General features: G+C 68.2%; 48 protein-coding genes and 1 pseudogene. 29 read left to right on the top strand and 20 right to left on the bottom strand.

Going from position 1 to position 49244, the window contains the following annotated elements; genetic code table 11:
- Window positions 1–312: 312 nt before the first annotated feature.
- Window positions 313–1953 carry a ribosomal protection-like ABC-F family protein gene (abc-f, locus tag QH196_RS32180; RefSeq protein WP_280419617.1) on the top strand — a complete coding sequence of 547 codons (1641 nt, stop codon included), beginning with the start codon at window positions 313–315 and terminating at the stop codon, window positions 1951–1953.
- A gap of 31 nt (window positions 1954–1984) precedes the next feature.
- On the opposite strand, the gene QH196_RS32175 is transcribed toward abc-f, so the two are convergent.
- The gene (locus QH196_RS32175; protein WP_280419616.1) at window positions 1985–2812 is read right to left on the bottom strand and encodes a Vgb family protein; all 828 of its coding nucleotides are present in this window, start codon (window positions 2810–2812) and stop codon (window positions 1985–1987) included.
- Entirely contained in the window at window positions 2809–3123 is a 315-nt protein-coding gene (locus QH196_RS32170) for a hypothetical protein (RefSeq protein ID WP_280419615.1), read from the bottom strand. Before QH196_RS32170 ends, QH196_RS32175 begins: the two co-directional genes overlap by 4 nt.
- A gap of 38 nt (window positions 3124–3161) precedes the next feature.
- On the opposite strand from QH196_RS32170, the gene QH196_RS32165 reads away from it, so the two are divergent.
- Window positions 3162–3752, top strand: coding sequence for a TetR/AcrR family transcriptional regulator (locus tag QH196_RS32165; protein WP_280419614.1), 591 nt, complete (start codon window positions 3162–3164; stop codon window positions 3750–3752).
- Window positions 3753–3819: 67 nt separating this feature from the next.
- Here QH196_RS32165 and QH196_RS32160 read toward each other — a convergent pair whose 3' ends face one another.
- Complete coding sequence (locus QH196_RS32160; protein WP_280419613.1) at window positions 3820–4299, bottom strand: Dps family protein; 480 nt, start codon at window positions 4297–4299, stop codon at window positions 3820–3822.
- Window positions 4300–4513: 214 nt separating this feature from the next.
- Here QH196_RS32160 and QH196_RS32155 point away from each other — a divergent pair, with 214 nt between their 5' ends.
- On the top strand, window positions 4514–5104 hold the full coding sequence (locus tag QH196_RS32155; protein WP_280419612.1) for a type 1 glutamine amidotransferase domain-containing protein: 591 nt from the start codon (window positions 4514–4516) through the stop codon (window positions 5102–5104).
- 259 nt (window positions 5105–5363) lie between these two features.
- Here the strand turns inward: QH196_RS32155 and QH196_RS32150 are convergent, their stop codons facing one another.
- The 3 genes from QH196_RS32150 to QH196_RS32140 all read right to left on the bottom strand — a co-directional run bounded on the left by QH196_RS32150 (window position 5364) and on the right by QH196_RS32140 (window position 9340).
- Entirely contained in the window at window positions 5364–6818 is a 1455-nt protein-coding gene (locus tag QH196_RS32150) for an aldehyde dehydrogenase family protein (RefSeq protein WP_280419611.1), read from the bottom strand.
- Window positions 6819–6926: 108 nt separating this feature from the next.
- Window positions 6927–8108: a 4-hydroxybenzoate 3-monooxygenase gene (locus QH196_RS32145; RefSeq protein ID WP_280419610.1), complete on the bottom strand. Its 1182-nt coding sequence runs from the start codon at window positions 8106–8108 to the stop codon at window positions 6927–6929.
- Window positions 8105–9340 (bottom strand): MFS transporter, encoded by a 1236-nt coding sequence (locus QH196_RS32140; RefSeq protein ID WP_280419609.1) that lies wholly within the window; start codon window positions 9338–9340, stop codon window positions 8105–8107. Before QH196_RS32140 ends, QH196_RS32145 begins: the two co-directional genes overlap by 4 nt.
- Window positions 9341–9462: 122 nt before the next feature.
- Here QH196_RS32140 and QH196_RS32135 point away from each other — a divergent pair, with 122 nt between their 5' ends.
- On the top strand, window positions 9463–10368 hold the full coding sequence (locus QH196_RS32135) for a LysR family transcriptional regulator (RefSeq protein WP_280419608.1): 906 nt from the start codon (window positions 9463–9465) through the stop codon (window positions 10366–10368).
- Between the two features lie 10 nt (window positions 10369–10378).
- Here the strand turns inward: QH196_RS32135 and QH196_RS32130 are convergent, their stop codons facing one another.
- Together QH196_RS32130 and QH196_RS32125 are read right to left on the bottom strand one after the other, a co-directional pair.
- On the bottom strand, window positions 10379–11035 hold the full coding sequence (locus tag QH196_RS32130) for a CoA transferase subunit B (RefSeq protein WP_280419607.1): 657 nt from the start codon (window positions 11033–11035) through the stop codon (window positions 10379–10381).
- Window positions 11032–11778 (bottom strand): CoA transferase subunit A, encoded by a 747-nt coding sequence (locus QH196_RS32125; RefSeq protein WP_280419606.1) that lies wholly within the window; start codon window positions 11776–11778, stop codon window positions 11032–11034. The genes QH196_RS32130 and QH196_RS32125 overlap by 4 nt, the downstream gene beginning before the upstream one ends.
- A 150-nt stretch (window positions 11779–11928) precedes the next feature.
- Here QH196_RS32125 and pcaH point away from each other — a divergent pair, with 150 nt between their 5' ends.
- The 6 genes from pcaH (at window position 11929) to QH196_RS32095 (ending at window position 16784) form a co-directional block, all read left to right on the top strand.
- Window positions 11929–12651 (top strand): protocatechuate 3,4-dioxygenase subunit beta, encoded by a 723-nt coding sequence (gene pcaH / locus QH196_RS32120; protein ID WP_280419605.1) that lies wholly within the window; start codon window positions 11929–11931, stop codon window positions 12649–12651.
- Window positions 12644–13270, top strand: a complete 627-nt coding sequence (gene pcaG / locus QH196_RS32115) for a protocatechuate 3,4-dioxygenase subunit alpha (protein WP_280419604.1) — start codon at window positions 12644–12646, stop codon at window positions 13268–13270. Before pcaH ends, pcaG begins: the two co-directional genes overlap by 8 nt.
- Window positions 13271–13278: 8 nt before the next feature.
- A complete protein-coding gene (locus QH196_RS32110) occupies window positions 13279–13704 on the top strand; it encodes an ABC transporter permease (RefSeq protein WP_280419603.1) in 426 nt (141 codons plus the stop codon).
- Window positions 13701–15401 (top strand): dipeptide/oligopeptide/nickel ABC transporter permease/ATP-binding protein, encoded by a 1701-nt coding sequence (locus QH196_RS32105; protein ID WP_280419602.1) that lies wholly within the window; start codon window positions 13701–13703, stop codon window positions 15399–15401. The genes QH196_RS32110 and QH196_RS32105 overlap by 4 nt, the downstream gene beginning before the upstream one ends.
- A gap of 2 nt (window positions 15402–15403) precedes the next feature.
- Complete coding sequence (locus QH196_RS32100; protein ID WP_280419601.1) at window positions 15404–16288, top strand: ABC transporter ATP-binding protein; 885 nt, start codon at window positions 15404–15406, stop codon at window positions 16286–16288.
- Between the two features lie 178 nt (window positions 16289–16466).
- Window positions 16467–16784: a hypothetical protein gene (locus QH196_RS32095; RefSeq protein WP_280419600.1), complete on the top strand. Its 318-nt coding sequence runs from the start codon at window positions 16467–16469 to the stop codon at window positions 16782–16784.
- Between the two features lie 199 nt (window positions 16785–16983).
- On the opposite strand, the gene QH196_RS32090 is transcribed toward QH196_RS32095, so the two are convergent.
- Entirely contained in the window at window positions 16984–17592 is a 609-nt protein-coding gene (locus QH196_RS32090; RefSeq protein WP_280419599.1) for a TetR/AcrR family transcriptional regulator, read from the bottom strand.
- Window positions 17593–17807: 215 nt separating this feature from the next.
- Between QH196_RS32090 and QH196_RS32085 the strand changes: the two genes are divergently transcribed.
- Complete coding sequence (locus tag QH196_RS32085) at window positions 17808–18029, top strand: hypothetical protein (protein ID WP_280419620.1); 222 nt, start codon at window positions 17808–17810, stop codon at window positions 18027–18029.
- 198 nt (window positions 18030–18227) lie between these two features.
- On the opposite strand, the gene QH196_RS32080 is transcribed toward QH196_RS32085, so the two are convergent.
- Complete coding sequence (locus tag QH196_RS32080) at window positions 18228–19421, bottom strand: DUF1684 domain-containing protein (RefSeq protein WP_280419598.1); 1194 nt, start codon at window positions 19419–19421, stop codon at window positions 18228–18230.
- A 146-nt stretch (window positions 19422–19567) separates the two neighbouring features.
- Here QH196_RS32080 and QH196_RS32075 point away from each other — a divergent pair, with 146 nt between their 5' ends.
- Window positions 19568–20158 carry a helix-turn-helix domain-containing protein gene (locus QH196_RS32075; RefSeq protein ID WP_280419597.1) on the top strand — a complete coding sequence of 197 codons (591 nt, stop codon included), beginning with the start codon at window positions 19568–19570 and terminating at the stop codon, window positions 20156–20158.
- A 110-nt stretch (window positions 20159–20268) separates the two neighbouring features.
- Window positions 20269–20403: pseudogene (locus QH196_RS32615) on the top strand (IS3 family transposase); the annotation flags it as partial.
- On the opposite strand, the gene ychF reads toward QH196_RS32615, so the two are convergent.
- On the bottom strand, window positions 20399–21478 hold the full coding sequence (gene ychF, locus QH196_RS32070) for a redox-regulated ATPase YchF (protein ID WP_280419596.1): 1080 nt from the start codon (window positions 21476–21478) through the stop codon (window positions 20399–20401). The pseudogene QH196_RS32615 and the gene ychF overlap by 5 nt on opposite strands.
- Window positions 21479–21582: 104 nt before the next feature.
- Here ychF and QH196_RS32065 point away from each other — a divergent pair, with 104 nt between their 5' ends.
- Genes QH196_RS32065 through QH196_RS32045 form a run of 5 tightly spaced genes read left to right on the top strand, consistent with a single transcriptional unit; the run spans window position 21583 to window position 24981 of the window.
- Window positions 21583–22425 (top strand): helix-turn-helix domain-containing protein, encoded by an 843-nt coding sequence (locus QH196_RS32065; RefSeq protein ID WP_280419595.1) that lies wholly within the window; start codon window positions 21583–21585, stop codon window positions 22423–22425.
- 4 nt (window positions 22426–22429) lie between these two features.
- Window positions 22430–22855, top strand: a complete 426-nt coding sequence (locus QH196_RS32060; RefSeq protein ID WP_280419594.1) for a VOC family protein — start codon at window positions 22430–22432, stop codon at window positions 22853–22855.
- A gap of 49 nt (window positions 22856–22904) precedes the next feature.
- Entirely contained in the window at window positions 22905–23333 is a 429-nt protein-coding gene (locus QH196_RS32055) for an ester cyclase (RefSeq protein ID WP_280419593.1), read from the top strand.
- A gap of 53 nt (window positions 23334–23386) precedes the next feature.
- Window positions 23387–24475 carry a MerR family transcriptional regulator gene (locus tag QH196_RS32050; protein WP_280419592.1) on the top strand — a complete coding sequence of 363 codons (1089 nt, stop codon included), beginning with the start codon at window positions 23387–23389 and terminating at the stop codon, window positions 24473–24475.
- Window positions 24472–24981, top strand: a complete 510-nt coding sequence (locus QH196_RS32045; RefSeq protein ID WP_432279589.1) for a hypothetical protein — start codon at window positions 24472–24474, stop codon at window positions 24979–24981. The genes QH196_RS32050 and QH196_RS32045 overlap by 4 nt, the downstream gene beginning before the upstream one ends.
- An 81-nt stretch (window positions 24982–25062) precedes the next feature.
- Here the strand turns inward: QH196_RS32045 and QH196_RS32040 are convergent, their stop codons facing one another.
- Complete coding sequence (locus QH196_RS32040) at window positions 25063–25584, bottom strand: pyridoxamine 5'-phosphate oxidase family protein (RefSeq protein WP_280419591.1); 522 nt, start codon at window positions 25582–25584, stop codon at window positions 25063–25065.
- Between the two features lie 191 nt (window positions 25585–25775).
- On the opposite strand from QH196_RS32040, the gene QH196_RS32035 reads away from it, so the two are divergent.
- The 4 genes from QH196_RS32035 (at window position 25776) to QH196_RS32020 (ending at window position 30726) form a co-directional block, all read left to right on the top strand.
- Window positions 25776–28037: a carbon starvation CstA family protein gene (locus QH196_RS32035; protein ID WP_280419590.1), complete on the top strand. Its 2262-nt coding sequence runs from the start codon at window positions 25776–25778 to the stop codon at window positions 28035–28037.
- A 210-nt stretch (window positions 28038–28247) separates the two neighbouring features.
- Window positions 28248–28430 carry a YbdD/YjiX family protein gene (locus tag QH196_RS32030; RefSeq protein ID WP_280419589.1) on the top strand — a complete coding sequence of 61 codons (183 nt, stop codon included), beginning with the start codon at window positions 28248–28250 and terminating at the stop codon, window positions 28428–28430.
- An 86-nt stretch (window positions 28431–28516) separates the two neighbouring features.
- Window positions 28517–30193 (top strand): Ada metal-binding domain-containing protein, encoded by a 1677-nt coding sequence (locus QH196_RS32025; RefSeq protein WP_280419588.1) that lies wholly within the window; start codon window positions 28517–28519, stop codon window positions 30191–30193.
- Window positions 30193–30726 (top strand): methylated-DNA--[protein]-cysteine S-methyltransferase, encoded by a 534-nt coding sequence (locus QH196_RS32020; protein ID WP_280419587.1) that lies wholly within the window; start codon window positions 30193–30195, stop codon window positions 30724–30726. Before QH196_RS32025 ends, QH196_RS32020 begins: the two co-directional genes overlap by 1 nt.
- A gap of 270 nt (window positions 30727–30996) precedes the next feature.
- Here QH196_RS32020 and QH196_RS32015 read toward each other — a convergent pair whose 3' ends face one another.
- Entirely contained in the window at window positions 30997–34554 is a 3558-nt protein-coding gene (locus QH196_RS32015; protein WP_280419586.1) for an AAA family ATPase, read from the bottom strand.
- The gene (locus QH196_RS32010; RefSeq protein WP_280419585.1) at window positions 34551–35747 is read right to left on the bottom strand and encodes an exonuclease SbcCD subunit D; all 1197 of its coding nucleotides are present in this window, start codon (window positions 35745–35747) and stop codon (window positions 34551–34553) included. Before QH196_RS32010 ends, QH196_RS32015 begins: the two co-directional genes overlap by 4 nt.
- 291 nt (window positions 35748–36038) lie before the next feature.
- Between QH196_RS32010 and QH196_RS32005 the strand changes: the two genes are divergently transcribed.
- Complete coding sequence (locus tag QH196_RS32005; protein ID WP_280419584.1) at window positions 36039–37040, top strand: DUF6542 domain-containing protein; 1002 nt, start codon at window positions 36039–36041, stop codon at window positions 37038–37040.
- 282 nt (window positions 37041–37322) lie between these two features.
- On the opposite strand, the gene QH196_RS32000 is transcribed toward QH196_RS32005, so the two are convergent.
- Both QH196_RS32000 and QH196_RS31995 read right to left on the bottom strand, forming a co-directional pair.
- Entirely contained in the window at window positions 37323–37538 is a 216-nt protein-coding gene (locus tag QH196_RS32000) for a hypothetical protein (RefSeq protein ID WP_280419583.1), read from the bottom strand.
- A gap of 65 nt (window positions 37539–37603) precedes the next feature.
- The gene (locus QH196_RS31995; protein WP_280419582.1) at window positions 37604–38611 is read right to left on the bottom strand and encodes a 4-hydroxy-3-methylbut-2-enyl diphosphate reductase; all 1008 of its coding nucleotides are present in this window, start codon (window positions 38609–38611) and stop codon (window positions 37604–37606) included.
- A 248-nt stretch (window positions 38612–38859) separates the two neighbouring features.
- Between QH196_RS31995 and QH196_RS31990 the strand changes: the two genes are divergently transcribed.
- The 3 genes from QH196_RS31990 to QH196_RS31980 are packed head-to-tail and all read left to right on the top strand — an operon-like array spanning window position 38860 to window position 41239.
- Window positions 38860–39633, top strand: coding sequence for a lipid droplet-associated protein (locus QH196_RS31990; protein WP_280419581.1), 774 nt, complete (start codon window positions 38860–38862; stop codon window positions 39631–39633).
- A 14-nt stretch (window positions 39634–39647) separates the two neighbouring features.
- Window positions 39648–41003 (top strand): exodeoxyribonuclease VII large subunit, encoded by a 1356-nt coding sequence (xseA, locus tag QH196_RS31985; RefSeq protein ID WP_280419618.1) that lies wholly within the window; start codon window positions 39648–39650, stop codon window positions 41001–41003.
- Complete coding sequence (locus QH196_RS31980) at window positions 41000–41239, top strand: exodeoxyribonuclease VII small subunit (protein WP_432279590.1); 240 nt, start codon at window positions 41000–41002, stop codon at window positions 41237–41239. The genes xseA and QH196_RS31980 overlap by 4 nt, the downstream gene beginning before the upstream one ends.
- A 3-nt stretch (window positions 41240–41242) precedes the next feature.
- Here the strand turns inward: QH196_RS31980 and QH196_RS31975 are convergent, their stop codons facing one another.
- Complete coding sequence (locus QH196_RS31975; protein WP_280419579.1) at window positions 41243–41812, bottom strand: DUF4245 domain-containing protein; 570 nt, start codon at window positions 41810–41812, stop codon at window positions 41243–41245.
- Between the two features lie 132 nt (window positions 41813–41944).
- Here QH196_RS31975 and glpX point away from each other — a divergent pair, with 132 nt between their 5' ends.
- The 3 genes from glpX (at window position 41945) to QH196_RS31960 (ending at window position 44923) form a co-directional block, all read left to right on the top strand.
- Window positions 41945–42988, top strand: coding sequence for a class II fructose-bisphosphatase (gene glpX, locus QH196_RS31970; RefSeq protein ID WP_280419578.1), 1044 nt, complete (start codon window positions 41945–41947; stop codon window positions 42986–42988).
- A gap of 228 nt (window positions 42989–43216) precedes the next feature.
- On the top strand, window positions 43217–43843 hold the full coding sequence (locus QH196_RS31965; protein WP_280419577.1) for an LGFP repeat-containing protein: 627 nt from the start codon (window positions 43217–43219) through the stop codon (window positions 43841–43843).
- Between the two features lie 222 nt (window positions 43844–44065).
- A complete protein-coding gene (locus tag QH196_RS31960; protein ID WP_280419576.1) occupies window positions 44066–44923 on the top strand; it encodes an acyl-ACP desaturase in 858 nt (285 codons plus the stop codon).
- A gap of 253 nt (window positions 44924–45176) precedes the next feature.
- Here the strand turns inward: QH196_RS31960 and QH196_RS31955 are convergent, their stop codons facing one another.
- The 3 genes from QH196_RS31955 to QH196_RS31945 all read right to left on the bottom strand — a co-directional run bounded on the left by QH196_RS31955 (window position 45177) and on the right by QH196_RS31945 (window position 48660).
- Window positions 45177–46577, bottom strand: a complete 1401-nt coding sequence (locus tag QH196_RS31955) for a class II fumarate hydratase (RefSeq protein WP_280419575.1) — start codon at window positions 46575–46577, stop codon at window positions 45177–45179.
- A 231-nt stretch (window positions 46578–46808) separates the two neighbouring features.
- A complete protein-coding gene (locus QH196_RS31950; RefSeq protein WP_280419574.1) occupies window positions 46809–47678 on the bottom strand; it encodes a hypothetical protein in 870 nt (289 codons plus the stop codon).
- Between the two features lie 115 nt (window positions 47679–47793).
- On the bottom strand, window positions 47794–48660 hold the full coding sequence (locus QH196_RS31945; RefSeq protein WP_280419573.1) for a hypothetical protein: 867 nt from the start codon (window positions 48658–48660) through the stop codon (window positions 47794–47796).
- Window positions 48661–49244: the final 584 nt, after the last annotated feature.

Here is a 49244-nt window from a genome sequence, read left to right as displayed (position 1 = left end):
CCCCCCCCCGCCCCCGCGGGCCCCCGCCCGGCGCCCCGGCCCCCCCCCCCCCCCCCCCCCCCCCCCCCCCCCCCCCCCCCCCCCCCCCCCCCCCCCCCGACCCGGTGTCCGGCGGAAGCGCGGCTGCTATCGTCGTGGAGTCATCGAGGTACAGGAGACCCAGATGGTTGGTGAACTCGACATCTCCGGAGCCACCCGGCTCTGACGGCCACCAGTTGGGCGCATACGGGCGCCGCTGTCGTGGCCATGTCGTCGTTCATCGATCATTTTCCCGGCGCAATCGCACGCCGGACGACATACGAGGTCTCCCCCATGGCTGATGCCTTCATCGTCTGTTCGAACCTGTCGTTCTCCTGGCCGGACGACACCCCCGTCTTCACCGATCTGTCGGTCACCGTGCCCGGCGGGCGTACCGGGCTCGTGGCCCCGAACGGTGCCGGTAAGAGCACACTGCTTCGCCTGATCGCGGGCGATCTGCGTCCTGGCGCCGGAAGCGTCACCGTCGACGGAGTGCTCGGGTATCTCCCGCAGACCCTGCCGCTGACCGGCGATATGACCGTTGCCGAGCTCCTGGGCGTCGCCCCGATCCTGGCGGCTCTGGAAGCGATCGAGTCGGGTGATACCGCCGAAGCACACTTCACCACGATCGGTTCGGAGTGGGATATCGAGGAACGCACCCGCGCCCAGCTGGAGCGGCTGGGTATCGGCGAACTCGAGCTCACCCGCCGGCTGCACACTCTCAGCGGTGGCCAGGTCGTTTCGCTGGGTCTGGCGGCGCAACTGCTCCGGCGGCCCGAAGTCCTGCTGCTCGACGAACCCACCAACAACCTGGATCTGGAAGCGCGACACCGGCTCTACGATCTTCTCGGCGACTGGAACGGCTGCCTGCTGCTGGTGAGCCACGATCGGGCGCTCCTGGACCGCATGGACCGGATCGCCGAACTCCACGCGGGCGAAATCAACTATTACGGCGGGAATTTCACCGAATACGAACAGGCGGTCCGGGCCGCGCGGGAGGTAGCGGAGAAAAACATCCGCACTGCGGAGCAGGAGGTAAAACGCGAGAAGCGGGAGTTGCAGCTGGCTCGGGAACGCGCCGCCCGCCGCGCGAGCAACGCGGCCCGCACTCTCGGCAATGCCGGTCTGCCGAAGATCTTCGCGGGCACGATGAAACGTAATGCGCAGGAATCGGCGGGGCGAGCCGCCGGTACGCACAACGCCCGGGTCGATGCCGCCCGAGCCCGGCTCGACCAGGCTGAACGGGCGTTGCGCGCCGACCAGAAGGTCGCATTGCAGCTTCCCGGTACGAATGTCCCGGCCGGGCGCACCGTGTTTCTCGGTGCGGATATCCGCTACAGCATCGGCAACCGGCAGATATTCGCCGAACCGGGTGTCGACCTGGCGATCCGCGACCCCGAACGGATCGCGCTGACCGGCCCGAACGGCGCCGGGAAATCCACCCTGCTGCGTATCCTGCACGGTGACCTGACCGCCGAATCCGGCGAGATCACCCGCGCAGACGGCCGAGTGGCATACCTGTCGCAGCGTTTGGATCTCCTCGACCCCGACCGCACCGTGGCCGAGAACCTGGCCGCATACGCCCCCGAACTTCCGGCAGCCGCGCGGATGAATCTGCTGGCACGCTTCCTGTTCCGGGGCTCGCGGGTGCAGTTGCGGGTCGGTGACCTCTCCGGCGGTGAACGATTGCGGGCCACCTTGGCCTGCATTCTTTTCGCCGAACCCGCACCGCAGCTGCTCTTGCTCGACGAGCCGACCAACAATCTCGACCTGACAAGCGTCGGGCAACTGGAGAACGCGCTCAACACCTACGAGGGAGCGTTCTTGGTGGTCAGCCATGACGAACGGTTCCTCGCCGAAATAGGCGTGCAGCGCTGGTTGCGGCTGTCCGAAGGAACGCTTTCGGAGGTCGCGGCCCCGGTGATCGAGGGCTGAACACCTACCCGCTTCAGCCGATGCCGTTCGCTCACAGTGGAATACGTTCCAGGCTGCCGGATTCCATGGCCACCCACAGCGCGCCGTCGGACCCGGCCGTCAGCCCGTGCGGTTCGGCGCCGGCCAGCTCTGTTTCGGTGATCTCACCGCTCAGGGAGATGCGGCCGAGCCGCGAGGTCGCCCATTCGGTGAACCACAGGGCGCCGTCCGGTCCCGCGATGATCGCGTGGGGCTTGGCGGCGCGGTCGGGTAGCGGGAATTCGGTGATCTCGCCGTCGATACCGATCCGGCCGATCTGGCCGGCGCCGATCTCCACGAACCAGAGGGCGCCGTCCGGCCCTCCGGTTATGCCGACCGGCATGGCCTGTTCGGTGGGCAACGGGTACACGGTCGTGGCGCCGGTGAGATCGGTGCGGCCGATCGCATTGCCCTGGTTGAGCGTGTACCACAGGGCATCGTCGGCACCGGTGACGATCATCGAGGGCATTCCGGCGGCCGGGTAGCGGGTGATGGATCCGTCACCGGCCAACCGGCCGATACGGTCGGCCTGGAGTTCGGTGAACCACAGGGCGCCATCCGGTCCCGTGGTGAGGCCGTACGGGGATTCGGCCGGGAACCAGACGAGGTCACCGGCCGCGGTGATCCGGCCGATACGGTTCCCGCGGAATTCGCTGAACCACATGGACTCGCCGGGGCCGGGCACGATCACCGTCGGCTGCCCGCCGGGCGGATCCAGTGGATAGGTCTGCACCGCACCGTCGTGATATCGGCCGACCGCACCGGCCTCGACCGTGGTGAACCACAACGCACCGTCCGGACCGAGGCTCAACCCGTACGGCGACCCGGAAACTTGGATCACAGCCACTCCTGCTCGTAGTGCCCGCGGACGGCCTGTCCGCACGAATCACCGAACCCCAGCGGCGGCGGAGGACCGGTGACAGAAATCAAGCGTTCGAATCCCCGGACGGCCGTCGCCGGATTCTGCTCGTCAACAAATACCCCGAACCCCGCCGGGTGCAGTTCGCCGACCCGGTCCGGACGATCAGCACGATCGACACCACCACGGGGGACGGGCCGGCAGTCACCCGGCACGTCGAGAACGGAGAGGTGGAACTGGGCCCGTTCGCCACCGCGGTCGCCACCGTCGAACCGGCCGCCACTAATCTGCACGGGACAGATCCCGCGCGACAACCGGAGAGTAAGGAAATATGCCCGGCACCCGTGCCCGCCGCAGCGACGCCGAAGTGGTGGCGGCCGTCCGCACCGCGGTGGTCGAGGAACTCGCCGAGGTGGGGCTGGGCCGGCTCACCATGGACGGTATCGGGCAGCGCGCCGGTATCGCGAAAACCTCGCTGTACCGGCGCTGGGATTCGCCGCAGGCGATTCTTCTGGACGCGTTGGGCGCGGGCTTCCCGCAGGAACAACCCACCCCGGCACCGACCGAGGACCTGCGGCACGATCTCATCGAAGCGCTGCGGCTCATGGTGGCCTGGCTGGCCACCCCCGTCGCCCGGGCCACCGCCGCCATCCTCGCCGAACGCGCCCGTTACCCGGAGCTGGCCGAGGCCGTGTACACACAGGTGTTCGACCCCAAGGGCGGCCGGTTCACCGGTACGGTTCTGCGACACTACGCGGATATCGGCCGGATCGACCCGGGTCGCCTCACCCCGGTCGTCCTCGATATCGGCGAGGCGCTGGTACTGAAGTTCGCGCTCGACTCGGGTGAACTACCGGATGAGCAGACCCTGGCCGATATCGTCGACCAGGCCATCCTGCCCGCCGCCGACCGGCGGGCTTGACCGCACGGGTATACGCCGACGGGCGGGCGGCCGGGTTCCGGCCGTCCGCCTCGAGACCATATGGGGGTCAGGCAGTCGAGAGCTGTGCCTGCCACATCCAGTGCAGCTGCTCCAGCCGGGCCGCGATCTCGATGAACAGATCCTGTGTCACCGGGTCGGCTTTCTCGGTGGCGTCGATACGCTCACGGAACCGGCCGATCACGGTGGCGAGATTGTCGACGATCGCATTGATGACGTCGGTGTCCTGCTGCCAGCCGTCGGGGAATTGGAGCCCGGCCGCTTCCTTGGCCACGGTGGCCGCGCGTCCGTCGGGGCTCACGCCGATGGCGGTGGCCCGTTCGGCGGCGGAATCGGTGAACTCGCGGGCCGCGCTCACCAGTTCGTCGAGGGCAAGGTGCACGGAGCGGAAGTGGGTGCCGAGCACATTCCAGTGTGCCTGTTTGGCGATCAGAGACAGATCGATCAGGTCGACGACGCTGGCGCGCAGCGCGTCACCGGTGATGCGCTGCTGTTCCGGGTCGAGTGTGCTCTTGATCGGGACGTTCATCCTCGGATGCCCTTTCTCTCGTTGCGCTCGATGCGCCGGACAGGGGGCGACTACCCGGCCGTGCGGCGCTCAATCACCGATATCGGTGTAATCGCGACCACGGTCTCGCCCAGTCCATGGAACGGCGCGAACAGCCCGGTCACCCACGTTTCGCCGGCATCGGCCCGGGTAGGTCGCGGGCGGATCGCAATCAGGCACTCGGAAAGGAGCAGGTATGGGCCAGCAGCACAATTTGACCGGACAGCGGGTCGCGGTGCTCGCGGCGGACGGAGTGGAGCAGGTGGAACTCGTCCAGCCGAGGTCGGCCGTGGAGGATGCCGGGGCCAGTACCGCCCTGCTGTCATTGAAACCGGGCGAGATCCAGGCCATGAACCACGATGTGGAGAAGGGCGATACCTTCCGGGTCGACCGGGTGGTCGGCGAATGCAGCCCGGACGAATTCGATGCCCTGCTCCTTCCCGGCGGCACCACCAACCCCGACAAACTCCGCCAGGACCCGGACGCCGTCCGCTTCGTGCGTGATTTCTTCGCCACCGGTAAACCGGTCGGGGTGATCTGTCACGGACCGTGGACGATGGTGGAGGCGGATGTGGTGCGCGGCCGTACGCTCACCTCGTACCCCAGCGTGCGGACCGATATCCGCAATGCGGGCGGAAATGTGGTGGACGACCAGGTGGTCACCGACCATGGTCTGGTGTCCAGCCGCAACCCGGACGATCTGCCCGCTTTCTGCGCGAAGATCGTCGAGGAGTTCGCCGAAGGCAAACATCGCGTACATCCGGAAGGCGCGACCGCGAACCGCTGACCGGCGCCGATATGGTGCAGCAGGGAACAACCGGCTGCCAGCGGGCCGACGCGCGCCGCCCTCTCAGGAGGCCGTGCCCAGTAACGGCGCACCTCGAGTTCGAGTGCCGGGACCTGGTCGCCCTTCGTGCCGGAGCAGTCCCGGCGGCGGTGCAAGTCGTCCGCCGGGCAGCCGCGGACCCGGCCGCATCCGGACCGCGACGGCCGCACACGACCGGAGATATGCGGGTGCCGCCCGACTGGAAGCCGCGCAGCCCGAGTCAGAACGGGTAGCGCGCGATATCGGATTGCATGGTGACCCACTGTGTTTCGGTGAAGGTGTCCAGGTTCGCGGTGGGCCCGCCGAACCGTCCGCCGACACCGGAGGCCTTCACCCCGCCGAACGGGATCGGGGCCTCGTCATCCACGGTCTGATCGTTGATGTGGACGGCGCCGGACTCGATCCGGTCGGCGAGTTCGTAGGCCCGGTATGCGTCGGCGGTGAGGATGCCGACCGAGAGCCCGTATTCGGAGGCGTTGATGATCTCGATCGCCTCCTCGACGGTGTCGTAGGTCAGGACCGGGGCGACCGGCCCGAAGATCTCCTCGGTCCACGCCGGGTTGTCGGCGGTGAGGCCGGTGAGCACGGTCGGCCGGTAGTACAGGTCGGTGTATTCGCCGCCCGCCGCGATGGTTGCGCCCGCCTCGGCGGCCGCGGTGACCAGGGCGTGGACTCGGTCGCGCTGGCCGGCGTCGATGATCGGGCCCAGCGCATTTCCCGAATCGGCCGGGTCGCCGACGGGGATGCGGTTCGCCGTGGCGACGAGCGCCGCGGTGTATTCCGCCGCGATCGAGCTGTGCACCAGGTGCCGGCCGGTGGTCATGCAGATCTGGCCCTGATGCAGGAACGAGCCCCAGGCTCCCGCCGAGGCGGCCGCGTCGATATCGGCGTCCGGCAGCACCAGCAGGGCGTTGTTGCCGCCCAGTTCCAGGTGCAGTTTCTTCAGCAGCGGCCCCGCCGATGCGGCGATCCGGCGGCCTGCCGCGGTCGAGCCGGTGAACGACAGGCACGGTACCTGCGGGTGTTCCACCAGCGCCGCCCCGAGCTCGCCGCCGCCCGGCAGCACGTGCAGGACTCCGGCGGGCAGACCGGCTTCCTGGAAGAGTTCGGCCAGGGCCAGGCCGCCCGAGATCGAGGTGCGGGGGTCGGGTTTGAGGATCACCGCGTTGCCCAGGGCGAGCGCCGGCGCCACCGATCGCATCGAGAGGATGGCCGGGAAGTTGAACGGTGAGATCACCCCCACGACGCCCACCGGAACCCGCCGGGCCACCGATAGCCGGGGCTTACCGGAACGCAGCATTTCCCCGTACGGGTGCGACGCGAGGGCGGCCGACTCCCGCAGTTCACTGGTCACCAGCCCGACCTCGAACGCCGCCTTGCCCCGTCCCGACCCGGCCTCGGCGACCAGCCAGGAACCCAGGCGATCCGGGTTGTCGGCCAGCAGCTGCGCCGCCTGCAGCAGTACGGCGACTCGCTTGTCGTAGGTGAGCGCGGCCCATTCCCGTTGCGCGGCCACCGCTGAACGTACGGCGTACTCGAGGTCGTCGGTCCCGGCTTCGCCGACCGTATCGATGGTCGTTCCGGTGGCGGGCGAGGTCACCGGCAGGGTCCGGGCGGCGGGGCGGAAGGCGCCGTCGAACAGCGCACCGTGCCATGCGGTGGTGGTGGTCGTCATGGTGGCTCGTGGGTGGTGTGCGTGGGACATCCGCGTGCTCAGTATCGCCGCGCCGCTACCGTGGACGGCGCGGCCGAACAGAATGTGCTCTTGCACAATGCTTTTGGATCAACGGGCAGGCTGCCATCCGGTGTAGGCCTCGGCGAGGTAGGCCGCACCGTGCCGGGACCCGGTGACCAGGCCCAGTTCCCCGCGTTGCCGCTCGATATCGAAATCGGAGGCGCCGTCGACGGAATGCAGCATCGTGGTCATCCAGTACGAGAAATGCTGGGCCTTCCAGACCCGGTCCAGCGCCCGCTCGGTGTAGCTGTCCAGCGCGCCGTCCCCGGCACCGGCGAGGTACTCGGTGATCGATTCGTGCAGGACTTTCACATCCGCGAGGGCGAGGTTCAGGCCCTTCGCACCGGTCGGCGGCACGGTATGAGCGGCATCGCCGGCGAGCAGCAACCGGCCGTGCCGCATCGGGGCGGTGACGAAAGACCGGAACGGCAGCACCATCTTGGCGCTGATCGGGCCCTCCTGGATTTCGAACCCGTTGCCGTTGACCCGCCGCCGCATTTCCGCCCAGACCCGGTCGTCGTCCCATTCCTCGGGCCGTTCGTCGGGTGAGCACTGGAAATACATTCGCTGCACGGTGGGTGTGCGCTGGCTGACCAGCGCGAATCCGTGGTCGGAGTGGGCGTAGATCAGTTCCGGATGCGAGGGCGGCGCCTCGGTGAGGAAACCGAACCAGGCGAAGGGGTATTCGCGGAACCATTCGCGGCGGGTGCCTTCCGGGAAGGTTTTCCGGCAGACCGATCGCGACCCGTCGGCGCCGACCACCAGCTCCGCCTCCACGCGGCACGGCTGTCCGTCCGCATCGGTGAAGGAGACGGTGGGCCGCTCCCCCGAGATATCCACCGCGGTATCGGCCACGCCGTAGCGCACATCACCCTGATCGGCTTCCCGCCGGGCGGCCAGATCGACGAACACATCGTTCTGCGGATACAGCCATACCGATTCGCCGACCAGTTCCTGGAAGTCGATGCGGTGGTTGTCGCCGCGGAACCGCAACACCACGCCGTCGTGCCGGTCGCCCTCGGTGATCACACGATCGGAGACGCCGGTGTCCACCAGCGTGCGCACCGAACCGGCTTCGAGGATGCCCGCGCGGATCGTGGTGGCGATCTCTTCGCGGCCGCGGATATCGACGACCACCGAGTCGATTCCGGAGCGGTGCAGCAGATGCGACAGCAGCAGACCGGCCGGGCCCGCGCCGACTATCGCTACCTGGGTGCGGGTGGATTTCATACGGCATACTCCTTCGACTGCTCGGGTCCGGACGGTGTGACGGCTGGGTTCGCGTGCCGGGCGGTCAGTCCGGGCACCGTGGCCAGTGCGAGCAGCCCGAGCCCGGCGACCAGCGCGAAGAAGTAGAAACCCCACGGATGCGCGGAACCGGCGACGATGAGCGCTCCGGTGATACTCGGCCCGAAGATGGCGCCGAGCCGGCCCACGGCGGCCGCGAGTCCGAGCGCGGTGGCGCGTACTTCGGCCGGGTAGGCCTGGGTGACGTAGGCGTAGACAAGGACCTGGGCCGAGAACACGAAGATGCCGGTGACCAGAACCAGCGCGTTGAGCAGCACGGTGTTCGGCACCTTGATGCTGAGCACCGCGAGCAGGATGGCGGCAGCACCGAACCAGACCAGGATCGTCGGTTTGGTGCCGCGGCGGTCGGCGAGCACGCCCGCGACGACGAGCCCGATGATCGCCCCGATATTCAGGACCAGCAGCAGCGTCAGCGAGGTGGACATGTTGTATCCGGCGTCGCGCATGAGCTTCGGCAGCCAGGTGTTCAGGCCGTAGACCAGCAGCAGTCCCATGAACGACCCGACCCATACGCCGAGTGTGGTGCGCAGGTATTTCGGCTGCAGCACAACGGTGGGCTTGACGCGTTCGGTCTTACCCTGCGCCGCCAGGTACGCATCGGATTCGGGCAGTTTGAACCACATCAGCGGCAACAGCAGCAGTCCGGCCACACCACCGGCGTAGAACAGGATCTCCCAGCTGGGGATGAGCCAGAGCGCGGCTACCGATGCCAGCACCGCACCGAAGTGGTAGCCGGTCATGGTGAACGTGCTGGCGAACGCGCGGCGCGCGGGCGGCATATGTTCGGCCATGAAGGTGAGGGCGGTGGGCATACACGCGCCGAGCCCGAGCCCGGCCAGGAGCCGGAAGGCGCCGAACATGCCGACCGAACCCGCCCACGGGACGGCGATCGTGAATACCGAGAACAGCAGGATCGAGCCCAGCAGCACACTGCGGCGGCCGTAGCGGTCGGCCAGCGGTCCGACTCCGGCGGCACCGATGGCGACGCCGACCAGGGAGATGGTCGCGGCGAAGGTGGCGCTCGCGGCGGTGAAACCGATGTGGTTCTCGTCGATGAGAGTCGGGATGACCGCGCCGAGGACGACCAGGTCGTACCCGTCGAGCAGCACGGTGAGCCAGCAGAGCGCGGCCGGCCACGACAGTAATTTGTTCATGAGTGGGAATTCATTTCTGATCTTCGGATCGGCGTCGACCCGGGCTGTGATGGCACTCACGCTAGGCTGGCGTTCTCCAGAAATCCAATAGATGTTTTTCTGTTCTCGAATAGAGGAGATCTATGTCCGATGTCGATCTGAACCTGGTGCGCACCTTCGTCCTGCTGTACGAGACCCGCAGCGTGACCGCCGCCGCCGATCTACTCGGCGTCACCCAGCCCACCGTCAGCTACGGCCTCGGCAAACTACGCCGCCGCCTCGACGACGAACTCTTCGTCCGCGGCCCGGGCGGCCTGGTCCCCACCTCGGAAGCCGAGCGGCTGTACCCGCCACTTCGCCGGGCACTCGCCGAGGTCACCGAAACACTCGGCACCACTTCGGAATTCGATCCCGATCGGCCGACCCAATTCACGCTCGGCCTCTCCGACCTGGGCGAGGTGACCGTCCTACCGCTCGTCCTGGCCGAACTCGCGGCACAGGCCCCACAGGCCCGGCTGCGGGTGACGGCGTTCGACCTGGAAACGGCCACCGACCGGCTGACCCGCGGTGAAATGGATGCGATCGTGGCCAGCCCGGTCCTGGATTCGCCGCGGCTGCGCCGGACCGTTCTGTTCACCGAGGGCTACGCCGGGATGGTCGCCGCCGACCACCCCCGGCTGAAATCCGCAGCCCCCGATCAGGCCGAACTCGAACGGGAACGCCATGTCGTGGTCGACGGCGCGACCGGGCATACGGGCCCGCGAAAGGCACTGGTCGAACACCGGCTGGAGAACCGGATCGCGGTGCGGGTGACCCGTTTCGCGACCCTCCCCTACGTGGTGCAGGACAGCGAACTGGTCGCGATCGTCCCGGAACGGGTCGCCCGGGCGCTGGCCCGCACGCACGCGGTGCGGATCTTCGCCCTGCCGTGGCCGATCGAACCGGTCGCGGTGGCCGCCTATACGCGCCACGCGCCGGGTCGCGGGGGGCCACAACAGTGGTTCCTGGAGGTCATCCGGACGGCGATGGCCCGTATGCCGGCGCTATGAGCCCGCGGTGTCAGCCCACCCGCGCCGACAGTTCCGCGGCGACCTCGATATCCGCACCGGTGGCGGCCCGTACCTCGGCGACGGTGACGCCCGGCGCGGTTTCCACCAGCACCAGCCCGTTCTCGGTGACGTCGAGGACCGCGATATCGGTGATGATCCGGTTCACGCACCCCAGTCCGGTGAGGGGCAGACTGCATTCGTCGACGATCTTCGGCGCGCCCGAACGCGAGACGTGTTCCATCATCACGATCACCCGGCGCGCGCCGTGCACCAGGTCCATGGCCCCGCCCATTCCCTTGACCATCTTGCCGGGAATCATCCAGTTGGCGAGATCACCGCGGGCGCTGACCTGCATCGCGCCGAGAACCGCCACATCGACCTGCCCGCCGCGGATCATCCCGAACGAGGCCGCCGAATCGAAGAACGAGGCACCGGGCAGCACGGTGATCGTTTCCTTGCCCGCATTGATCAGTTCGGGATCGAGTTCTTCTTCGGTCGGGTACGGCCCGACACCGAGGACACCGTTCTCCGAATGCAGGACGACGGTGATGTCGTCGGGCAGATAGTTGGGCACCAGGGTCGGCATGCCGATACCGAGGTTGACGTACTGGCCGTCGGTGAGTTCGGCGGCGACGCGGGCCGCCATCTGTTCGCGGGTCAGTTTCATGCGCGCACCGTCCTGTTCTCGATTCCTACGTCGACCTTGCCGACCGGTACGACCCGCTGGACCTGGATACCGGGGGTGTGCACCTGGTCGGGGTCGAGTTCACCGGGTTCCACCAGGTGTTCCACCTGGGCGATCGTGATGCGGCCCGCCGCGGCCGCGGGCGGGTTGAAGTTGCGGGCGCTGGCGCGGTACACGAGGTTGCCGTGCCGGTCGCCTTTCCAGGCGTGGACCAGGGCGTAATCGGTGACGATGCCGCGTTCCATGACATAGGTGACCCCGTCGAATTTCCGGGTTTCCTTCGGCGGACTGGCCACCGCGACCCCACCCGCCCCGTCGTAGCGCAACGGCAGGCCACCCTCGGCGACCTGCGTGCCCACGCCCGCGGGCGTGAAGAACGCCGGGATTCCCGCACCACCGGCACGCATCCGTTCGGCGAGGGTGCCCTGCGGGGTCAGCTCCACCTCGAGCTCACCGGACAGGTATTGGCGCGCGAATTCCTCGTTGGCGCCGACGTAGGAGCTGATCGTGCGGCGGATCCGGTGGGCCGCCAGCAGGACGCCGAGGCCGAATCCGTTGGTGCCGCAGTTGTTGCTGACGACCTCCAGTTCCGTGGCGCCCTGGTCGAGCAGCGCGTTGATCAGCGCTTCGGGGATGCCGACCAGCCCGAATCCGCCGACGGCCAGTGATGAACCGTCGGGGATATCGGCGACCGCGTCGGCGGCTGAGGCAAAGACTTTGTCCATCACGCGCTCCACAGTAACCGCATTTGTACGTATTGTGAACTCATGTGCGTATAGTGAACGCATCGGGCAGTGATTGCTCCGGCCGCCGCCGAGTCTTATGCTGTTCGCATCCCGTAGCAGTGTCCACATCCCGAACGCGAGGTCGCGCGCATGCTCCAACTGCCACCGCGGTACCGCGGTATCGACAAGAACGAGGAAGCTCCGCTCGACTTCGCCGAATACCGCTCCACCACCCTCCGCCACCCCAAACAACCGCTGCTCCTGCTCCCGCAGCGGCTCGGCGAACTCACCGGCCCGGTACTCGGCGAGGGTCGGGTCACCGAGGCCGACGCCGATCTCACCCTGGCCCGCGGCGGTGAAGCGCAGGGGCAGCGAATCGTCGTCCACGGCCGCGTCCTCGACAGCGACCGCAAACCGGTCCCCCACACCCTGGTCGAAATCTGGCAGGCCAACGCCGGTGGCCGCTACCGCCACCAGGGCGATCAGTGGCCCGCACCGCTGGACCCGCATTTCGACGGCGTCGGCCGCGTCCTCACCGACAATGACGGCCACTACTCGTTCACCACGATCAAGCCGGGCGCCTACCCCTGGGGTAACCACCACAATGCGTGGCGGCCCGCCCATATCCATTTCTCCCTGTTCGGGCGCGCCTTCACCCAGCGTCTGGTCACCCAGATGTACTTTCCGGACGACCCGATGTTCTTCCAGGACCCGATCTACAACTCGGTTCCCGACGGCGCCCGCCAGCGCATGGTCAGCGTGTTCGACTACAGCGCCACCAAAGACAACTGGGCCCTGGGTTTCCGGTTCGACATCGTGTTGCGCGGTCGCGACGCGACCCCCTTCGAAGAGGAGGACGATCACGATGAGTGATACCGAATTCGCACCCCGCTACCCCGTGATCCCCGGGGATTTCACCACGGTCGAGTTCGGGCCGACCCCGTCGCAGACCGTGGGCCCCTACCTCCATATCGGACTTCCGTGGCCGGACGGACCCGACGTGGTCACACCGGGAACCGACGGATCGATTACCGTCACAGTGACGGTGCTGGACGGGGAGCGCAACCCCGTCCCCGACTCCCTCGTCGAGATCTGGCAGGCCAACCGCGACGGCGTATTCGAGCACCCCGACGATCCGCGCCCGCAGACCGACCCGGCATTCCGGGGCTTCGGCCGCTGCCCCACCGACACCACCGGAACCACCCGGTTCACCACCGTCAAACCCGGCCCGATCGCGGTCGGTGACGGCTCCGATCAGGCACCGCATCTGAACCTCTCGGTATTCGCCCGGGGCATGCTCGACCGGTCGATCACCCGCCTCTACTTCCCCGACGAGCAGGCCGCCAACGAAACCGACCCGGTACTGGCCGCGCTCCCGGAAAAGCAGCGGCACAAGCTGATTGCCGCCGCCACCCCCGAGGGCTACCACCTCGATATCGTGCTGCAGGACGCCGACCCGGACGGTGCCGAGACGCCGTTCTTCTACCTGTAGGAGTACGCGTGCCGCGTGGAGAGCTGTTCGACCCGCTGTTCGGAGCCGCCGAACTCGGCGCGGCCCTGTCCGACCGCGCCTGGATCGCCGCCCTGATCGAGGTGGAATGCGCACTCGCCCGCGCCAAAGGCCTGCCCGAACGCCGCGTCGCCACCGGACATGCCCTGCGCACCGCACTGCTGCCCATCGCCACCAACGCCACGATGGCCGCCGGTGCCCTCGTCTCCGGCGCGGTCGTGGTCGAAACCGTGTTCTCGTATCCGGGTCTGGGGAAGGTCATCGCCGATGCGGTCGCCGCGCGCGACTACCCGATGCTGCAGGGCGCTTTCCTGCTCGCCACGCTCGGCGTGATCCTGGCGAATATCCTCGCCGATCTGCTCTACCCCCTGCTCGACCCACGGGTCCGGCACTCCCGACAGGTGGTCCCCGCATGACACGTCTGCGCACCGGTTGGCGATCCCTGTCCGTCACGAGCCGTATCGGTATCGGCATCGTGCTCCTCTTGTGCGCTGTCGCGATCTTCGCCCCGTGGCTGGCGCCGTACGACCCGGGCGAACGCGTGACGCGACCGTTCGCGGCGCCGTCGGCAGCGCATCTGCTCGGTGCCGACGATGTCGGCCACGATCTGCTCAGCATTCTGCTCTTCGGCGCGCGGCCTTCGCTGCTGGTGGGGTTCATCGCCGCCGTCGCGGCGACCCTGGTCGGGATGGCCGTCGGCATCACGGCCGGCTACCTGCGCGGGATCACCGATACCGTGCTCATGCGCATCGTCGACGTGGTCCTGTCGCTACCCGTAGTCCCGCTCACCCTGGTGATCGGCGTACTGGCCGGGCCCGGGATCGTCACGCAGATCTTGGTCATCTCCATCGCGCTGTGGGCCCCGGTGGCCCGCGAGCTGCGCGCCCAGGTGCTCAGTGTGCGCGAACGCGACCATATCCAGGCACTACGCGCCATGGGCGCCCGCCACAGCTATGTGCTTGTGCGGCATATCGTTCCGGCCGTCGGCGTACTCGTCGTACCGCAGCTCGTACTCGCGGTCAAGAACGCGGTACTGCTGGAATCCTCGCTCGCGTTCCTCGGTCTCGGCGATATCACCTCCATGAGCTGGGGCATGATGCTGAGTGTCGCAGGCGGCCGCAGCGCCTTCCTCACCGACGCCTGGCTCTGGTGGGTCGTCCCGCCGGGAGCCCTCATCGGACTGACCGTGCTGGGTTTCGCGCTCGCCGGTGGCGCCGTGGAGCGCACGGCGGGCGGGGTCACCCGCCGATTCGTCCGGCGCAGCAAGCCCAGCCGCCCCGCGGTGGCTACCGCTGTCCCGGATAGCGATATGGGCGACGCGCTGCTCCGCATCGAGGGGCTCACCGTGCGCTACGGCGAAGGTGAGAGCGCGGGCGGCGGATGCACCGACGTCGATCTGGTGATACCGCGTGGGCAGGTCCTCGGTCTGGTCGGCGAATCGGGGTCGGGCAAGTCGACCGTCGCGGCCGCAATCGTGGGTCTCATGCCCGCGGCAGCCCGGATCATCTCGGGACGTATCCGGCTCGGCGACGTAGACCTGCTCGACCTCGGCAACCGCGCGCGGCGCGCACTGCTCGGTTCGCGTATCGGTCTCGTACCGCAGGAAGCGCAATCGGCACTCAACCCCGTGCACCGTATCGGCGACCAGATCTGCGAGGCGGTCCTCGTCCACAGCGATATCACCCACGACCGCGCGCAGGAACGCGCCCGTGAACTGTTGCGGATGGTGGGACTGCCGGCGGACAGATACAGGGCGTTCCCACACGAACTCTCGGGCGGGCAGCGCCAGCGCGTCGTCATCGCGATCGCCCTGGCCAACGAACCGGAACTACTGGTCGCCGACGAACCCACCAGCGGCCTCGACGTCCTCGTCCAGCAGGAGATCCTCGACCTGCTCGAGGAACTACGGGCCCGGCTGAACCTGACGATGCTGATCGTCACGCACGACCTGCCGGTTGTCGCGCAGACCGCCGACCGCGTCGCCGTCATGCGCGCAGGCACGGTGGTCGAGCAGGGCGCGGCCGGCCCCGTGCTGACCGACCCGCAGCATCCCTACACCCGCGACCTGATGGGCGCGATGCCCGATATGAGCGAGTTCGATAAGGCCCTGTGACGATGACGACCGAAATGATCCGGACAGCGGCGGCGAACGACAACCACCCGGCAGACCGGCAGGAACCGGTTCTCCGCGTGGCCGACCTGACGGTGCGGTACGGCGATACCGTCACCGTCCGCGATGTGCACCTCGAACTCCACGCCGGCGAAACCGTAGCCCTCGTCGGAGGTTCGGGAGCAGGCAAATCCACCATCGCGAAAGCAATTGCCGGACTGGTAATTCCGTCCAAAGGATCCACTCTGCTCGATCTCTCGGCGAACAGCAGCGACCGATACGATCGCATCGATCTGCTCACCGCCGCTGCCTCCGTCCGCCGCGCAGCCCGCCGGGCCGTGCACCTGGTGATGCAGGATCCCTACGCGTCCCTGCCACCACATCGCCGAATCCTCGATATCGTCGCCGAACCTCTCGTCATCCACCGCATCGGCGATACCACGACCCGAACGGAAGCCGCCCGGGCGGCGCTGCACGCAGTCGGCCTCGACCCCGCGCACTACGCCCGCCGGTTCCCACACGAACTGTCCGGCGGCGAACGCCAGCGCGTCGCCTTCTCCCGCGCGATCGTCACCCGGCCGGCCGTGATCCTCGCCGACGAACCGACCGGCATGCTCGATGCCACCCTCCGCGCCGAGGTATCCCAGCTCATGGGCGATCTCGCCCGCGACCACGGCACCGCGATCCTGCACATCACCCACGACCTCGCCCTCGCCGCCCACACCTGCGACCGCGTCCTCGTGATGGCCGACGGCGCAATCGTCGAACAGGGCGCGACCGCACGGGTCCTGCGCGATCCACAGCACCCCACCACGAAGCGACTCCTACTCGCAGCCTTGCGCGGGTCCCGGCGCCTGGCCGGCACCGACGAAGCGCTGCCTGGGGCGTGATACGTCGTACGGCATATCCGAGACCAGCGGCGCGGAGACACTGAAGCGCAGAGCCCTCCTCGCGCTCCCGCGCCGGGCGCGCAGCAACCGCCCCCCCGCGCACGTCACAACCGACCCAGGTAACAAGAGCGACTTCTCAGCGATGTGATCCATACAACATCGATTCAGGAGGTCCGCTATGTTGTCTGCGAAACGGCTCGCCGCCGGCGCCATCGTTGCCACCGCAACCGCGGCGACTGTGCTTGCAGGGGGCGGTGTGGCTCAGGCCGATGTCCCGGTGTGGCAGGCCAACTGTCACGTCTACAACATCTTCAACACCGGCGGGATGGCCAATTGCGAGCTACCGGCCTGGCACCAGGTGAAGCTCACCTGTGTCGCATGGCCCGTCCCGTTCACCTATTGGAAGTACGGGCCGGTGCACTACGGACAGAATCAGTCCTGGGCCAGTTGCGACGCACCGGGCGCACTGGTGCGGGTCGAGGTCATCCAAGCTTAGGTCGCGGCACGGCCGATCCACCGACTGTCATCGCACCCTGGTGACGGACGCCGGCGGCCGGGGTCCGATAACCGATCCATCAGCACGACCGCGGTCCGCCGGCCCAGCTCACCTGATGCAATCGAGCGCGCCGGGAGTCGTGATTACGACGTGATCAGGCCCGGCGCTGCTCAGCCTGGGCCCGACAGCACCAGACCACTCACGACACTCGAGCGCAGGCTTCGCGTACTCCGTATGCGGCCATGAACATGTCGAGGAGTCCATCGATAGCGTTCTCGTCGACGGGACGTGAAGTGAGCAGCCAGCGGTAGTAGAGAGTGCCGCACAGGACCTCGGCGGCGTAGTCCAGATTCGCGTCGGCGACCAGTTGGCCGTCGCGTTGCGCCCGGGTGATCCGATCCAGGGTTCGCAGTTCGACTGTGGCCAGGAATCGTTCGTACAGCGCCGCCCTGAGTCCGGGGTCGGCTTGCGCTTCGGCGATGACCGCCCGATAGACGGGACCGATGGGCGGGGTGGAGAGAGCCTGACTGGAACGTACGAACTGCTCACGCAGATCCGCCCGGACAGTCTCGGATGTGCGGTAGTCCAGGTCACTGATCCACACGACGCTCAGCGCGTCCAGCAGCAACTCCGCGATGGAGGGCCAGCGCCGATAGATGGTGTGTTTCCCGACGCCGGCCCGTGCCGCGATGGCTTCGACACTCAACCCCCGATAACCGACCTCCGTCGCCAAATCGAGGGTGACGGCCAGCAGCTCTCTGGTGCGTTCGGCGCCACGGCGGCGCGGTGCGGTGGACGAGTCGGCCATGCGCCGAGCATACCGGCACGGTGCGTGCCGTTGACAAGTCGTCGAAGTTGGCGCAACATGCGGTTATCGACACGCACCGTGCCGATAATGGGCAGCCGGCACCGTGCTCAGCCCCGGAAAGAAACAGACCTTCACCAGCCGGGCGCGGCCGATACCACCGGGCTCGCCGAACAACGACAAGTGGGAACAATGACGAGGAGAACGCCGTGAAGACCATGACCTGCCGCCAACTGGGCGGCCCGTGCGACTTGGAGCTCAGCGCGGAGACCGCCGACGAGATCATCAAGGCACAGGATCGGCACCTGCGGGAGGCCGCTCGCAGTGGCGACGAAAACCATGTACCGGCCCACGAGGAAATGAAGGGACGCTGGAAGCACCCCCTGAAAGCGATGGGGTGGTATCGCGACACCAAGAAGGCTTTCGCGGCGCTTCCGTGATGTCACCGAACCGGCCCGGGGCGCCCTCAAAGGTGGGGTTCCCCGGCCACCGGAACAACGTCGAAGCACCCGGTGCGATGCCAAAGCTGTCGCCAGCAGGATCACCATATCCGGATCCGACGCGAGGACAGGGGCCGACAGAGATTCGGCACCTGGGCGACGGTCGTGCCCAGGTGCCGAAGATCCCGCCGCGTTGGATCAGCTCGCGCTGCCTTCGTTGGGCGGCGTCATGTTCGCGTACTCCTCGATGCGGTCGATGAGACCGCCCTGGAAACCGAAGTACATCGCCACGGGCAACTCGGTGCCGGCCCCGTCGGGCATGTCGATATGCAGCACGTGCTGCTGGAGCACCTCGTCGGGCTTCTGGAACTGGCGGGTGATCTCGTACCGCAACGCGACGACACCCCCGCCGCTCGACATCTGCCCGAGCTGCTCGAGATTCTCCTCGATCGTCTGCTCGCCCTTGCCGTCGTTGTGCCAGACAGTAGCCGTGTCCGTGCACATTGCTCGCATGCTCGCGAAGTCGAAGTGCTCCAGATGCCGCAGGTACTGGACCGCCTTCTCGATCAATTCCGGTTCCATGATTTCGTCCTGTCCTCTATCGTCGGGCTCGGTCACCGTGCTCCTGCTCGTTCCGTCGAGAACGAGTGCACGTTCCCCGGCGTCAACGACGACTGGCAGATGGTTCGCTTCGAGCGGGATCGGGCACGGAAACGCCGTGGAGAACACATGGTGGGGCAGGGTCACCTTGTTGAAGTCGACGCGCAGGTTTGTGCCCTCGTCCGGGGGGAGGATCAGCCATCGACCGATCTCGGGTGTGTCGGTGCCGCTGCTGGGATCGGTGAAGACCGCCAGACGCAGGCCCGGGACGGATTCCAGCACCACCAAGGTGTACTCCCGGCCGCCGAGCTCGACGACCAGATCTCCCGGGGCAGAGACGGTCTCCTTGCTCCGAGGGCTCGTCAGACGCTCTACTTCGATGGTACGGCCTGGCGTCGGCCGATACTCGGCGTCGACGACCCAGTTCGGATCGTAGGGATAGCTCGCGATATCGCGCAGCCTCGTGAGAACAGGTGCGGAAGGGTCCCAGACGACCATGCCGTAGGTTCCGCCCCGGCCCTGTACGAAACATACCCGCCCGTCAGCAAGCTCCACCTGGCTCCCGGATTCGACTTCCACCGCACCTGTCACCGGCCGCCCGCCGATCGACGCTCCGTCCGCGGCGGTGACGGTGAGGGTCAAGACCCCCGAGGCGCTCACCTCCCATCGACCGGGCAAGCCCGACACCCCCGGCTCGGGATGCGACACCATGGCCAGCTGGACGGTGCCCGCTTTGCCGCCCGGGCCGGCAACCTCCTCCCAACGGTTCTTCCGCCAGGTCGCGTACTCCACCGGCACACCCGGGTGGCCGGAGTCCTCAGTAGACATAGATCCTCCTGTTCCGGTCGACGCCCGAAACGAGTGCCCTTCAGGTGCCACACTGCAACGGCAGCAGAAATCCTTGCAAAGACTTTTGCCGTTCTGGCAAACTGACTGCCATGAACGCGGAGAAGGGCGAGGGCCTCGACGCCGTCGGACCCCGGCTGCGCAACCTGCGCCGAGAACGTGATACCACGCTGGCCGAGATGTCGACCGCTACCGGCATCTCCATCAGCACGCTGTCCCGGCTGGAGTCCGGCTCTCGGCGGCCGACCTTGGAACAGCTACTACCGCTGGCCAAAGCGCACGGCGTCACGCTCGACGAGCTGGTCGATGCTCCAGCCACCGGTGACCCACGTGTTCACCTGCGCCCTATCCACTGCAAGGGAGGGCAGACGGTCCTGCCGTTGACCCGCCATCCCGGCGGTATCCAGGCCTACAAGTTCATCCTCCCCGGAAGCCGCGGCTCGGATCAGCCCGTCCTGGAGACCCACGAGGGGTACGAATGGGCTTACGTCCTCAACGGACAGTTGCGGCTCGTACTCGGTGAACGCGACATGATCCTCTCGCCCGGTGAAGCCGCCGAGTTCGACACCCGCACACCACACTGGTTCGGCGCCGCAACCACCGGGCCCGTGGAGTACCTCTGCCTCATCGGTCGGCAGGGCGAGCGCGCACACGTCCGCGTCCGCACCACTCCCACGCAGTGAAGGATCCCTCCGGCCGGGCAACCGAAGCCGGCACCCGGTGACGTTCACCGATGCGGCAAACACGTTTGGTGTTCTCCCACACCGAGCCCCGCTGGATGCCCATCAATGAAAAGCGGATCGGTCCACCGGTCCACGACGACCTCGTGAAGCGCGACCTCTGCGCTGTCAAGGACGTCTTCTCCGGCCGGATCGTCGGCTACTCCATGGATTCCCGAATGAAGGCGCCTCTGACCTGGTCTTCTATACGTTGAAGCGGAATTCGACCACGTCGCCGTCGGACATGACGTAGTCCTTACCTTCCATCCGGACCTTGCCCGCCGCCTTCGCCGCGGCCATCGACCCGGCTTCGACCAGGTCGTCGAAGGCCACGACTTCGGCCTTGATGAAGCCGCGTTCGAAGTCGGTGTGGATGACACCGGCCGCCTTCGGAGCGGTGTCGCCCTGGTGGATGGTCCACGCGCGGGCTTCTTTCGGGCCGGCGGTGAGGTAGGTCTGCAACCCGAGAGTGTGGAAACCGGCGCGCGCCAGGGCGTGCAGCCCGGGTTCGGTCTGGCCGATGGATTCGAGGAGTTCGGCGGCGGATTCGTCGTCGAGTTCGAGGAGTTCGGATTCGACCTTGGCGTCCAGGAATACCGAATCAGCCGGGGCCACAGAGGCTTTCAGCTCCGCGACCTTCGCCTCGTCACTCAGCACCGACTCGTCGGCGTTGAAGACGTACAGGAACGGTTTGGTGGTGAGCAGGGACAGTTCTTTGAGGAGTTCCCCGTCGATCTCCTTCGCGGCGTGGAACAGGGTCCGACCGCCGTTGAGGATTTCCTGTGCCTGCTTCGCGGCGTCCGCGTACGGTTTGCGGTCCTTCTTGACCTTGGCTTCCTTCTCCAGGCGGACGACCGCCTTCTCGAGAGTTTGCAGGTCGGCGAGGATGAGCTCGGTTTCGATGACCTCGATATCGGAGGCCGGGTTCACCTGGCCGTCCACGTGCACCACATCGTCGTCGGCGAAAACGCGGACCACCTGGCAGATGGCGTCGGCTTCGCGGATGTTGGCGAGAAATTTGTTGCCGAGGCCGGCGCCCTCGGAGGCACCCTTCACGATGCCGGCGATATCGACGAAGGACACCGTGGCGGGGACGATACGAGCCGAGTCGAAGATTTCCGCGAGCTTGTCGAGCCGGGGGTCGGGCAGCGGAACCACGCCGACGTTGGGCTCGATGGTCGCGAACGGGTAGTTCGCGGCGAGCACGTCGTTGCGGGTCAGCGCGTTGAACAGCGTCGATTTTCCGACGTTGGGCAGGCCGACGATTCCGAGGGTGAGACTCACGAGGACTGGAGTCTACGCGGGACAGCGCCCGGGCCGGCGGTCGGCCGTGCGTGGGCGCGGAAACGGGGGCGCGACGGGTGCCGGACCGGCGTAGCGTGACAGCTATGGAGCCGACCTCTCAGGTGGTGACGGCCCACCCGGCCCCGGCGCTGGCGGCTTTCATCGACGGATATATCGGTTATCGGATGACCGGGTTCGCAGCGGGCCTGCACCGCGGGCTGCCGTCCCGGCATATGACATTCATCGTGGCCATCGGGCCCGCGATCGATGTGATCAGCCAGACCGACACCCGCCAGTCCCCGGACAACTACCGCTGCGTGCTCGGCGGCCTCCAGGACACGCCGGCGATGATCGCGCACGACGGCACCCAGGAGGGGGTCGCCGTGAAACTCACCCCGATGGGTTGCCGGGCGCTGTTCGGTCTGCCCGCGGCGGAGCTGTGGAGTACATCGATCGAATTCGCCGATCTGATCGGTGCACCCGGCAGGCAGCTGTGGGAGGAACTGCAGGAGCATGCCGGCTGGCCACAGCGGTTCGCGGCCTGCGATCGGGTGCTCACCCGGCTGCTGATCCCGGAACGGACCGTCGGCCCGGAGCTGTCCTGGGCGTGGCGGGCGGTGGCGCGGTCGCACGGGACGGTGGGTGTCGAACCGCTCGCCGAACGTATCGGGTGGAGCCGGCAGTACCTCACCAAGCGGTTCAGCAACGAGTTCGGATTGAGCCCGAAGGTGGCGGGCCGGATCGCACGATTCGAGCGGGCCAAGCAGATGCTGCTGAACACCCCCTCGTTCGTTTCGATCGCGCAGGTGGCCGCCGCCTGCGGGTACTACGACCAACCGCATCTCAACCGCGAGTTCGCGCGCCTGGCCGGTTGCAGCCCGACCCAGTGGCTGGCCGAGGAGATTCCATCCGTCCAAGACCCGGAGCTCGCCGGCGAGCCAGGCTGAAACCATGACAGCACCAGAGAAAACCACGACCACCACACCCGCACCGACCGTCTGGCCGTGCCTGGCATTCCGGGATGCCCACGGCACCGCCGACTTCCTGGTCAAGGCCTTCGGATTCGAACTGACCGCGATGTATGCGCGCGACGGCGATCCGTCGGTCATCGAACACGCCGAACTGCGCTGGCCCGAGGGCGGCGGAATCATGTTCGGCACCGCGGACAAAGACGGCGGCCTGCCGGAGCGGCGCACGCCGGGAACCGAGTCCGTGTACGTCGTGTGCAGCGACCCGGACGGCCTCTACGAACGCGCCACCGCCGCGGGCGCGGAGACGATCAGGGGAATGAAGGACGAAGATTACGGGTCGCGCGGGTTCACCGTCGCCGACCCGGAGGGTAACTACTGGAGCTTCGGCACCTACCGGGGCCAGTGACAGGGCCGGTCACGGCTGCGTCCGGACGTTGACGAAGGAGATGATGCCGGTGGACAACGACGCGATGCGCGCTCTCTACCGCAAGTGGCTGCCCGAACTGTGGAATTCCGATCCCGAGACGATGCCGGCGATCGCCGAGGAGATCTTCGCGCCGGACGCGGTGGGCCACTGGGGTAGTGGCGAGGATCCGGTGGGCCCGAAAGCCATCGCGGCCCGGGTACAACAGACCTACACCATGTTCGACGACGTCTCGGTCACGCTGCTCACGGGCCCGATCGCGGACGGCGACTGGATCGCGGCCCGATGGGAGTTCGCCGGACGTTATCTCGGAGGAATTGCCGGTATCCGGGCCGCGGCCGGCACCCGGGTGCGCTACCCCGGTATGGACCTGTTCCGCGTCGCGGACGACCGGCTCGCCGAATACTGGCCGCACGGCGCCGATCTCTCCCTGATGCAGCAGCTGGACGCACTCGGTTGATCGACGCGCTCTGGGCTTGACCTTCACCTTGCTCGAAGCCCGATGATGGGCGAGTGCCCGAATCCGACCTGATCACCATCGGCGCGTTCGCCCGCTCCTGCGGTATCACCGCCAGCGCGCTGCGCTTCTACGACGACTCCGGTCTGCTCGCGCCGGCCGGGGTCGACGAGAGCACCGGCTACCGCTACTACGCCCCCGAGCAGGTGGCCCGGGCGGTGACCATCCGCCGGTTGCGGGATCTCGATATGCCGCTGGACGGTATAGCCGGGGTGCTCGCCGCCGACGCCCACGATGCGGCCCGGTTGATCGACGACCATATGGCGCGGCTGGTCGAGCGCACCCAGCAGGCGCGGCGGACCGCGGAGATCGTGAAGGCCGCGCTGGGCGAACCCGCCGGATGGCCGGTGGCGACGGTGCGCGGGCCGGTACTCGCGGCGGCGGTCGAGCAGATACTCGCCGCCACCGGCACCGACCCCGACCTACCGGTATTGGCCGGTGTCCGGCTCGAGTCGACCCCCGAATCGCTGACCCTCACCGCCACCGACCGGTACCGGTTGTCCACCCGCACGGTCGTACCCGAGCAGGCCGGTTCGGCCGAATGGTCGGCGACCGTGGACGGCCCCGATCTGAGCGCGGCACTGCAGGAGATCCGCCGGGCCCATCTGGTGGATCTCGAGGCCGGGGAGCACAGCATCCGGTTCCGTTCGGCCGACGGGGTCGTGCGGACCTGCCGGACGCTGACCGACCCCTTCCCCGACCACCGCGCGCTGCTGGCCTCGCTGCCCGCGGCACAAACCCATGCGGTGGTATCGAAACACGAACTGATGCGCGCGCTGGAACAGCAGCGGGCGCGCTATCTCCGGATCACGGTCTCGCCCGGCTCGCTGGCGGTCTCGGATACCGCTGCGGCGCTCGGAACTCAACTTTGCGCGATGGTCACCGGCCCGCCCGCCGACCTCGTCTTCGGTTTCACCATCCTGCACCCGGCCGTCGCGACCGCCATCGGCCCCGATGTGCGCCTCGATATCGGTGGCCCGCGGGACCCGATGGTCGTCCGGTCCGCGGATAACGGCGACCTCACCACCCTGGCCATGCCGGCCGACCCCACAGTTGTCGACACAGAGAACGGAATCCCGAATTGACCACCCACCAGCTGTCCCCCGATACCACCATGAACGCCATCACCGCGGCCGTCACCCTCGGCCGAACCGGTGATACCGAAACCGCGCGGGCCCGGCTGCTCGAGATCTGGTGCGAGCTCGGAGCCGCCGGCGACCCGCTGCACCGCTGCAGTCTCGCCCACTATCTGGCCGACCTCTACGACGATCCCGCCCAGGCTTTGGCCTGGGATGTCCGGGCACTCGACGCTGCCGATACCCTCAGCGACGATCGCGTCCAGCAGTACCACGCAAGCCTGCAGGTAGCGGGTTTCTACCCCTCACTGCACCTCAACCTGGCCGACAACTACCGGCGGCTGGGGTCGTGGGACGCGGCCACCGAACAGCTCTCCGCCGCCCGGGCACATCTGAACGCTCTCCCTGACGACGCCTACGGAGAGATGATCCGCACGGCACTGGACGAAGTCGCGGCGGCGATCACGCAACGATCCACCGAACGCCGCCCGAGCGCTCCGAGCCCGCGGTCCTGAACGGATCGGCGAGACGCTCACCGCCGAGCGTAATCACCACCCGGCCCTATGTCCTCGAAGGACAGTTCGCCGCGCGCACTGTCAGGGCGCGGTGAGCTTCGCGAAATCGGGGGCGTAGACGGTGATCCAGTGCGGGCGCAACCGGTAGTAGACGACTTCGTGGTCCCAGTCGAAGCCGTCGTCGCCGTAGTGGTCCTTCAGGTAGGCGAGGAGTTCGGGCCATTCGGGGTCCGGTTCACCGCTCGCCGGGTTCAGGATCTCCGCGGTGCCGTGCGTGAACACGCCCAGGTCCTCACCGTCCATATGCGCGACGCTGGCCCCCGGACGGGCGGCGAGGTGGCGGGCCTTGGCGGCGTCGGGCGCGGTGCCGAAATACCAGCGGCCGTGCAGGAAGTGCCCGTCGACGCCGCTGATTCGCGGTTCGCCTTTGGCAGTAACAGTGGACAGCGCGAGCGTGCGCATACCGGTGAGGACCGCGGTGAGCTGCTCCGCGGTCAAGGTGCGGTCGGCGGCGATGATCGAGCGCAGATGGGTTGTGGAGCCCGCGAGGGACGAGTCGAGCAGGGCCTGCAGTTCGGCCAGTTCTTCCGGAGTTTCGCGCATTGCCCCACCGTAAGCGCGCCCGGGCCCGCCGCGGTTGACCGAAATTGCTCACTTCGGCGGCGGTGCCGGGGGCCGGGCGTCGTCCGCTCGGCGCGCCACAGCGACCGTTCGGCGCAATCGTCCGACCGCCCGGTACCCATCGGTTAACTTCATGTGACAGGCATGTCCGCTCGCTGTACAGGAGTTGCCCGATGGGGACAATCGAATACCTCAAGACCGACCCCGATCGGCCACCGGTCGGTGTGGTCGACCGCTCCCCGATCACCCCCGCGAAGAAGGCGATCTTCGCGGCCATCGCGGTGCTCGGGGCGGTGGCCTGGACGATCCTCGCGATCGCGCGCGGTGAGTCGGTCAATGCCGTATGGATCGTGATCGCCGCGGTCTGTACCTACATCATCGCCTACCGGTTCTATGCCCGGCTGATCGAATACAAGGTGGTCAAACCGCGCGACGACGTCGCGACGCCCGCCGAGATCATGGACAACGGCAAAGACTTCATGCCGATGGACCGGCGGGTGCTGTTCGGGCACCATTTCGCGGCCATCGCTGGTGCGGGTCCGCTGGTCGGGCCGGTGCTGGCGGCTCAGATGGGGTATCTGCCGGGGACGATCTGGATCATCGTCGGTGTCGTCTTCGCGGGCGCCGTCCAGGACTACCTGGTGCTGTGGGTGTCGATGAAGCGGCGCGGCCGCAGTCTCGGCCAGATGGCGCGCGACGAGCTCGGAGCGATCGGCGGAGCGGCGGCGATCATCGGCGTGCTGGTGATCATGATGATCCTGCTGGCGGTACTCGCACTGGTGGTGGTGAATGCGCTCGCGGAAAGCCCGTGGGGTGTCTTCTCCATCGCGATGACCATCCCCATCGCCCTGTTCATGGGTATCTATCTGCGCTATCTGCGGCCGGGCGCGGTCGGTGAGATCTCGGCGATCGGTTTCGTGCTGCTGATCCTGGCGATCATCGCGGGCGGCTGGGTCAACGAGAACGAGACCTGGGCGGGCTGGTTCACCTTCTCCCCGGTCACCATCTCCTGGATGCTGATCGCCTACGGTTTCGTGGCCTCGGTGCTGCCGGTGTGGTTGCTGCTGGCGCCGCGCGACTACCTGTCGACCTTCATGAAGATCGGCACCATCGGGCTGCTGGCCGTCGGCATCCTGATCACCCTGCCCGCGCTGAAAGCACCCGCGATCTCCGAATTCGCCACCTCGGGCACCGGCCCGGCGTTCGCGGGCAGTCTGTTCCCGTTCCTGTTCATCACCATCGCCTGCGGTGCGCTGTCCGGATTCCACGCACTGGTGTCGTCGGGGACGACGCCGAAACTGCTGGAGAAGGAATCGCACGCCAAGATGATCGGCTACGGCGGCATGCTGATGGAGTCGTTCGTCGCGGTGATGGCCATCATCACGGCCTCGATCATCGACCAGCACCTGTATTTCGCGATGAACGCTCCCGCCGGCGCGACCGGCGGCACGGCGGAAAGCGCGGCCGCCTACACCAACAGCCTGGGTCTGTCGGGGCCGCCGACCAGCGGTGCCGCTCTCGATCAGGCCGCGGTGGATGTCGGCGAGGAATCGGTGATCTCCCGCACCGGCGGCGCCCCAACCCTCGCGATCGGTATCTCGGAAGTATTCGCGGGATTCCTCGGCGGCGCCGGGATGAAGTCCTTCTGGTACCACTTCGCGATCATGTTCGAGGCGCTGTTCATCCTCACCACGATCGACGCGGGCACCCGCGTGGCACGGTTCATGCTCTCGGATTCGCTCGGTAATCTGCGCGGCCCCGCCCGCAAGTTCTCCGACCCGTCCTGGCGGGTCGGCGCCTGGCTGTGCTCGGCGATCGTGGTGGCCGCCTGGGGTTCGATCCTGCTCATGGGCGTCACCGACCCGCTCGGCGGTATCAACGCCCTGTTCCCGCTGTTCGGTATCGCCAACCAGCTGCTGGCGGCGATCGCGTTGACCGTGGTGCTCACCATCCTCGTGAAGAAGGGCCTGACGAAGTGGGCATGGATACCGGGCGTGGCGCTGGCCTGGGACCTGATCGTCACCATGACCGCCTCCTGGCAGAAGATCTTCTCCGCCGACCCGAAGGTCGGGTATTGGAAACAGAACAGCATCTGCCGTGCGGCCCGTGATGCCGGTGAACTCTGCCTGACCGCGAAATCCCCCGGAGATGTGGACGCGGTGATCCGCAATACGTTCATCCAGGGTGTGCTGTCGATCGTCTTCGCGGTGCTGGTGCTGATCGTGGTGCTGACGGCGGCCTGGGTGTGCTACCGGGCCTGGAAGTCCGGTGGCACCTCCACCACGGAATCACCCGAGGAACCGTCGAAGATCTTCGCGCCCAGCGGTTTCCTCGCGACCCCCGCGGAGAAGAAAGTGCAGCAGGAGTGGGACGAGCTGATCGCCAAGGGTGAGGTCGCGGTGCCGGGCGCGGCCCACGCGGAGGTACGCAGTTGATCCGCCGCCACCCGGACGCCCCCCCCCCCCCCCCCCCCGGGGGGGGGGGGGGCGCCCGGGGGGGGGGGGGGGGGGGGGGGGGGGGGGGGGGTGTGGGGGCCGGGGGGGGGGGGCGGGGGGGCCCCCCCCGCCGCCTCCCCGCTCCCCCCCCCCCCCCCCCCCCCCCCCCCCCCCCCCCCCCCGCGGGGGGGGGGGGGGGGCCCCGCCGCGGTGGTCCGGGCGGTTCGGACGGTCGGCTGGTATCTGGACTCCGTCGTCGGCGGACAGGACTACCAGCGATACGTCGCCCATATGCGCCGGGTCCACCCGGGCAAGCCGATCGCCGACAAGAGCGCGTACTGGCGTGAACGGTATGCCGACGCAGAACGGAACCCCGGCGCCCGCTGCTGCTGACCGGAAAGCGGCTCCGCGGTACCTCGGGCGACTCTCCCGCTGTGATGTCTGTTTTCCGCTAGCCACCACCCGCGCGACCTGACATCGTGAACCGGGTGAGCATCACTGTCCTGGATTTCGAGCGCTGCTACCGCGCCGTCACCGCGCGCGACTCCCGGTTCGACGGGCAGTTCTACACCGCCGTCCGCACCACCGGGATCTACTGCCGCCCGTCCTGCCCGGCGATCACCCCCAAACCCGCCAATGTGACCTTCCTACCGACCGCGGCCGCCGCGCAGCAGGCCGGTTACCGGGCGTGCCGGCGTTGCCTGCCCGATGCCGCTCCGGGGTCGCCACTGTGGAACACCCGGGCAGATCTCGCCGCCCGGGCCATGCGACTCATCGGCGACGGAGTGGTGGAACGTGGCGGGGTTTCGGCGCTGGCCGCGACCCTCGGCTATTCGCAGCGCCAGCTCACCCGGGTCCTCACCAGCGAACTCGGCGCCGGGCCACTCGCGCTGGCCCGGGCCCACCGGGCGCATACGGCGCGGCTGCTCATCCAGACCACGGATATGCCGATGTCCGATATCGCCTTCGCCGCGGGTTTCGCGAGCATCCGCCAATTCAACGACACCGTGCGCGAGGTGTTCGCGGTGAGCCCCAGCACTATGCGTGTGGAGGCACAGCGTCGGAGTCGCGCCGAATCATCGCGGCGGAGTCGCACGGACACGCAGCGGCGGAGTCGCACGGATACCCAGCGGCGGAGTCGCACGGACACGCAGCAGCCGGGCCGCGCCGAAGCGCAGCGGCAGAACGGCGAGGAGGGGGCGTGGGCGAACGACCCGGCGACCCCCATCGCCTGCGGCACACTCACCCTGCGCCTGCCCTACCGCGAACCACTCGACCGGGACTGGCTCGAATGGTTCCTGTCGGCCCATTCGACCCCCGGGCTGGAACTGTGGCAGACCGGTCCGGCCGGCGAAGGCACCTACCTGCGCAACCTCCGCACACCGCACGGTTACGCGGGGATACGACTCAGTGTGCTGCCGGGCCATGTCCGCGCGGAACTGGCGTTGCGCGATATGCGCGATCTCGCGCCCACAGTGGCCCGGATCCGGCATCTACTGGATCTGGACGCCGATCCGGTCGCCATCGATGAAGCACTTCTGCACGCCGGGCAGCTGACCGGCGGAGGCGCGCCGTTCACCCGGGGCATCCGGGTACCCGGCTGCGCGGACCCCGCGGAGTTGTTGTTACGCACCATGATCGGGCAGCAGATCTCGGTGGCGGCCGCGAACACCCATACCGCCCGCCTGGTCGCCGCGCTCGGCGAACCCACCGACGGGCCCATACCGCGGCTCTTCCCCACCCCCGCCGCGATCGCCGAGAACGGCGCGGATGTACTGGCCGGCCCCGCCCAGCGCATCCGGTCGATCACGGCCGCCGCGGCCGCACTGGCGAGCGGCGAGCTGGTCCTGCACCAGGGCCGGACGGCCGCCGAGCTGCGCCGCGATCTGCTGGCACTCCCGGGTGTCGGCCCGTGGACCGCCGACTACGTGACCATGCGGTTGCTCGCCGATCCCGACATCCTGCTCACCACCGATCTCGTGGTCCGCCGCGGCGCCACCCGGCACGGGATCGACCTGTCCGACACCACGCGCTGGTCGCCCTGGCGCTCCTACCTGTCCATGCAACTGTGGCGATCCGAACTGCGTGCCCGCGCCGCGACCGGCGCCGCTGCCGCGCAAACCGCCGATTCCGAAGCGAAAGTGAGTATCTCGTGATGTCCGCTCCCACTGTCTTCCCCACTCGCACCGGCACAGCCGATTTCGCAACCGTCGACACCCCACTCGGCCCGTTCACCACCATCGTCGCGACAGACGGTGCGGTGCTGGCGGCCGGCTGGACCGCGGCACCGGAGGACCTGCGTACTCTCGTCCACCCCACACTGCGGCCGGAAGATCTACGCGCCCGCACCGAACTCGGCTCGGTGACCGCGGCAGTCACCGCCTATCACCACGGCGACCTCACCGCCATCGACACCGTCCCGGTACGGCAGCGGTCCGGCGAATTCCTCGCCCACGCCTGGGAGGTGCTGCGCACGGTGCCCGCCGGAAACCCGATCTCCTACACAGCTTTCGCCGCCCGCGCCGGCCGTCCGGCCGCCACCCGTGCCGCGGCCGGCGCCTGCGCCCGCAATGCCGCCGCACTCTTCGTACCGTGCCACCGGATCCTGCGCACCGACGGAACCCTCGGCGGGTTCCGGTGGGGTCTGCCGGCCAAACGCTGGCTGCTCGACCACGAGTCCGTCAACTGACAACGCAACACGCTTCGATTTTCGGCACGCTGTCTGCCGGTCGCCGAACGGAAGCGCCGCACCGCGTCCGGTCGCGAAATTTCGTAGCCGAGGTCGCGGTCTTCGACAACCCGCGGCTATCGAGATCGCTGCCTCGACCGGGGAAGACGGGCCCGGTCGAGGCGCACGGCGGTTCTTTCGGAAATACCGGCCTCTCGAAGGACCATCCGAGCAACCGAGGGCGGTCCACCGAATTGCGCGCACAACACGGTTGTCTGGGTCCGTGGCCGATCAGACGACGGTGGTCTGCACCCGGGAACCATCGGCTCCGCGGATCACGTGCAGGCGGCTGGGAATGCGCTGGCGCATCTCGTCGACATGGCTCACCAGGCCCACCACCCGGCCGCCGTCACGCAACTCGTCGAGCACGCCCATCACCGCGTCCAGAGTATCGGCGTCCAGGCTGCCGAAACCTTCGTCGATGAACAGGGTGTCCAGGATGATCCCGCCCGCCTCCGCGGCAACGGTATCGGCCAGACCCAGCGCCAACGACAGCGAAGCCATGAATGTCTCGCCGCCGGACAGTGTCCGGGCGGGACGGACAGCACCGGTGTAGTCGTCGTGGATGTCCAGTCCCAGGCCACCGCGCCGGCCGTGCGTACCGGCACGGTCGGTATGCACGAATTCGAACCGCCCACCCGACATACGGCGCAACCGGGCCGACCCCGCCACCGCCACCTCTTCCAACCGGGCCGCGAGTACATAGGACCGCAGCGACATCCGGCGGTTGTTCTCGCCCCGGCCGGCGACCACCTCGGCCAGCTCCGCCAATTCCCGGTGCGCCCGCTGGGCCGGGGTGATGAGATCCACGGCCGCCCACAACTGTCCGCACAGCGTTTCCAGCCGGGTCACCCGCTGCACGGCGGCCCCGTGTACGGCCACCGCCTCGTCCAGCGCTTGCCGCGCCTTGTGTACCGCCTCCGCGAGTCCGTCCTGATCACGGGGCTCGGTCGCAGCCGCCGCCCGGATCTCCGGCTCGTCGACCACGGCCTGCGCGGCCGCCCGCAGCTCCGCTGCGGCGGAAAGGGTCGCACGAAGGGTTTCCTGCCGTTCCCGGGTTCGGGTCGCGGCGGCGACCAAAGGCGCGTACCAGCGCAACGCGGCCAGCAGTGCCGCAGGTGTAACAACCGCTGCGGACCTCTCCGCCGCCGCTGGGACACCGGCCGCAGCCGGTTCGTAGTCGGTACCGGCCGCACCGGACCTGCTCGTCGACGACTCGGCCGGTCCAGCGAAACCGGACCCGCCCGGTACATCGGCTGCTTCCGGGACTTCGGCTTCGCCCGATACGGAGGCCGGCGCCGAGCCGCCGGCGGCGCGCACCTGTGCCCCCCGGTCATCCGAGGCAATACCCGGACGGTCCGCGTTCTCGACCGCGTTCGCAGGAGAATCGAGTCCTGCTGCGGCCGCGAGCTTTTCGAGGCGCGCCACATAACCTGCAACTCTTTCCCATGCGGCCCGTGCGGCCGCCAGGGTTTCGCGCCGGTCCCCGGCGGCGGCGATCAGCGCGTACAGACGTTCGCGGCGGCGGCCGATCATCATGTCGCGACCGGCCGCTGTGCGCAGCCTGCGCTCGATTTCGGTGAGCCGGCTCTGTCCGGACCGGATCTGCTCGGTCACCGCACCGGCCTGTGTTTCGGTCTCGCGGAGGGCGTCGTGCAGCCGGTTCTCCTCCGCACGCAGGCGCGTGATCTCGGCGGCGCATTCATCGGCCGTGGCGGCCAGTTCTTCCGCATCACCGCAGCGGTCGGTCGCCCGGTTCAAGGCGGCGGCGAGTTCCCCGGGATCGGTATCCCCGCCGCGGGCGATGAATGCTTCGATCTCGCGTTCCACCTCGGCCATCGCGCTCTGGGCGCGCTCCGAGGTGAGGTGAGCGGCCTGTTCGGCCGCCACGGCCGCCGCTTCGTCCTCTTCGGAGACCGACAGCGTTCCGGGACGCGCGGGCTGTGGATGGTCGGCCGATCCGCAGACGGCGCAGGCCTGGCCGTCGACGAGGTGCCCGGCCAGTTCCGCCGCCATCCCGGTCAGACGCTGCGCACGCAGGTCCAGCACCCGCTCGCGGGCTTCCAGATGTGCCGCCCGCGCCGCGTCCGAATCGACACGCGCCCGATCGAGCCTGGTTCGCGCCCCGGCCAGTTCGACCGCGGCAGTGGCCGCCTGCTGCAACCGCAGATGTTCGGACCGCAGCCCGGGCAGCGCCGCCTTCGCGTCGTCCGCCTCCCGCGCCCGGGCCTGGGCGGCCGCGAGGATCTCCGGCAGCTGTGCCCGGCGGGCGGTGAGTTCGGCGGCCCGGTCACGCAGCCGCGTATCGGATTCGTGTAGTTCGCCGAGTTCGTTCCGCAGCTTCTCGGCGTCCGCGGCGGCGGACCGGATTTCCTCGAGTTTGCCCAGGTGTGCGCTCCACCCACGGATCGCGGTATCCAGCGTGAGGTCCTCGTCCGGGGTCTCTGCAGCAGAGCTGGTCGCGCTGCCCCCGGGGGTATCACCTCCCGCACCCGGTCCCGTCGCCGCTTCGGCTTCGGCTTCGGCTTCGGCTTCGGGCAGCGCCGATACCCCCGGCGTCGACTCCGGATCCAGGGGAAAAAGAGAGAAATCGTCGCCGTCTTCGTGGCGACTCGGCTCTATCCCGCTCGGGGGTGCGTCGGCCCCAGGGACCCCCGGCGCGGATTCGTCCGGTCGGCGCCCAGCGGACCGATCGATATGCGCCCCGGGCCGCACCAGGTGAATACCCGGAACATCCAGGCTTTCGGGTTCCTCGGCAAGCCGCGCCAATCGCCGAGCCGCCTCGTCGGCTTCGACATCGCGACCCCGCGCGGATTCTGCCGCCTCCTCGGCCTCTGCCAGCGCGGCAGCCACCGGCTCGGCACGCCCGGCCCGTTCCAGTTCGGCCCGGTCGGCTTCGCGCTGCCGGGCACCGGCCGCGTAGTCGTCGAGTTGCTGCCGGGCGAGCGTGAAACGCCGGCGCCGTTCGACCGCCCGCCGTTCGCTTTCGGCCTGTTCGTCGGCGTCCGCCGATTCCTCTCGTCGCAGCGCCAATTCGCGTTGCGCCCTCTCCAGGTCGCCGCGGGCGGTGGTCAGCAGATCCTGCGACCATTCGACCGCGTCGAGGATATCGATTCGTTCGGTGCGGTCGATACCGGCGGTCACCGCGACCCGGGTGATCAGATCCTCGACATTGCGCTGCTGCGCCCCGATCTGTTCACCGGAATTCTTGCGCTGCGCGGCCAGCCACTGTTCGGCCGTGCCGAACCGGCCGGTATCGAACAACTTCTCCAGCAGCCGTTCCCGGTCCTCGTTCTCGGCGCGCAGGAAGCGGGCGAAATCCCCCTGCGGTAGCAGGACGACCTGGAAGAACTGGTCGGCGCTCATACCCAGCAGCCGGATGATCTCGTCGCCGATCTCGTTGATCCGCGACAGATTCGTACCGCGACCGTCCAGCCAGGCAAGAGTGGCCTTGGCGTTCTCCACCCGGGTTCCGCTGCCGCGCAGTTTGGGCCGTTCGAATTCCGGGCTGCGGATGATCCGGACCCGGCGCCCGCCCAGGGTCGCCTCGAGATTCACCTCCGGCCGGATATGTGCGGGCGCGTGATCGGAGTGCAGGCGTTTGTCCCCGCGGGCGCCCGGGACCCGGCCGTAGAGCGCGTAGGCGATGGCATCGAGGATCGTGGTCTTTCCCGCTCCGGTGCGGCCGTGTAGCAGGAACAGCCCGTCCGCGCCGAGTTCGTCGAAATCGATCGTCGTGGTATCGGCGAACGGGCCGAACGCCGTCATCTCCAGCCGGTGCAATCTCATGCCGTGAGTTCCGTTCCGGCGGCCGCCGGTTCCGTGGTGGCGCTCCCGCCGGATTCGGGTTCGCGTACCGCGGCGGCCATCGCCCGGGCCAGCCACTGCATCTCGGTTTCGCTGGGTTCGCCGCGGACATCACCGAGAAAGGTTCGGGCGATATCCGTATCGTCGCGGCCGCGCACCCGCTCCCGGTATTTGAGTGCCGTGCTCGCCTGTGGCCGCTCCCATTCCACATGCACCGCGTGCGGAAAACGCTCCCGTAGTTTCCGCATGGCGTCCACGGGCCGCGCGTAATCGGTGAGGGTTACCGAGACGTAGTGCTGTTCGGCCGGCTCCCAGGCGGAATCGGCGAGCAGTTCCTCCAAGGTTCCGGTGAGTTTGCTCAGACCGCGCACCTGCGGCAGTTCGTGTTCCCGCACCAGGGCGGGGCCCGCGGCGTCGAGATCGACCAGCCACACCTTCTTCCGATGCGAGCTCTCACCGAACGAGTACGGCAGCGGCGATCCCGAATAGCGCACCGACTCGGCCAGTGTCTGCGGGGAATGCAGGTGCCCCAGGGCCACATAGTCGGCGGCGAGTTCGGTGAAAAGCTGCAGCGGTACCGTCTCCACTCCGCCCACCGAGATCGAACGTTCCGAACCACCGGCCGTCCCGCCGACCACGAAGGCGTGCGCCAGCAGTACCGCCCGGACTCCCGGGCGCTCCGCGATATCGGCGCGGATACGGGTCAGCACCGCCGCCAGCACCTCGGCGTGGGAGCGGGCCTGCGGCACCCCGAGCTCGGCCCGGCATATCTCCGGCTCCAGATAGGGGATCCCGTAGAACGCGACCTCACCGTGCGAATCGGACAGCAGGACCGGCCGGTGCGAATCGGCCACGGTGGTGCGCAGATACAGTCCACCGGCCGCGGCGAAACTGGCGCCGGCCCCGAGCCGGGTGGGGGAATCGTGGTTGCCCGAGGTGGCGACTATCCGTGCCCCGGCAGCACGAATCGCCTCGAAACCCCTGTTGCACACCGCGATAGCGTCGGCACTGGGGATCGACCGATCGTAGACGTCGCCCGGCAGCACAACGGTGTCCACCCCCTCTGCGGCGACGAGCCCGGCTATCGCCTCCAGGACCCGCTCCTGGTCGGCCAGCAGGTCCACGCCGTGGAAGGTGCGCCCGATATGCCAGTCCGACGTATGCAGGATTCGCATGACCGCGAACTTAGGGCAACCCACCGACACCTTTCAATGCGAATCCGTTTCCCGGTGCCGCCACACCGGCAACACGCCGACGTCGTTCTCCGCCCGCCGATCCGGCCACAGCGCGCGCCGGCGGCGATGTCCCGATCCGGACCGTGTCTCGAATGAGCCATCGTGGCGGGCACCACCTATGGGACTGGACAGTCATGAATACGCCCGCCGAGCACGGTTTCCGCACAATCGTGGCGCCGGACCCGCCGTGCCGTAACGCGGCCGACCCATCCGGGCGATAGTGTTCATTACGTGGCTGCTTCCCAACGAGTGAATTCCCGGGTGCCCGCGCCGCAACGTTCGTTACTGCCGACGGTGCCGGGCGTACCGGCTTATGCCGCGGTGCTCATCGCGGCGGCGTGCACATTCGTGGGCTTCCTCATCGATGCCCTCGGCGATGTCCCGGACCTCACCGGCACCTTCAGCGCCTTCTATATCGTCGGCTGTCTGGCGGCCGTGGCGGTCGTGCGGTTCCGCGGCTTGTTCACCACGATGGTGTTACCGCCGCTACTGCTGTTCATCGCCGTCCCTATCGCCTATCGCCAGCTCACCGGAAGCAGTACCTCCTCGCTCAAGGACATCCTGCTGAATCTGGCCATCCCGCTCGTTCACCGCTTCCCGCCGATGATGCTGGCCACCGTGCTGGTGTTGCTGGTGGCCGCGATCCGGATCGCGCAGTACCGGTCGGAGAAATCGGCCCGGGAATCCGTCGAGGCACGGCGCGGCACCAGCTGGGGTGGGCGCGAACGGCGCACGAGCCGCGCGGAGCCGCGGAGCCGCACGCAAGACCGGCCGCGCCGCGATACCGCGAAACGCCCCGCGCGTGGACAGTCCAAACGTCCGGTGGCAGGCGAGGGAAAACCGGCACGCGGGAGTAAACCGACTCGCGCCGAAACTCTGGCCGCACGGTCGAAGACGAGCACGAAGGCCAAAGCCAAATCCCGGCCGAAACGCCCGGAGAACCCCGAGCCGGATTACACCCGCGAATCCGCCCCCGAACCCCCGCGGCGCGGTCGCGGCCGGCCGGCGGCCGAACAACCGGCGCGAGCGGCCGCACCGCGCGCCCGGGAGGCCCAGCCGCGGGGCCGGGAGGTGCGTCCGCACCGTCCGCCGCGCACCGGCGCCCCGATGCCGGAAGAACCGGCCCGAGCGCGCCCCCGGCGCGGTGGCGGCGAACCACCGCGCCAACCGCAGGTCACCCGGTTCCGCGATCGGGAGCCCATCCCGGAGCGCCGGCGCCCGGAACGGATGTGAACGGGCCGGGTGAACAGCCCGGCACCCACTATCGGCTGCTGAACCACAGCCGTCACCTCAGCGCTGCCCCATGGCAGGCGACACGGCGTACCGGCCTCGGCGAACCCGCAGCTGCCGCAGCGCCCGGCCCGTTGCTGTGCGGGTCCCAGCAGAGGCATCGCACCACGCGCACCCAACACCCATCTCGACACCGGTCGGGCCACCGATGCAGCTTCGGTCGCGGGCGCTTCGGGGCCCGATCACTTGCTGGATGCCACACTTCCGCGTTCCACGCGTAGCTGCTTACACACCGTTCAACCGCACACCGGAACACTGATCGATACCGGGCTGCGCCCCGGCGAGGCAGAACTCCGGATCCTCGTGGCCGCCGTCCGGCAGCCTCAGCGGAGTGCCCCGGATACGTGCTCCTCCGGGGCCTTCGTGCCGCAGCCACATATCGGCGTAATCGTTGCGGCTACCGGATCCGGCGTAATCGAAACCACCGATCCTGCCGCCCATCGGCAGGCAGGCGCCGATGGGGGCGAACCTGCCCGGCCCGATGACCGGACGGCGAGTGCGGTGGGTCAGCGCCGGGCGGCGCGCAACTCTCGCGGCAGCGCGAAGACGAGGGTCTCGTTGGCGGTGGTCACCGGCTGCACTTCACCGAAGCCGTGTTCGGCCAGCATGTCCAGCACCCCGCGCACGAGGATCTCCGGGACGGAGGCTCCGGAGGTGATTCCGACCGTCTGCACGCCTTCCAGCCAGGCCGGATCGACCTCGCGCGCGTAATCCACCAGATGTGACGCCTTCGCACCGGCGCCCAGCGCCACTTCCACCAGGCGTACCGAGTTCGACGAGTTCCGGGATCCGACAACGATCACCAGATCGCATTCCGGTGCCATCGCCTTCACCGCGACCTGCCGGTTCTGGGTGGCGTAGCAGATATCGTCACTGGGCGGATCCTGCAGCGCCGGGAACTTCTCGCGCAGGCGGGACACGGTTTCCATGGTCTCGTCCACGCTGAGCGTGGTCTGCGACAGCCAGATCACCTTGGATTCGTCGCGCACCCGCACCCCGGCGACAGCGTCGGGTCCGTCCACCAGTTGCACGTGGTCGGGTGCCTCGCCGGCGGTACCTTCCACTTCTTCGTGGCCTTCGTGGCCGATCAGCAGGATGTCGTAGTCGTCGCGGGCGAATCGTTTGGCTTCCTGATGGACCTTGGTCACCAGGGGGCAGGTCGCGTCGATGGTGCGCAGGTTGCGTTCGGCGGCGGTGGTGTGGACGGCCGGGGAGACGCCGTGGGCGGAGAACACGACGAGTTCGCCCTCGGGCACCTCGTCGGTGGTGTCGACGAAGATCACGCCCCGTTCGCGCAGGGTTTCCACCACATGGCGGTTGTGCACGATCTCCTTGCGGACGTAGATGGGCGCGCCGTGTTTCTCCAGGGCTTTCTCCACGGTCTCCACCGCGCGGTCCACGCCCGCGCAGTAGCCGCGCGGTTCGGCGAGCAGCACTCGTTTCCCCTCGGCGGCGACGGTGGCGGCGCCTGCCGAGCGAGTGATTCCGACATTCAACGGTATGGCCGAGGACATGCCGACAGGATACGTGCGCACCCGAGCCCCTGCTGCGTCCGTGCGCAGTGGCACACCTGCCCCGCTGCCGCCGCGCCCGCGGGTGGCGATCGCACGGCCCTGACCTGCGGTGGGAGATACGCCACGGCAGCCGGTACGGTGGCCGGGCGGGCCGCGGACCGATTCGTCCGGCGCCGGCGGCGTCCCGCGCCTGGCCGAGTGTGCACACCCTCTTTTGCGGAGCATGCGATATCGGGCAGGCTAGTACCATGTTTCGACCACCGTTCCTGGCCCGTGTCGCCGCCGGAGCCGCCGTCTATGTCCTGGAGGAGACGCGACGGCTGCCTTCCGCGGCGGTCAAGTTCCCCGTCACCGCGGTGAGCCAGCTGCTGCAAGCGGGTATGCACGCCCAGCAGTTCGTCACCAGTCTCGCGATCAAAGGCGATTCGGTGTTCGACCGGATCGTCAACCGTCCGGAGGAGCAGCCGGAATGGGCCACCTTCGACGAGGACGACGAGTTGCCGGTCCGCCGGCGCAGTGCGGCCGCGCCGGCGCGTGACAGCGGGTTCGACCGGTTCGATTCCGATCCGGCGGAGGTGGAACTGGCGCTGCAGGAGACTCTGGCCGGGCTGCGTGCGATGCAGAACGGGAGCGCGGTACCCGAGGCCACCACCTTCGAGACCGAAGAGTGGGAGAAGCGAGTCGCGACGGAGCCCGCCCCGGAAACCGGCACCTCTGTCCCGGAACCCGGGACTGCGCCTGCTCCGGAGGCGACGAGTGCCGCGGCGCCGGAAGCAGGCGATACCGCCCGAGCCGAGGCGAAGAACGACTCGGAGCCCGCGGATAACGCCGAGCCCGAACTTCCGGAGGTCGGCGCCCGCTACGACTACCCGAACATGACTCTCGCCCAGCTGCGCGGCCGCCTGCGCACCCTGACCGTCGCGGACCTGGTCGCGTTGCTGGACTACGAGCAGCGCACCCGGGACCGCGCGGCATTCGTCACCATGCTGACCAACCGGATCGCCACCGTGCGAGCCCAGTGACGGGAGCCGATTCGGTGTCCGCGGCCGGCCGGGCCGGTTCCGGCCGGTCCGGGCCGCCGCCCGCCCCCGCCAATTCCGCCGAACAGCCGTGGCCGGTGCGTTCGGTGTCGATGAAGGTCGCCCAGTGGATCGACCGGCTCGGCAGTATCTGGGTCGAGGGACAGCTGACCCAGATCAATCTGCGGCCCGGTACCCGCACCGCGTTTCTCGTCCTGCGCGACCCCGCCGCCGATATGTCGCTGTCGGTCACCTGCGATCCGGCGCTACTGCGCGACGCCCCCGTCCCGCTGCAGGAGGGCAGCCGGGTGGTGGTGTACGGCAAACTGTCGTTCTTCACCGGTCGCGGCACCCTGTCGCTGCGGGTCACCGAGATCCGCCCGGTGGGGGTCGGTGAACTGCTGGCCCGGATCGAACGGCTCAAGGCGCTGCTGGCCGCGGAAGGGTTGTTCGACGAGCGCATCAAACGACCTCTCCCGTTCCTGCCCGCGACGGTCGGTCTGATCACCGGCCGCGGTAGCGCGGCCGAACACGATGTGCTGACCGTGGCCCGCGGCCGCTGGCCCGCGGTGCGGTTCGAGGTACGCAATACCGCCGTCCAGGGGCCGGCCGCGGTATCGCAGATCCTCGACGCGCTCGCCGGCCTCGACCGTGATCCCGCGGTCGAGGTGATCGTGCTGGCGCGCGGCGGCGGCAGTGTCGAGGATCTGCTGCCCTTCTCCGACGAGACCCTGTGCCGCGCGATCGTCGCCGCGACCACGCCGATCGTCAGCGCGATCGGTCACGAACCCGATTCCCCGCTATCGGACCTCGTCGCCGATCTGCGTGCCGCCACCCCGACCGATGCCGCCAAACGCGTCGTCCCCGATGCCGCGGCCGAAACCGCGCTGGTCCGGGAGCTGCGTTCCCGTTCCGCCGCCGCCCTGCGCGGCTGGGTTCAGCGGGAGGCCGCCGCGCTGGCACAACTGCGTTCGCGCCCGGTTCTGGCCGATCCGCTGCGCGAACTCGGCCACCGCCACGACGAGGTCGAACGCCTGCGCGCCGCCGCCCGCCGCACGGTCACGGATCTGCTCCGCACCGAATCCACCACCGCCGGCCATCTGCGGCGCCAGCTGACCGCTGTCGGCCCGGCCGCGACCCTGGCCCGCGGCTACGCTGTCGTGCAGCGAGTGGCCGGCCCCGAACGCCATGTGGTGCGCAGTATCGAGGACGCGCCGGCGGGTAGTCAGCTACGCATCCGGGTCGGTGACGGCGCGATCTCCGCCGCGGGCCTGGGCACGATCCCGCTCGGCGAGGGTCGCGCCCCGACCCGGCGCGGCGCCGAGCCGCACGCGACCGATACCGCCGAACCGCACAACCCCGAGAGGACCTGACCGTGCCCGATACCAGCGCCACCGACGAGCTGGCCGAGATCGCCGGTTTCGGCTACGAACGCGCCCGTGACGAACTGGTCAATGTGGTGAAGATGCTGGAACAGGGCGGTATGGACCTCGACGATGCCCTGGCCCTGTGGGAACGGGGCGAGGCCCTGGCCAACCGCTGCGAGGAGCATCTGGCCGGCGCCCGCCGGCGGATCGAGCAGGCGCTCGCGGAGTCCGAACGGGAATAGCCGTTACCGGGACGGCAGCGGCTGCGCGGCCGTCACCGCCGCGGCCAGCGTCTCGAAGGCCGCGGTATCGCCGGCGCCCCGGATCAGTGCCCGGCTGTCCTCGAAATCGGCGACCCATGCAGGTTCGGCGTCCGGCTCGTCGTACACCACCCATTTCTGTCCGCCCGTTTCGTGGGTGCCGGTGGCGTATCGAGTGCCCACCACGTGATCCACCAGCACCTCTTCGGTGGCGTCGCTCTGGTTCAGTTCCATATAGGTACCTGCACCGGTGATGTAGCCGATCGTGCTCACCGTGCCGCCCCCGGCAGCCGGGATGGTGTCACGACTGCCCGAATTCGGTTTCCAGTTCTCCGGCAGCGCGGGTTCCCGCACCGGGAACCGGAGGTTCTGCGCATCGGAGCGCAGGGCCGCGGCGGCGTCGAAACTCGGGATCGTTCCCTGTGTCGGACCGTTCGCCGCGAAACTGCATTGGCTGGTGAGCCCGGCGAACACCACGGCGATCAGCACCAACGGGATCAGCGACCAGACGAGATCCCGGTAGTCGTTCATGATGCGTGGCTTCTTGTTCGGCACGCACCCAGTATCCACCGTGGTAGAGGCACCACCCCGCCCCGCCCCCGGTACTGCCGTACCAGCTGATCGTTTCCATGGAACGGGTCAATGCGACAATTACCCCGAAGTTCCGACGCCAAGGAGGCACCCGCTATGACGGCATCCGCGACCCCTTCGAGCCGCCGCGAGGCGCCAGACCGCAACCTCGCGCTCGAACTCGTCCGTGTCACCGAGGCCGGTGCGATGGCGGCGGGCCGCTGGGTGGGCCGCGGCGATAAGGAAGGCGGCGACGGGGCGGCCGTGGATGCGATGCGGCAGCTGGTCAGCTCGGTGTCGATGAGCGGTGTCGTGGTGATCGGTGAGGGCGAGAAGGACGAGGCGCCCATGCTCTACAACGGCGAGAACGTCGGCGACGGCACCGGCCCCGAGGTGGACTTCGCGGTCGACCCGATCGACGGCACCACCCTGATGTCGAAGGGTTCGCCGGGCGCCATCTCGGTACTCGCGGTGGCCGAACGCGGCGCCATGTTCGATCCGTCGGCCGTGTTCTATATGCACAAGATCGCTGTGGGCCCCGATGCGGCCGATGTGATCGATATCTCGGCGCCGATGGCCGCGAACATCCGCAAGGTCGCGAAGGCCAAGCGCGCGTCGGTGTCCGATATCACCGTCTGCATCCTGGATCGTCCCCGGCACGCCGATCTGATCCAGGAGGTCCGCGAGGCCGGCGCCCGGATCCGGCTGATCTCCGACGGAGATGTCGCGGGCGCGATCGCCGCGGCCCGCCCCGATTCCGGCACCGATATCCTCGTCGGCATCGGCGGCACACCCGAAGGCATCATCGCGGCCGCCGCCATGCGCTGTATGGGCGGCACGCTGCAGGGCAAACTCGCCCCCAAGGACGACGACGAACGCCAGAAGGCGATCGATGCCGGCCACGATCTGGATCGCGTCCTGGTCACCGAGGATCTGGTGTCCGGCGACAACGTCTTCTTCTGCGCCACCGGTGTCACCGACGGCGACCTGCTGCGCGGCGTCCGCTACTACGGTGGCGGTGCTTCCACCCAGTCGATCGTCATGCGGTCGAAATCGGGCACCGTCCGGATGGTCGACGCCTATCACCGGCTCACCAAGCTCCGCGAGTATTCCTCGGTCGATTTCCACGGCGACGAACACGCCAATCCGCCCCTGCCGTGACAGTGGGTGCCGGCGTGTGATTCGCGCGTCGGCACACCCCACCACAGCAAATATCGGGCATACGATCCTGCACCTGTCGATTACAGGTACGATCCCCGTGACCACAGAAGGTGGTGGCGCCACGGATCTCGCGCTGGGTAGCCGTCGCGTTGCCGCCTCAATGAGCCGGAGTGATGAGCCACGCGGCCGCGGCCGCGAATCACGCCGGCCTGTCGCGAGAGGATGGACATGCACCACTTCGCTCGACGTTCAGCAGGATTCACCATTGCGCTCGCGGCCGCGGGCCTGCTGGTTGCGGGCTGCGGCGACGACGACACCTCGGTGTCGGACACCGTCGGTTCGCTCACCTCGCAGGTGATGCCCGGCGAGAACACCGGTGAGGGCAACACCCCGCCCGGGTCGCCGGGCGCGGAGGGGTCGCCCACCGAAACCACCGGCGCCGAGGGCTCGCCCACCCCGGACCAGGATCCCAATGCCGATGCCGGCGAAACCACGGTGCAGACACCGGACGGCACCGAGGTCACGGTGTCCGGCAGCATCTATCAGAAGTACAACGAGGCGGGCGGCCCGGCCGGCACGCTCGGTATGCCCGAAGGCGAGGAGCAGGTCGCCGGTGACGGTGGCCGCTACCAGAACTTCGTCGGCGGCACCATCTTCTTCAGTGAGGACACCGGCGCCCACATCGTGTGGGGCGATATCCGGGAAGCGTGGGAAGCCAACGGTGGCGCCGAGGGCGAGCTCGGGTTCCCGACCTCGGACGAGCAGGACGCCCCGGAGGGCAAGATGAGCGAGTTCGAGGGCGGCACCATCACCTGGAACTCCTCCGACCGCTCCACCACCGTCACCCAGAATTGATTTCGGCGCAGGGGCGCTCGCCGCGGCGGGCGCCCCTTCTGCTGTCTGCGGAAAGCCGGCCGAAAACCGTTGCCGCGGCGCGCTCCGCACAGAATTCGCGATCACTTTTCGAGCGCTTCGGCAACCGTGCACGATCACCACCGGAACTGGACTTGTGACCGATAGTTCCCAACCCGACCCGGCGCTCACCCGATCTTCCCTCCGACCGGCTACCGTGTGTGCGTGCAGAATCTGTTGACCGACCGCGACCTGCTGGAATCCCTCGCGGTCGAGGTGGAACTGACCATACGGCGCCATACCGAAACCGCCGATGAATGGCAGCCGCACGACTACGTCCCGTGGGACGACGGACGCAACTTCGCCTTCCTCGGCGGCGAGAACTGGGACCCCGCCCAGTCCACACTGAGCGATACCGCACGCACGGCGCTGACCGTGAGTGTGCTCATCGCCGATAATCTGCCCTCCTACCACCGGGAGGTCGGCAAATATCTGCGAACCGGTGCGTGGTGGCGCTGGGTGGGCCGCTGGACCGCCGAGGAAGCCCGGCATTCCGTCCTGATCCGCAACTACCTGATGACCACCCGCGCCTGCGATCCGGTGGAACTGGAACGGTTGCGCATGGACCATATGACCACCGGTTTCCGCCGCGAACCGATGCATCTGCTCGATGTGCTGGCCGCCTGCGCGTTCGAGGAGAAGGCCTCCGCCATCCGGCACCGCAACACCGCGGCGCTCGGGGAGAACGAGCTGGTCACCGCCATCAGCGAGCGGATCGCGCAGGACGACGAAACCCAGTCGGAGGTTTTCGCCGATCTGCTGGCGGCCGGCTTCGAGCAGGCACCGGACCAGGCCATGCGCGCCGTCGCCGACCAGATCGCCGCGTTCCGGGTGCCGTCGCTCACCCTGCCCGGCGGCCGCAGCAGCGACGAGGTGCTGGCCGAGGCCGGAATCTATGATCCGGCGAAACAGGACGAGCTGGTCTTCGCCCCGCTGCTGCAGCGCTGGAACATCTTCGGCCGCACCGATCTCGGTGAAGCCGGCGAGGCGGCACGGGCCGAACTCGACCGCTTCCGCTCCTGACAGCTACCGGGGCCGGTCGTCCCCGGCCCCGGTACGCCCGGTGCGGTTCACGTTCCGGCAGGGCGTTCCGCCGCGGCAGGCCGTCGCCGCGCAGTCACCCGCGGTGCAATAGGCACAGGGGGTGCGGACCGGCACGGCCGGCACATCGCTGCACTGTGCCTGTTCCGCCGTCCACCGGCACCACCGTCGAAGTCCGGGCGGTGAGTCTCGGCTGCCGCCCGCAACTTCGCATCGACTTCGGCGAACGGCCGGTTCAGTCCTTGTCGATATTCGTCATGGACAGCACATCCAGGCGGCGGTCCAATTCTTCCTCACTGAGTTTTTCGCCGACCAATCCCCGATCGATCACCGTCTGCCGGATCGTCTTCTTCTCCCGCAGCGCCTGCTTTGCCACCGCGGCAGCCTCCTCGTATCCGATCGCCGAATTCAACGGCGTCACAATCGAAGGCGAGGATTCGGCCAACGTCCGCAGCCGGTCGGCATTCGCGGTGAGACCGTGGATACACCGATCGGCGAACAATCGGGACACCGCAGCCAGCAGGCGAATCGATTCCAGCACATTGCGCGCCATCACCGGAATGTAGACATTCAGTTCGAAATGCCCGCCCGCCCCGGCGAACGCCACCGCGGCATCGTTACCGACAACTTGCGCCGCCACCTGCGTAACTGCCTCGGGCAGAACGGGATTGATCTTGCCGGGCATGATGGAACTCCCCGGCTGCAGGTCCGGCAACTGCAGCTCTCCCAGCCCGGTCAGCGGTCCGGAACCCATCCAGCGGATATCGTTGGCGATCTTCGTCAGGCTCACCGCGACGGTGCGTAGCGCCCCGGAAACCTCCACCAGGCCGTCGCGCGCGGCCTGTGCCTCGAAATGATCCTCGGCTTCGCTCAACGCGTCGATCCCGGTGGTGCGCACCAGCTCCGCCACCACCTTCGTGCCGAAACCGGCGGGCGCGTTCAATCCGGTGCCGACCGCCGTACCGCCGATCGGCAACTCCCCCAGCCGCGGCAGCGTCGCCAACAGGCGTTCCATCCCCGCCGCGACCTGCCGCGTGTATCCTCCGAACTCCTGCCCCAGCGTCACCGGCACAGCGTCCATCAAATGTGTACGACCCGATTTCACCACCGTGCGCCACTCATCGGATTTGTCCATCAGCGCGAGGCGCAGATGCTCCAGCGCCGGCAGCAGATCCTTGATCACGGCCTCGGTGGCCGCCAGGTGGGTGGCGGTCGGGAAGGTGTCGTTCGACGACTGCGACATGTTCACGTGATCGTTCGGATGCACCGTGACCCCGTTGCCCGCCGCGATCGACGCGATCACCTCGTTGGCGTTCATATTCGAACTGGTCCCCGACCCGGTCTGGAACACATCGATCGGGAACTGATCGTCGTGCCGCCCTTCGGCGATCTCCGCCGCGGCCGCGATCACAGCGTCGGCCTTCTCCGCGTCGAGCAGCCCGAGATCCCGATTGACGACAGCGCAGGCCCCCTTCAGCAGGCCGAGCGCCCGGATCTGCGCCCGCTCCAGCCCACGCCCGCTGATCGGGAAATTCTCCACCGCCCGCTGCGTCTGCGCCCGCCACAGCGCATCCACCGGAACCCGGACCTCACCCATGGTGTCGTGCTCGATGCGATACTGCGTCTCCTCGCTCATAACCCGACCCTATGCGCGCACCGAACGAAGTCGGGTTGCCACGCGTGAGGTCTCGATCACCGGCGTCTATGCCGACAGTGCGCCACGATAGGCCGGGATAGATGATGAGGATCTCGGCGGCCTGGACGGAATCCTTGGCCGGCGGACCACAGCGGCTGCCGGATCGAGCGCACAATCGGATCGATCACACTGCCACCGGCGAATCGTGCCGCCTACTGGATCCGACTGCAACTACTGGAGTTGTTTTTGCGACGTGGATACGGGGATACCCGACAGTGCGGCTGCCGATGCGGCGATCTCCTCCATCGACCTGTCGTACATGCCGTCCATGAAGACCAGCGGCGAGAGGTAGGTCTTCTTGTTCACCTTCCCGAGCAGGACCTGCCAGCGCGGGAGTTGCCGCAGGTAGATCTGGTCGTCGTGGAGCATGAAGGCCAGCACCTGCCTGCGGTCGCGGGCTGTCGCCCGGAGGGGGACGATCCGGATCTCGCACATCGCTTCCCAGCCGATTCGCACGCCGTCCTTCGGCGAGTGCAGACCGTCGGCGTCGAGGATGGTGGGGTGCCCCGGAATCGACCAGGAGAGCAAATGGCCGAAGTACGCGATTATCGGAACGGCCGGAACCACGGCCGCCACAGCAATCGCAGGCGCCGAATACACCAGTCCGACAATGAGCGGTACGGCGACGAGCCCGAGAAAGGGCGGCGTCAGTCGCAGAACGCCACGAGTCGGCACCCTGATCTCCAACCGCCCCGGCGTAGCAGGCACGACGGGCACCCGAGGCGCCCCGTTGCTGACATTCAACAGGCGGATCAGCGCGACCTTGCGGCGAGCCTCGACAACCCAGCAGACGAGCCAGAAGGCGATCACTACGAACCCGGCAGCCGGCATCGGCAGGATGTCCAGCACCACGAACAGCCCCAGCAGCAGTCCCACTCCCAAGCCGATGAGGACATAGACCAGAAAGCTCCGGACCTGCGAGCGGCCGAGCTTCTGCTCCGCATACGCCCGCCCGATCCGGTCGGTTTCGGGATCGCCGGCAGGCTCTCCCCGCAGTAATGCCTTCCGGACGGAAGGGTCCAGATCGCGCCAGGTATTCATATTTTCCCTCGTTCAGGCGGCCTAAAATCTCGGCCGATCCGTACAAGGTACGCACTCCCCCCAGATCTGAAAAGCCCCTTTGTCTCACTCACCCACAGGTCGGCGGACACGCCGGTCAGGCGAGCAGTTCCTCCGCCTCGACAACTTCCAAAGCCCTCCGCAGCCACTTCTGCAGCTGGTCGAGGTCATCGCAGGAGGTGATGGTTTCCCGGACCTGCTCGGACACAGCTATTCCACGGGCATCGAGGACGGTCAGGATCGAGTTCGCCTCACCCTTCGCCTCCCCCTCGGCGATGTACTTGCGGGCGAAGTCGCTGGTGAAGTTGTAATCACGCAGACCGGTGGACATAAAAGCCTCCCAAGCAGGACGAACAGCACGCGGCAGCATCGTCAGGATGAAGTCATGGTATCGCAGGGCCGGGTCCGCCCCCAGAGCTCGGAAACTCACGGCCAGGGCCATCCAGATCCGGGTGTGATCGGGGTGGTGCGGGTGCGCGACGGCAGACAATACGGCCAGCTCCGGCAGTTCCGTCGCCACCTGCGGGTCGGTGACCACAGGTACCGTCGACGGGTCCAGGACCAGGGGCGTCACAGTGGTGGGCGGATTACCGAAGCCGATTTCGAGTGGTTTGGCAGCCCACTTCGCGGTCCGCCGGTCCGGGCAGACGACCAGAAGCAGGACAGGACATTTCATCCGTGCCCGCAGGGATGTCGTGTACACCGGCCACGCCCATGGTTTATCCGGATCCGGCCGTAGCTGCACTTCGACCACGACTGCCAGCACCGCGTCACCGCCCCGCCGAAACGCCAGTACCGCATCGGCGTAGTACTCGGTGGGTGCAACGACAGCGGCGCGCTCGGAGCGGGGTTCCACCGTCTCATAGTCGGGTAGCTCGTAGCCGAGCGCGGACAACAGCGAAGCGACCAATTGTGGCCGCGCCGTGAACATATCGATCACCACTTCATGCGGGGTCGAAGGCATAGCACAGACCGTAGCGAGCGTCACCGACAGCTCCTGAACGACAGGGGTTTCCGGTACATGCGCCGGCAGTGCCACATAGGCGCGCGTGATGGGCGACGGTGCGTCAGCGCCGCCCATACGGAGGTGGCCACTGTGGATAGTGTTGCGACGGAATAGGGCCGTTCGCCGGCGGACGATGCGGAGGGGGCACCGGATCGGGCTGCCTGGCCGCCGGTCCGTAGCTCGGCGGGCCGCCGGCCTGGTGATCGGACGGCCAGTTGTCACCCGCGGCCGGGGCGCGCCACCGCGACGGATCCGGGACAGCTGGGGCCGGCTGCATCGTTTCGACGGCCGGGAGCGCGGCAGCAGCCCGCCTGTAGGCTTCGATGATGTTCGCCGCCAAGGCGTCGGGTCCCGTGGCGAAAGCGTACACATCGATGGTCAGACTGTGCAGGTGCCCGGAGGGATCCAACCCGATTCCGATACCCCGGACATCGGCTGTGGCGATGGCCGTCGAGCCCCCCCCCCGGCGGGGCGGGGGTTTGGAACGGGGAGAACGAAAGACGGGGCCGCCACGCGCGCCACGGTGATCACCGGTGCTATGG

The organism is Nocardia carnea (assembly GCF_029868325.1).
GTDB classification, from domain to species: domain Bacteria; phylum Actinomycetota; class Actinomycetes; order Mycobacteriales; family Mycobacteriaceae; genus Nocardia; species Nocardia carnea_C.
Note: the sequence above shows the minus strand (reverse complement) of the source record. Positions and strands in the feature narration are given on the sequence as shown.

Bases quoted from the DNA above. Each gene is read 5' to 3' on its own strand.
- abc-f (WP_280419617.1), top strand. From the start codon at position 313: ATGGCTGATGCCTTCATCGTCTGTTCGAACCTGTCGTTCTCCTGGCCG.
- QH196_RS32165 (WP_280419614.1), top strand. From the start codon at position 3,162: ATGCCCGGCACCCGTGCCCGCCGCAGCGACGCCGAAGTGGTGGCGGCC.
- QH196_RS32160 (WP_280419613.1), bottom strand. From the start codon at position 4,299: ATGAACGTCCCGATCAAGAGCACACTCGACCCGGAACAGCAGCGCATC.
- QH196_RS32155 (WP_280419612.1), top strand. From the start codon at position 4,514: ATGGGCCAGCAGCACAATTTGACCGGACAGCGGGTCGCGGTGCTCGCG.
- QH196_RS32150 (WP_280419611.1), bottom strand. From the start codon at position 6,818: ATGACGACCACCACCACCGCATGGCACGGTGCGCTGTTCGACGGCGCC.
- QH196_RS32145 (WP_280419610.1), bottom strand. From the start codon at position 8,108: ATGAAATCCACCCGCACCCAGGTAGCGATAGTCGGCGCGGGCCCGGCC.
- QH196_RS32140 (WP_280419609.1), bottom strand. From the start codon at position 9,340: ATGAACAAATTACTGTCGTGGCCGGCCGCGCTCTGCTGGCTCACCGTG.
- QH196_RS32135 (WP_280419608.1), top strand. From the start codon at position 9,463: ATGTCCGATGTCGATCTGAACCTGGTGCGCACCTTCGTCCTGCTGTAC.
- QH196_RS32130 (WP_280419607.1), bottom strand. From the start codon at position 11,035: ATGAAACTGACCCGCGAACAGATGGCGGCCCGCGTCGCCGCCGAACTC.
- QH196_RS32125 (WP_280419606.1), bottom strand. From the start codon at position 11,778: ATGGACAAAGTCTTTGCCTCAGCCGCCGACGCGGTCGCCGATATCCCC.
- pcaH (WP_280419605.1), top strand. From the start codon at position 11,929: ATGCTCCAACTGCCACCGCGGTACCGCGGTATCGACAAGAACGAGGAA.
- pcaG (WP_280419604.1), top strand. From the start codon at position 12,644: ATGAGTGATACCGAATTCGCACCCCGCTACCCCGTGATCCCCGGGGAT.
- QH196_RS32105 (WP_280419602.1), top strand. From the start codon at position 13,701: ATGACACGTCTGCGCACCGGTTGGCGATCCCTGTCCGTCACGAGCCGT.
- QH196_RS32100 (WP_280419601.1), top strand. From the start codon at position 15,404: ATGACGACCGAAATGATCCGGACAGCGGCGGCGAACGACAACCACCCG.
- QH196_RS32095 (WP_280419600.1), top strand. From the start codon at position 16,467: ATGTTGTCTGCGAAACGGCTCGCCGCCGGCGCCATCGTTGCCACCGCA.
- QH196_RS32090 (WP_280419599.1), bottom strand. From the start codon at position 17,592: ATGGCCGACTCGTCCACCGCACCGCGCCGCCGTGGCGCCGAACGCACC.
- QH196_RS32085 (WP_280419620.1), top strand. From the start codon at position 17,808: ATGACCTGCCGCCAACTGGGCGGCCCGTGCGACTTGGAGCTCAGCGCG.
- QH196_RS32075 (WP_280419597.1), top strand. From the start codon at position 19,568: ATGAACGCGGAGAAGGGCGAGGGCCTCGACGCCGTCGGACCCCGGCTG.
- QH196_RS32065 (WP_280419595.1), top strand. From the start codon at position 21,583: ATGGAGCCGACCTCTCAGGTGGTGACGGCCCACCCGGCCCCGGCGCTG.
- QH196_RS32060 (WP_280419594.1), top strand. From the start codon at position 22,430: ATGACAGCACCAGAGAAAACCACGACCACCACACCCGCACCGACCGTC.
- QH196_RS32040 (WP_280419591.1), bottom strand. From the start codon at position 25,584: ATGCGCGAAACTCCGGAAGAACTGGCCGAACTGCAGGCCCTGCTCGAC.
- QH196_RS32035 (WP_280419590.1), top strand. From the start codon at position 25,776: ATGGGGACAATCGAATACCTCAAGACCGACCCCGATCGGCCACCGGTC.
- QH196_RS32020 (WP_280419587.1), top strand. From the start codon at position 30,193: ATGTCCGCTCCCACTGTCTTCCCCACTCGCACCGGCACAGCCGATTTC.
- QH196_RS32015 (WP_280419586.1), bottom strand. From the start codon at position 34,554: ATGAGATTGCACCGGCTGGAGATGACGGCGTTCGGCCCGTTCGCCGAT.
- QH196_RS32010 (WP_280419585.1), bottom strand. From the start codon at position 35,747: ATGCGAATCCTGCATACGTCGGACTGGCATATCGGGCGCACCTTCCAC.
- QH196_RS32000 (WP_280419583.1), bottom strand. From the start codon at position 37,538: ATGGGCGGCAGGATCGGTGGTTTCGATTACGCCGGATCCGGTAGCCGC.
- QH196_RS31995 (WP_280419582.1), bottom strand. From the start codon at position 38,611: ATGTCCTCGGCCATACCGTTGAATGTCGGAATCACTCGCTCGGCAGGC.
- QH196_RS31990 (WP_280419581.1), top strand. From the start codon at position 38,860: ATGTTTCGACCACCGTTCCTGGCCCGTGTCGCCGCCGGAGCCGCCGTC.
- glpX (WP_280419578.1), top strand. From the start codon at position 41,945: ATGACGGCATCCGCGACCCCTTCGAGCCGCCGCGAGGCGCCAGACCGC.
- QH196_RS31965 (WP_280419577.1), top strand. From the start codon at position 43,217: ATGCACCACTTCGCTCGACGTTCAGCAGGATTCACCATTGCGCTCGCG.
- QH196_RS31955 (WP_280419575.1), bottom strand. From the start codon at position 46,577: ATGAGCGAGGAGACGCAGTATCGCATCGAGCACGACACCATGGGTGAG.
- QH196_RS31950 (WP_280419574.1), bottom strand. From the start codon at position 47,678: ATGAATACCTGGCGCGATCTGGACCCTTCCGTCCGGAAGGCATTACTG.
- QH196_RS31945 (WP_280419573.1), bottom strand. From the start codon at position 48,660: ATGCCTTCGACCCCGCATGAAGTGGTGATCGATATGTTCACGGCGCGG.